We start from the raw sequence: 57,671 nt of genomic DNA on the forward strand, positions 1-57,671 counted from the left end.
CCTTGGAATAAAGAATGTTTCGGTTATTGGCTGTCCGAGTATTTTCCGCGAAAAGAATCCAGCGTTAAAGATCAAATTCGATGGGGGAGCCAAGAAAAAGCTCAATTTCACGACTCATCCTTATCTGGGTGGTCTGTACACGCGTAACGCATGGAATTCACGTGTTTGCCAGGTCAGGCTGATAAAGAAGATGCGCGCCGCGGGCTATCCACTCTGCTACTTAACGCAAGGCATCTCAGCTGAGACAAAAATCGCCTACAAAAAGGACGCAGAGGCGGGCGTGAAAGAGTTGAGAGAAATTGGATGGTTTGATGAGGATTCGAGCTTCATCGAGGATTTTCGCAAAGAAGCTGTTTGTTTTGAAACCGCAAATGATTATTACCTCTTCTCGGCAAAAGGGAATGGCAATATTGGAACGCGGCTCCACGGAAATATTACTGCGTTGGCGATGGGCCGACCTGCCATCTTCGTTGCTTATGACACGCGCACAACTGAGCTAGCCGAACACTTCTCCATCCCGATCCTCCAAGAAGATAGAATAACCGAGGATTTTGATATTGAAGATTTCCTCAAAAATGTTTCTTTCGCCGGGTTTAATCGGAAGTTCAAGCATCGATATCGGTCTTTCGTTAAGTTCTTGGACGAAAATAAAGTTTCTCACTTGATGCCGCCCGCATAGTATTTGTATCGTATCACCGGGAATTGGTATCATTCCAAAACCCGGTGCTGTGGCACGTGACATGGACCCGTGGGGTGGACCGATCTTACGCTATCAGCCTCATCTTAAGCGGATTGATTGATCTTGCCGCCAGATTGTTTCTAGAAACAACGCCTCGTGATGCGGCACGGTGAATAGCCAACTTTATCGCCAACCAACTTAACTTTTCTACTGCCGTGTCTTCATTTTTCGAGACTTCCCTTCCCGGCGTCCCCCACGTCGAATCCCCCTTCTTCGCCCGCATCTTCGACGAATCCGTCGACCCGGAAACCCGCCGCATTGCCTTCGAACTGGCAACCAGGGGCTACGCAGTCCTCGAATTCCCCGACACGAATTTCGACCAGATGGCCGAGTCGATCAAACAGAACCTGCACAGCCATTACGACTTCGACGGCTGGCGCACGGAAGGCCACAAGGCCGGCATCAGCCTGCGTGTGCAGGATGCATGGGAATTCGACGAGAACGTCAAACGCATCGCCTGCAACGAGAAGATCCTCTCGCTGCTATCGCAATTGTACGGCCGCCAGGCATGGCCATTCCAGACGCTGAACTTCCCTGTCGGGACCCAGCAGCATTTCCACACGGACTCGATCCATTTCAGCTCCAGTCCTGAGCGCTTCATGTGCGGCGTGTGGGTCGCGATGGAAGATATCGATGAAACCAACGGCCCGCTGATGTATTTCCCCGGCAGCCACCGCTGGCCCATCTATACCAATGAGCATATCGGCAAATGCATCGCCGAGATGGAAGGCACGAAGTCGCAGGCGATTTACGAGGCGATGTGGCGAGATCTGGTAGAGGCGCACGAAGCAAAACCGGATTACTTCCATGCGAAGAAAGGGCAAGCGCTGATCTGGGCGGCAAACCTGATGCATGGTGGCACCAAGCAACTCGATCCGCAACGTACCCGTTGGTCACAGGTTACGCATTACTTCTTCGAGGATTGCGCTTATTACACGCCGATGATGTCCGATCCGTTCTACGGCAGCATCGCATTCCGCACACTGACGAATATCGTCACGGGCGAAGTGATCCCGAACCAGGTTGCCGGGCACCGGATCCCCCAGCGCTTTATCGAGGCCACTTCACCCTCTCAGTTGCAGTGGAAAGAGGAAGACAATTTCGATCCGGCGCAGTATCTGCTGGCCAATCCCGATGTGGCCGCAGCCGGGATGGATCCGGCGCACCATTATCTGCAGCACGGCCGCAAGGAACGGCGCAGGCTGCGGCCGTGATGGCTTGGCCCGCACCGGAGAACGGCGGGCCAATCGAAAACTCTATGCTGGCGCCAGCAACGCGAGCTGCTCCTGCTCCAGATAGCACCACTCGCCCTCCTGCAAGCCCAGATCGGCCAGCTGCAAGCCGCCGATGGCCGACCGGTGCAGCGCGTTGCAATGATTCCCGGCGGCGGCCAGCATGCGCTTCACCTGGTGATACTTGCCCTGCTCCAGCACGATCTCCAGTTGGTTCTCACCTTTCGGTTCGCACACGAGTGCCGCCAGCGGCGCGGGTTCGTCGTGCAATTGCACGCCAGACAGCATCTGCGCCACCAGCGCCTCCGTCACCGGCTCGGCGGTGGTGGCTTGGTAGACCTTCGGCACGTGGCGCTTCGGCGACGATTGGGCGTGGATGAACGGGCCGTCGTCGGAAATCAGCAGCAGGCCGGTCGTATCGTGGTCGAGGCGGCCCACAGGTTGAACGTCGCGCCAGGTGAACTGTTCGGGCAACAGCTTCAGCACGCCGGGATGGTGGCTGGGCTTGCGCGAGCATTCGTAGCCGGCCGGCTTGTACAGCGCGAGGTACACATGCTCGCGGTAGCGCCATTCCTCCTCGAACACGGTGAGCACGAGGCCGTCCGTTTCAATGGCGGCCTTGTAGCTGTCGACGATGGCGCCGTTGACGGCCACTTCACCGTCTTCGATCAATGCGCGGCAGTACTTGCGGGTGCCGAAACCCTGGGATTGGAGGATGCGATCCAGCGATAGTTTGCTCATGGGCGGCATTCTACCGGATTGCAAGGTTCGATCGCTTGGCCGTTGAGGAATATCAAGTTGGAGTCCATGACGATGGCTACACTGAGACTCATGTAGGAATTTGCTGAACAGCAGCCAATCTTCCTACCCTATCGTTAAGAAAGTATCCGCGATCCCGATACGTTCATTTGGAGGCTGTAATGATCACCGTTGAATGCCGCTCCGCCCTCGCCCGCCAAGCCGCCGCCCGGTTCGCCACCGAGTTGTTGATGACCCGCTGCCGTACTGGCGCCGAACAGGCATTGATGCCGCAGAATCGCTGGTTCGCGGCTACCACGCAAGGTTTGCACGATTGGTTGCGCGCGGGTGGCTTTCGAAGCGAGATCGAGGTCCAGGGCGAGAGCGATGCGGTGCTGCGCTGAAGAAGCATCGGTGAGCTGGATGCACACGGCAGGCAAACGGCAGGCAAGCGCCAACCGGAAGCCGGGCAAACGCCCGGCGAGCCATGCAGAGGCCCCGTACAAATGAAAATATCCAAACGAAAACAGCAGCCAGGGGCTGCCGTTTTCCAGCCCCGGAAGGGCCAGTGAGGAATTTAATTCTCTCAATTCGCTGATGCGATAGATAGTCTACTACGCGAGGTGATACGGATAACAACCGCGCGATCGAATGTTGAGTGCTTTTAAGATTGCGCCCTCCGTTCAATAACTACAGGACTACTATAACCTATCTGCAGTCGTTTTCAAGCTCCCGATCGCTTTTGTTTGAAAACGGCTCATCTTGCCCCTGCTTACTTGATGACCGGCACGCCAGCTTCTACCGCGGCCTTTACCGCGCCTTGCCCCACCGCGGCGCCGAATTTCTTCAGGACCCGCTCCGGCAAGCCTTCATGTTGCGTGTAATCGATGATGTCCTCGGCCTTGACGACGTCGCGTGCCACGCTGTCCACACTGCCCAGTTCGTCGGCCAGGCCCATGTCGATGGCCCGCGTGCCGGTCCAGAACGAACCGGAGAAGGTTTCCGGCGTTTCCTGCAGCCGCTTGCCGCGGCCTTCGCGCACGGTGGCAATGAACTGCTGGTGAATTTCGTTCAGCATGGCCTGGGCGTGCTGCTTCTGCTTGTCCGATTGCGGGCTGAACGGATCCATGAAGCCCTTGTTAGCGCCTGCCGTCAGCAGGCGCCGTTCGACGCCCAGCTTTTCCATCGCGCCCGTGAAGCCGAAGCCATCCATCAGCACGCCGATCGAACCGATGATGCTGGCCTTGTTCACGTAGATCTTGTCCGCCGCGGAGGCAATGTAATAGCCGCCCGATGCGCAGATCTCGTCCACCACGACGTACAGCGGCTTTTCCGGGTAGCCCTGGCGCAGGCGGCGAATCTCGTCGACGATCATGCCGGCCTGCACGGGGCTGCCACCCGGACTATTGATGTGCAGCACCACGGCCACCGATCCCTCGTCCGCAAATGCCTTGTTCATCGCCGGGATCACCACCGAGGCGGCACCGCTGCCTTGCGCCTCGATATCGCCTTCGATCTCGATCAGCGCCGTGTGGCGGCCGACATCGCCTTCGCCACCGAACAGGTTCACCTCGAAATAGCTGGCGATCGCAAAAAACACGAGGAGCAGCAGCGCTACCTTGTAGAAGATGCTCCAGCGGCGATTGGCGCGCTGTTCCTTGATGGTGGCGAACACCAGTTTTTCGAGCACTTCGCGTTCCCACTTGATGGGCGGCGTGTCCGAACGGACGGGCTCGGGCGACTGGGTGCCCGGCGAATCTGGGGTGTCGTTGCTCATAACGGGGATGTCGGAGGGCGGATGTAATCGTCCGGTTGCCAGTACAGGTTGCCGTCGCGCTCGGCCAGCGCTACCGGCCGCAGGCGGCCGCCGCGGCACGGGCCGCCGGCGCACTGGCCGCTGCTGGGAATATACACGGCGCCGTGCGTGGAGCACATCAGATACAGACCGCTGGATTCGAAGAAATCACCTTCGTTCCAGTCCAGCTCGATCGGCACGTGCGCACAGCGGTTCAGGTAAGCATAGGCTGTGCCGCCATGCCGGATGACGAACGCGGTGGCCGCTTCGCCGCCGGCCAGCACGGGAAAGCGTACGCCCTTGCCGCCGTCCGGCACCGCGTCGGCGGCGCAGATCAGGATATCGGTGCTCACGGCCTGGCGATGCCCATCAGGCGTTGGCGTTCAGCCACTGGTGGAGTTCCGGCACGTCCTTTGCCGAGAATACCGGGCGGCATGCATGCAACTGGTCGACCGGATGGGCGCCATACTCGACGGCAATGCCGGCCGAGCCGGCGTTCTGCGCCATCATCAGGTCGTGCGTGGTGTCGCCGATCATCACGGTGCGGCGCAGGTCCTGGCCCAGTTCGCGCGTGAGTTCCTGCAGCATGGCCGGGTGCGGCTTGGAAAACGTTTCGTCCGCGCACCGGGTGGCGTGGAACGTGGACAGCAGCTTTGCCGCGTCGAGCGCGCGATTCAGGCCCACGCGGCTCTTGCCGGTGGCAACGGCCAGGAAATAACCCTGCTGCGTCAGTTCCTTGAGCAGTTCCGGCACGCCGTCGAACAGCGTCAGCTCGTGGTCTTTGGTGAGGTAGTGATACCGGTAGCGTTCGACCATGCGCGGATAGTACTTCGGATCCACGTCCGGGCCGAGCACCTTCTGCATCGCTTCCGACAGGCCCAGGCCGATCACGTGCGACGCCGCCTCGCGCGACGGAATCGGCAGGCCCAGGTCCCTGGCCGCGGACTGGATGCTTTTCACGATGGTGGCCGTGCTGTCCATCAGCGTGCCATCCCAGTCGAAGACGATCAGGTCAAATTGCTTTCTTGCCATGTGCTCCGGCGAGGCCGGCTCCATTCTTGTTGCTTGCTTTATTGCAGAGCAGAGTTATCAGGTTGGCCCAAGCTTACCAAGAATTTTTCGCATTCGGGGGCGAGGGGCGCGTTCAGCGTGATGATTTTCCCGCTGTCGGGATGGCGGAACGTGATCTGGTGCGCGTGCAGGAACATGCGCTTCAGCGGAACCGGACGTTTCTGCAGCGCCTTGTTCTGGGAGAAATCACCATACTTGTCGTCGCCGGCGATCGGGAAACCCGTCGATTGCAGGTGTACGCGGATCTGGTGCGTGCGCCCGGTTTTCAATTCCGCTTCGAGCAGCGCGAAATCCCGGTATTTCCGCAGCAGCGTGAATACGGTGTGCGAAGGCATGCCGGTTTCCATCACGGCCACGCGGCGTTCGCCATCGCCCGTGGTGTATTTATGCAGCGGCGCCTTCACGTGCTGGCGCTTGTTTTTCCAGTCGCCAGTGGCCAGCGCCAGATAGCGCTTGTCCGTTTCGCCGTCGCGCATCTGCTCGTGTAGGCTGGTCAATGCCGAACGCTTCTTTGCCAGCAGCAGCAGGCCGGACGTTTCACGGTCCAGCCGGTGCACCAGTTCCAGGAACTTTGCATCCGGCCGCGAGGCGCGCAGCTGCTCGATCACGCCGAACGACACGCCGGAGCCGCCATGCACCGCCACGCCGGCCGGCTTGTCGATCACCAGCAGGTGTGCATCCTCGTAAATGACGGGGAATTCCGCAGCTGGCACGACATTGTCCGGCTTCTCCGCGATCCGGATCGGTGGAATACGCACCACGTCGCCCGCCACCAGGCGGTACAGCTGGTCGATCCTGCCCTTGTTCACGCGCACTTCGCCGGAACGCAGGATGCGGTAGACGTGGCTCTTCGGCACACCTTTGCAAATACGCAACAAGTAGTTATCGATACGTTGTCCGGCCTCTTCTTCGCCGATCGTCACGAATTGTGCTTGTGGCAGGACTGTCTGGGGGGAAGACTGCGCGGCTTCTGGCCGGGCCTTTTGGGTTGTCTTCCCAGAAAATCTCTCTAAGTCCTTCATTTTGAATATATAATCAATTCGCCGTAGCAATGCTGCACTTGTATAAGTGTTTGCCCTGCTGTTGCTGTGTGTAAGAAGAAAACCACGATTTTACACAGGGGCGCATCCGCTGGCCTCGCTTAAATGCACATTCAGCGGAAATAAACGTATACGCACATACGGGCACGGATCAGGGTGGCAACCAATGTTGTCATCGGGTCGGGTGAACGGATGTTGGAATTAGATTGGCTGGATCGTTAGGATAACTCCGGCAAGCAAGCCCAGAGTCGTTGCTTGCCGGTTGATGAAGCTGATAACGCTTGCCGTTTTCGCCCGGCACCACACAAGATGCCAGGCTCGACCAATTGCGCACGCCCGCATTCTCCGCGGCCCACCTTCGAGGGGGCTGGACAGGATGAGTTGCAGGTGGTGCGAACTCGGCATGACGATCAGCTTCATGCGCCCACTGTGGCAGCTGCGCCTGCGCGCTGCCGCACGACGAGGCATTTCCCCGCAGCCTCCTTAATTCCGCGTATATCCTCGTACGATTGCCGCTCGGGCTTTTCCGAGTGTGAGCGGCGCATTTGGCCGAAGGGTCGCGGAGTCAAATAAAAAATGAAACGCATGTTGTTCAACGCTACGCAGCAGGAAGAGCTGCGCGTAGCCATTGTCGATGGCCAGAAACTGATCGACATCGATATCGAAACCGCCGGACGCGAGCAACGCAAGTCCAATATCTACAAAGGCGTCATCACCCGCATCGAACCATCGCTGGAAGCCTGCTTCGTCAGCTACGGCGAAGACCGCCACGGTTTCCTGCCGTTCAAGGAAGTGGCCCGCAGCTATTTCCGTGAAGGCATCGACGTTCGCAACGCCACCATCAAGGATGCGCTGCGCGAAGGCCAGGAAATCGTCGTCCAGGTGGAAAAGGAAGAACGCGGCAACAAGGGCGCGGCCCTGACTTCGTTCATTTCGCTGGCTGGCCGCTACCTGGTGCTGATGCCGAACAACCCGCGCGGCGGTGGTGTTTCCCGCCGTGTGGAAGGCGAAGAGCGCCAGGAACTGCGCGAAACGATGGACAAGCTGGATCTGCCGCAGGGCATGTCCGTGATCGCCCGCACCGCCGGCATCGGCCGCAATGTCGATGAACTGCAGTGGGACTTGAATTACCTGATGCAACTGTGGCGCGCGATCGAAGGCGCGTCGAAATCGGCCTCCGGCGCCTTCCTGATCTACCAGGAATCGTCGCTTGTGATCCGCGCGATCCGCGACTATTACCAGCCCGATATCGGCGAGATCCTGATCGATACCGACGAGATCTACGAACAGGCGCACCAGTTCATGAGCCACGTGATGCCCGACATGGTGCATCGCGTAAAGCGCTACAGCGACGACGTGCCGCTGTTCTCGCGCTTCCAGATCGAACATCAGATTGAAACGGCCTACAGCCGCACGGTACCGCTGCCGTCCGGCGGCGCCATCGTCATCGACCACACCGAAGCGCTGGTGTCCGTCGACGTCAACTCGGCCCGCGCCACGCGCGGTTCCGACATCGAGACCACCGCCTTCAACACCAACTGCGAAGCGGCCGAGGAAGTGGCCCGCCAGTTGCGCCTGCGCGACCTGGGCGGCCTGATCGTGATCGACTTCATCGACATGGAAGTGGCGAAGAACCAGCGCGAAGTGGAACAGCGCCTGAAGGATGCGCTGCACCACGACCGTGCGCGCGTGCAGATGGGCAAGATCTCCCGCTTCGGCCTGATGGAACTGTCGCGCCAGCGCCTGCGCCCGTCGCTGTCCGAAGGTTCGCACGTGACGTGCCCGCGCTGCTCCGGCACCGGCCACATCCGCGATACCGAATCCTCCGCCCTGCAGGTGCTGCGCATCATCCAGGAAGAGGCGATGAAGGAAAACAGCGCCGCGATCCACGTGCAGGTGCCGGTCGACGTGGCCGCCTTCCTGCTGAACGAAAAGCGCGGCGAGGTCCTGAAGATCGAGAACCGCCACCGCATCACCGTGATCCTGGTGCCGAACAAGCATCTCGACACGCCGCACTACAAGCTCGAGCGCATCAAGCACGACGATCCGCGCCTGGAAGAATCGGCCGCCAGCTACACCATGGCCGAGCAGGCGGAAACCGACATGGGCTTCGCCAAGCGCCAGAAGGAAGAGCAGAAGCCGCGCCAGGAAGCCGTGGTCAAGACGATCACGCCAAGCCAGCCGGCACCGATCGTCGACCGCACGCCGGCGCCCGCACCGGTGCAGCCGGTCGCCGCGCCGCCGGTGGCGGCACAGGCTCCGGCCGAGAAAGGCTTCTTTGCCAAGCTGGTATCGTTCTTCACCGGCAAGACCGAGGAACCGGCACCGCCGGCGGCCCCAGCCATCGTGACGAAGCCGGTGGCAGCGCCGGCCGAGCGCGCCGACAAGAACGGCCGCGGCCCGCGTGCCCGTAACCCGCGCGGCCCGAAGGAACGCGAACCGGGTGCCCGCGACGAGGCAGGCAAGCCGGCACAGGAAGCGCGCCCGGCCCGGCCGCCGCGTCCGCCACGCGAACCGCGTGAAAAACTGGAGAAGTTCGCCGACAAGGCTGTCGAGAAGGTGGATGGCGTGGAAGCCGCCGTGGCGCCGCGCGCCGAGCGTGGCGAACGCCCGGACCGTGCCGAACGCCCGCAGCGCGAGCCGCGCGAGCCACGTCCGCCGCGCGAACCGCGCGAGCAGCGTGAACCGAAAGCCCAGCCAGCCGAAGCCAAGGCCGATGAACTGGCGCTGGCCGCGACCGGTGTCGGCCCTGTCGGCACCGGAACGGGTGCCAGCGTCGGCGTGCCGGCCACCGCACCGCTGACCGCGTCCTCGGGCGTGCCGTCGACCGATGCGCCGGGCCTGGTGAAATCGGCCGGCAACATGGGGCCGGAAGGGGAGGAACTGGATGGCGAAGGCGGCGACGAGCCGCGCCGCCGCCGCCGCCGTGGCGGTCGCAACCGCAATCGCCGCGAGCGTGAAGGCGCCGAAGGCGAAGGCATCGAGTCCTCCGACGAGTTCGGCGCAAGCACGGCCGAAGGCGATACCATCAAGGTTGTTACCGCGACCGTGGTAGCCGAGCAGGTGCAGGTTGCCGCTCGCGAAGAAGCGGTGGCACCGGCGGAAACGCCGCGCGAAACGGCCACGGTCGAACCGGTGGCCGCTGCCGCCGCCGCGATCGAGGCTGTCGAGCGCACGCCGGCCGCCGCGGAACCGGTGCAGTCCCCGGCTCCTGTTGCCGAGGTAGCGGAGCAAGCGGTGGCAGCTGCGCCGGTAGCCGAGCCTGCCGAAGCGGAAATCGTCCAGGCGCCGGCTGCCGAAGCAGTGCCGCCGGTGGCAATCGAGCCAGCCGAAGCGGAAGTCGTGCAAGCCCCGGCCACCGAAGCGGTGTCCGAAGCAGCCCCGGCAGAGGTACAAGCACCTGCCGCCGTGGTCGCCGTCGAGCCTGCCGAAGCGGAAATCGTGCAGGCACCGGCCGCCGAACCGCTGCCAGTGGCCGTGGAAGCTGCCGTGGAACCGAAGGCCGCCGAACCTGCCGAAGCGGAAATCGCCCAGGCACCGGCCGCCGAGCCGATGCCGCCAGCCGCGGCCGCGGAGACGCCAGTGGCCGCCGACGTGACGCCGGTCGCCGACGCTGGCGTGGCGATCCCGGCTGCTGCCGAGATCGCGACGGCGGAAGCCGTGGCTGCCGAAAAGGTGGCCACGCAGCCAGTGCCCGTGACGACGGCAGCCGAACTGGTGGCAGCGCAAGCGCCGGCCCCTGCCGCTGCCCCGGTTCCGCCAGCAGCCCCAGCGCCAGCCCCGGCGCCGGCGGATCTGCAAACGATCCTGGCAGCCGCAGGCCTGCAAATGGCTGCGACGGACCCGGCCAAGCTGCGCGCCGCCCAGGAAGCGGCAGCGCACGAAGAGGCACCAGTACGGGTACGCCGCACCCGCAAGCCCGCTCCGGTCGTCGCGGACGAACCGCTGGTGCAGGTGGATACCCGACGGTAAGCAACAGCCGCTGAAAAGGGAAGCCGCGGCTTCCCTTTTTTTTCGCCCATGATTCCACCACCATCCCTGTCGACCGCATTGCGCTACTGGCTGAAGCTGGGCTTCATCAGCTTCGGCGGCCCGGCCGGCCAGATCGCGCTGATGCATGCCGAACTGGTGGAGCGCCGCCGCTGGATTTCCGAGCAGCGCTTCCTGCATGCATTGAATTACTGCATGCTGCTGCCGGGGCCGGAAGCAACCCAGCTGGCCGTCTACATCGGCTGGCTGCTGCACCGTGCGCGCGGTGGCATCCTCGCCGGCACGCTGTTCGTGCTGCCCTCGCTGCTGATCCTGATCGGGCTGGCGTGGATCTACCTGGCCTTCGGCGACGTGCCGGCCATTGCCGCGGTGCTGTACGGTATCAAGCCGGCGGTCGTGGCGCTGGTACTGGCCGCCACCTGGCGCATCGGCCGGCGCACGCTGAAGAATGGCGTGCTGGCCGGCCTTGCCGGTACGGCATTCCTGGCCATCGTGCTGGGTCTGCCCTTCCCCGCCGTCGTGCTGGCTGCGGCCGTGATCGGCTGGTTCGGCGGACGGCTGCGGCCGGCATCCTTCGCGCCGGGCTCGCCCGGCCACGGCAAGGCATCGGCAAGCCGTGAACCCGCCGTGATCGACGACGACACACCGACACCGCCGCATGCCCGTTTCAGCTGGGGCAAGCTGCTGGCCGCGTCCGCCACCGGTATCGGCCTGATGGCCGCCAGCTGGCTGCTGGTCGCGGCGCTCACCGGCGTGCGCGACCCGCTGGCGCAGATGGGCTGGTTCTTCACCAAGGCAGCGCTGCTGACCTTCGGCGGCGCCTACGCGGTACTGCCCTACGTGTACCAGGGCGGCGTGGAAACCCATGGCTGGCTGACGCCGGCGCAGATGATCGATGGCCTGGCGCTGGGCGAAACCACGCCCGGCCCGCTGATCATGGTGAACGCGTTCGTCGGCTTCGTCGGCGGCTGGACGCACCAGGTGCTGGGTCATCCGGCCGTCTCGGGCGTGGCCGGCGCAGTGGTGGCGGCGTGGTTCACCTTCGTGCCGTCGTTCATCTTCATCCTGGCCGGCGGGCCGCTGGTGGAAGCGACGCGGGGCAATATCCGCATGACCGCGCCGCTGACGGCGATCTCGGCGGCCGTGGTGGGCGTGATCGCCAGCCTCGCCGTATTCTTCGGCGAACATGTCTTTTTCGCCGGCGCGCACCCGGACTGGGCGGCGCTGGCGATCGCCACCGCCGCCGCCTGGGCGTTGCTGCGCTGGCAGACCGGTCCCGTAAAGTTGCTCGCGGCCTGTGCGATGGCTGGCCTCGTGCTACATTACGCCAAAGGAATCAACGCCTTAGTGCAAGTTATTTAACACGGCTCAATCAAGGCTGCGCAGGTATTCATCCAACAAGCCAGCCAATCAGTGCCGTCCACTCCAGTAGTTTTGTCATGACCGAAAAGATCATCATCCTCGCCGACGGCCGCAGCCGGCCGCCGGCGATTCCGCCTGCCATCGAACCGCCGACCGGCGAAGTGCGCGACCGCCTGGCGCGGCCGCTGCGCGACCTGCGCATCTCCATCACGGACCGCTGCAACTTCCGCTGCGTGTATTGCATGCCGAAGGAAGTGTTCGACAAGGATTACCAGTACCTGCCCCATTCGTCGCTGCTGACGTTCGAGGAAATCACGCGCGTGGCGCGCCAGTTCGTTGCCCATGGTGTCGAAAAGATCCGGCTGACGGGCGGCGAGCCGCTGCTGCGCAAGAACATCGAGCGCCTGATCGAGATGCTGGCCGCGCTGCGCACCGTCGACGGCAAGCCGCTCGACCTGACGCTGACCACCAACGGTTCGCTGCTGGCGCGCAAGGCGAAAGCGCTGAAGGAAGCCGGCCTGCAGCGGGTAACCGTGTCGCTGGACGCACTCGACGATGCCACCTTCCGGGCAATGAACGACGTGGATTTCGCCGTCTCCGACGTGCTGGAAGGCATCGCAGCCGCCCACCAGGCCGGCCTGGGGCCGATCAAGGTCAACATGGTGGTGAAAGCCGGTACCAACGAACAGGAGCTCCTGCCGATGGCGCGGCACTTCCACGGCACGCCGCACATCCTGCGATTCATCGAATTCATGGACGTGGGCGCCTCCAACGGCTGGAACATGAAGGACGTGATTCCCTCCGCCGAGATCGTGCGCCGCATCGGCGCCGAACTGCCGCTGGTGCAGGTGGACCCGAACTACACCGGCGAGACGGCGGCACGCTGGCGCTATGCCGACGGCGGCGGCGAGATCGGCGTCATTTCCAGCGTCACGCAGGCGTTCTGCCGCGATTGCACGCGGGCGCGCCTGTCCACCGAAGGCAAGCTGTACACCTGCCTGTTCGCCACCCAGGGCCACGACCTGCGCGCGCTGCTGCGCGGCGGCCACAGCGACGAGGAACTGGCCGCCGCGGTCGGCGCGCTGTGGCAGGCGCGCGGCGACCGTTATTCGGAGCTGCGCACCATCAATACGGACGGCCTGTCGGGCAGCGGCGCGCGCAAGGTCGAGATGTCCTATATCGGTGGATGAATTCACGGAGGCGATTCGCGCGGGATCTCGTCGGCATCGAAGCATCCTCAACGGATGACTTCGTGGCGGCCGGATCTGCCATGCACATGCGCCGACTATTGACGGGGGAATGAATTGAGCGACAACAAGGTTAGCGGCCTGATCTTTGCGGGCGGCCGCGGCAGCCGCATGGGTAACGTGGACAAGGGTCTGCAACCGTTCCGGGGGGGCACCCTGGTGGCGCACGTGCTGCAGCGTTTCGCCCCGCAGGTGGCGGCGTTGACGATCAGCGCCAACCGCAGCCGCGAGTCGTATGCGGCGCTGGGCGCCCCGGTGCTGGCCGACGAGCTGGCCGGCTTCGCGGGCCCGCTGGCCGGCCTGCAGGCGGGCTTGCGCCATTGCGCCACGCCGCTGCTGGCCACGGTGCCGTGCGATTCGCCGTTCCTGCCGGAAGACCTGGTGCAGCGGCTGCGCGATGCCTTGCTGGCCCAGGATGCCGACCTGGCGCTGGCCGTGACGATGGAAGCGGACGACACCGGCGCTGCCCGCAAGCAGGCGCACCCGGTGTTCTCCCTGATGAAGACGGGCGTGCTGCCGCGCCTGGACGCCTTCCTGGCCGCCGGCGGGCGCAAGATGGATGGCTGGCACGACGGCCTGAAAGTGGCCGAAGTGCTGTTCACGGATGCCGCCGCGTTCCGCAACATCAATACGCGCGAAGAGCTGCAGGCCGAAGACCACGCCCAGCGTCTGGCCGATCTCACCGGCGATCTCGATCCAGGCGCGATGCCGGTACGGCGCGCGCGGCAAGTCATCGAGCAATTCGTGCGCCCGGTGCGCGGCGTCGAAAAGGTGGCGCTGCGCGCCGCGCTGGGCCGCGTGCTGGCCGAGGACGTGATCTCTCCGATCAGCGTGCCGGCGCACGACAATTCGGCGATGGACGGTTTTACGTTTGCCGGTGCCCAGCTGGCGGCGGATCATCCAACGCGGCTGAAGGTGATCGGCACCGATTTCGCAGGCCGCCCGTCCGGCCTGCGGCCCGGCCCGGGCCAGTGCCTGCGCATCATGACGGGCGCGGTGATGCCGGAAGGTTGCGACACAGTGCTGCCGCAGGAACATGCGGCCGGCTTCGAGGATGACTGCCTGACGATCGCGCCGCGCAGCGTGCGCCCCGGCGACAACCGCCGCCTGAAGGGCGAAGACCTGATGGCCGGCCGCCCGGCGCTGGCCGCGGGCAAGATCGTGCGCCCAGCGGACCTGGGCCTGATCGCGTCGCTCGGCATTGCCGAGGTGCCGGTACGGCGCCGGCTGCGCGTCGCGTTCTTTTCCACCGGCGACGAACTGCGCTCGGTCGGCGAACCGCTGGCCCAGGGTTGTGTGTACGACAGCAATCGCTACACGCTGTTCGGCATGCTCGCGCGCCTGGGTTGCGAACTGGTGGACATGGGCATCGTCAAGGATGATCCGGCCGCGCTCGAGGCGGCGCTGCGCGATGCCTGCCAGAGCGCGGATGCGATCGTCACTTCCGGCGGCGTGTCGGCCGGCGCCGCCGACTACACGCGCGACATCATGGCGCGACTGGGCGAGGTGGCGTTCTGGACCATCGGCATGCGCCCGGGCCGCCCGATGGCATTCGGCCGCATCGGCGCGGACGGCCACGAGTCCTACCTGTTCGGCCTGCCCGGCAACCCGGTGGCGGTGATGGTGTCGTTCTACTTCTTCGCCCGCCCTGCCCTGCTGCGGATGATGGGCGCCGAAGCGCCGGCCGACCTGCTGGTGCAGGCGCGTTCCGCCGAAGCCATCCGCAAGCGCCAGGGGCGCACCGAGTTCCAGCGCGGCATCCTGTCGATTGCCCCCGACGGCAGCCGCGAAGTGCGGATCACCGGCGCGCAGGGGTCCGGCATCCTGCGCTCGATGACGGAGGCGAACTGCATCGTGGTGTTGCCGGATGAGCAGGGCAATGTCGCGGCCGGAGATCTGGTGGAAGTGCTGATGTTCGAGGGGCTGGTGTAGGGCTGGCAGTATCAGCCCGCGGTTGCCCGCCGTCGCTCAGGCATGGCGGCAGCACTGGCGGGCACGTCGTACGGTCCGTAGCACAGGACCGTACCGTCGATCTGGTTCGTCCTTGAAAGATAAAGGTACCGGTGCCGGCAATCGCCGAACGCCTTGACGGCGGAGCATTCATCAGCCATTCCTGCCAGGCCAGCAGGCCTGTGGCCGACGGAACCAATTCCACGTACCTGCCGTTTTCAGGCTCCGGTAAGGACAGGCCAGCCTATCGGACATGAGCGGATGCTGCAAATGGCATAACGCCTCATGATCGGTTCGGTCGGCGCCCATGGCCTGAGAGCAATGCGATCCTGTGATGTGGAGCAAATCATATCCAGCCATATGCATTTCGAAAACGGCAGCAATACCGCCGCCAGCGCCAATCGCAACCGAAGCCTGCATAGCCGACCAGCTACCGGATACCCCCCTTCCTGCCGGTGACATCGCGTCATTCCTTACCCGTGTCGACATGCCATGTTCGACAGCCAATCCTCTTCCTCGCGCAATTTCTGGATGCCGACTCGACGCACTCGCGCCATGTCATGGCCACCGGGACGCTCGCCAGCGCCACATATGTCGAGAAGTTGGATTTCCGGCATTGATAGGCATTTGGCATCGTACCGGCCAATAATGCTAGAATGCAATTTTTGCAGCATTATGGAAACTTTACGCTGCAACCTCGCCCAGGCGATCAGCAACTGGAGAAAGAACATGCAACTCGATTCCAAGCCACGAACCCCACGCTCCGCATTGTCTGCCACACTGGTCACCCTGTTCGCTGGTTGCTGCCTGCTGCTGACTGCCTGTGGCGGTGGCGGTAGCGACAGTGGCGCAACTGGCGGTACTGGTAGCAGCGGTGGTACCGATGGCACCAGCAGTAGTGGTGGTGGCACCGGTGGTACCGGTGGTACAGGCGGCTCTGGTAGCAGTAGTGGACCCGATGGCACTATTGGTAACGGCGGTGCTGGCAGCACTGGCGGCACCGGCGGCAGTGGTAGCGGAGGAACTGGCGTCGAGGGCAGTGGTAATGGTGGTGGTGGTGGAGTAGTCCCGGATACTACTGTCGTTACATCGGGCACGGCTGCCATGGGTGCACCGATAATCGGTGGCAAAGTGGTGCTGAAATGCGCATCCGGCGCAAATGCTTCAGCAACAACTGGCCTGGATGGTGCGTGGAACGTCTCGCTCAAGCCCGCCGACTATCCTTGCGCGGTGCGCGTTTCCGGAGGTACTGCCAACGGTACAGCTATCGCTTCGCCACTCCATTCGGTTGTCCTGGCATCCGGCACGACCAATGTCACGCCACTGACGGACCTGATCGCGGCAATCGTCGGTGGACAATCTCCCGCAACGTGGTATGACAACGCAAGAAGCAGCGACCTGGGCGCCGCCATCAGTGCGACAGGTCTGTCAACGGCATTGGACAAGTTGAAAACGGCTCTGGCGACGTTGCCTGGCAAGCCCGCTATCCCGAGCGGTTTCAATCCGCTGACCTCGAAATTCAGCGCGCAGAAGGGTGATGCCGGTGATGATTTGCTGGAGACATTCGGTTCCGCCTTGCAGACGGCCGGCTTGACCCAGACTGATGCCGCCGCACATACAGCGACCGGGCATGCCTTGACACGCAAAGCCGTTTCCCTGTCGGTCCATACCATACCAAACTCGACATCCGCATTCGGTTTCCGTGGAGTTGCATCGGCCAACCTGGACGGGACAACCGTGCTGTCCATACCGGATCCGAAACGCGGCGCTTTCACCGTCAAGGCACAGTCAGTGGATGCAGAAGGCAACATTACGGCACTTGTTGCTGGCAGCACCGTTACCGGATCCGTCAGCCTGCTCGGCAACCGCATTGGTCAACTGTGTACGGCAGGCGCTGGTGCATTCAGCAAGACTCAACACAGCCAGTATGTATATGCTTCGGACGAGCTGAGCGAGGTAACCGACCCCAGCGTCTTGAAAGGCATTACCTTTGATGACTATGAGGACTGCAAGAAGACCGGCACCTTTGTCATCAATGCCAGTGGCGAAGGCATCTATACGGAAACTGGTGAAACGCCAGATACTCCCGACACGAACTTCATGGCAGCCTTCACTTCACAGGGACTGGAGCAAACAGAGAACGGTGTGACGACTGTTACGCGCACCAAGGCCTATCAATACACGGCAGGCGGAAAAACGAGGTATGTCTATCTGGGCGTCAGCAATGTCAAGGACAGCACGTCATCGGACTTCAATGATTCGACCTACGTGACGATGGGCCTGTCGCAGTAGCGTGCACCCGGACGTTGTATGCGCAGGGTTGCATGCAGGGGTGACAAAGTCGCCTCCCCTGCATGCTCTTTTGCTGCAGGCAACGCGCTGAAGTTTTCTCGCATCTCTCAGTCGGGCCAAGGAAAGAGGCCGCACTCAGCGATGACGCGGGCACCTTCAATAGTTGCGATGACGCAATAGTCATCGGGCTCTCCATGCCTACACTGGCATTCTTGCGTTACGACAACGAAAGAATGCCATGCTTACTCGCTACCTCATCACTCTTGGAGCCGGCACCACCGCCGGCGGCAAGGTCACCTCAGCCAGCACTTGCCGGTCCATCAACGGCGCAGGGTCGCCTGCGAAGGCGACAAGGTCGCCTGCCCCGCCTGTTCTTCCATCGGTCTCATCGCGCTGAATGGCCCCCGCCTTTCTCAGTCGGACAATGGTAAGCAGGTCGCCCTCAGCGATGACCTGTGCATCTGCAAATGCCCTTCACCGCCCCGGCTGGTCGCGAGCCAGGACTTTGTCATGCAGACGATCGATTCGATATGGCACGCCGAACAGTCGGCCGCCGTCGCTGGTATCGCGGAGAAGCTGAATGCCGAGCCGGACGACGCCGCCAATTCCGGCGGCATTGCGCTGTTATTGCTGAATCCGGATACCAACGAACCCTTCCGGCATCGCCCTTACCGGCTGGAACTCACCGACAAGGTCATCGAGGGAACCACGGATCAGCATGGCGCTACCCGGCGGCTGACGGCGGCGGAACGCGAGGCGGTGCTGACCTGGCATGTCGGCAACGCAGCCGCAGCCTGACCTGCCCGCGCCGTTCGAACCAGCCAGCCATCCGAGGAGCGTTTCCATGCCTGCACTGTACGTACCTGGCAAGCCCAATGCATATTTCCCGCTGCACAAATACCACTGCGTTCCCATCGATCGGAATATCAAGCCGATCGAAGAATGCAGGGTGCATCACTACGTCGGATCGACAAACCAGCTGGCGAAAGGGATCGCGGTCCACCTGCTGACGCCGGAGCATTTGTGGGCGACGTTCCAGGCGGAAGCCGAGGATTTGCTGAAGGTGGACGGCAAGTGGATCGAGGACGACAAGGAGCGGAACAAGCGCATCAACGCCGCTTACGCAAAACTTTGGCTGGCGGACAACCGGTTCCAGTGGGCCGGGCTTGCAGCGTTTGCTTCGAAGCAGGTGGGGTGCGGTCTGTTGCACTCCGGTGAACTGATCGAGAAATCGCGTCGTGAGCGTGAGCGGATCCAGCGGTCATTCGGCGCGGCAGGAGTGTCTGGCGTTGAGTATGCAACGATCATGCAGATGGGAACGGAGGTGGGGGCCCACAAAATGTACAAGCGGCTCGGCTTTGGAAACAAGCACCTTTTCCTGGATATTTACCCGCTGCACCGTTTTTATATGGAGCGGGGGTGGAAGGAATTCTATACGTTCCTGGAGAACAGGCAAAGCAGGAAATACTCGGTTCATTGGGAAATAGACCGTGAAGTCTTGCCTTTTGGAGTTCCATTTGGCGAAATAAGAGATGGCTTTCGTCAGATCGAAAATGGCAATCCTCATGAAGGAGTTAAATTTCTTGCCCGCCACGAGCAGGCCAACATTCTCCAAACAATCATGTACAACGAAAAGATGATGCAGGGTCTTCTGGCTGTAAATCAGTTTGCTTGGGCCACGGGCTTTCCCACCGGAAGTTATCTTGATATCCAACTTACCCTATCGGCACAATGCAAAGCAAAAACCGGCATGTCATCCTGGTTTAGCCGACAGAAGTTCGCAAAATTATGGGATATCGCCGAACGCATGCAGTTTGTATTACACGCCGCTGAGCAATTCGACAGACTGCTACACGGACCCAAACGGAGTGACGTAGAAGCTTCAATCCGCAGAATTGCTGCTGGAGGAGGAGTGACATGACGGTTCGAAGAGGCGGCCGCATGGCGCTGATTTTCCTTACCAGTGCGGCAGCAGGTTGGCACTACTACCCTCCAACACCCACTGTTCTCTCGTTGCGGATAACTGATACATTCGAAGAAGTCGTCAGAAACTCCACTTATCCAGTAATGGAAAATTCGGTCGTTCCAACACACACCTACCTGAAGTCGGGTGAAACATTTGTGACCGAGCCCGCAGCCGTACTACTTTTTGATGATCCAATGCACGGGTTCACGCTACCACCAACGCGATTTGCCATGGTCAGCTACGACCGCAATCACGTCTCTACAGTTACAACATCGCCCATGCTGCATAAACTTCCTTTTGATGATGCAGTAGGTGTTCTGGAAGACCTGCAGAACCAATTCAAGGCAGGAGGCTGGGAACCATGGGCTGCGGATGGCAGTGTCTGGTTTGATTTAAGCCATGAAGGCAGGAATAAGCTCTATAAGCGAATGTTCGAACCGGGCTATATGCAAACCGCCACATTACGTATTCCCCAAAAATATGGCATGATATTCCGCCTCAAGTGCGCAGAGGGATGCTGGACTCTGGAACCTCCGTATCGGTTTTTAATAGATATCAGCATCAGCGATGATCTCGCTGGATGGGAACCGGGGGCCCCTATGGTATGGGATCAATCACACCCCGCTGCCAAGGTACCTGGACCGGTGACAATGCCGCCGCCCATCGAGAACGGAAAGCCATAGCCGTGACACAGCCGGCTATCGAAGCATCGCTTCGTGCCATTGCCGCTGGTGGAGGAGTCTCATGAGGCCCAGCACGATTCGTCGCGCCGCGCTGGCAACCGTCGTGGTCGCCATAGCCTGGTGGCTGATGCACAGTCCACAGCCAACTGTGCTGTCGTTCCGCGTCACGCAAACGTTCGAAGAAGTGGTTCGAAACTCCACTTACCCGGTGATCGAAAACTCCGTGGTGCCTACTCATACCTATCAACAGTCCGGCGAAACGTTTGTAGAGGGAGCTACCGTCATTCTGCGGTTCGACGACCCGAAGCACGGATTTACCCTTCCGCCAACAAATTTCGCGATGATTGGGTACGATCGGAATCACGTCTCCACCATGGCCACATCGCCGATGCTGGAAAAAGTACCTTTTGACGAGGCAGTGGAGATTCTGGAAAACCTGCAAAACCAGTTCAAGGCCGGCGGTTGGGAACCGTGGGAAGTGGATGGAAGCACATGGTTCGACCTGAGCCCGGAAGGGAAGAAGAGACTCTATCTTCGGATGTTCGAACCAGGGTACATGCAGACCGCTTCGCTGCGCGTTCCCACGAAATACGGCATGACGTTTCGTCTCAAGTGCGCGGAGGGCTGCTGGACACGCGAGCCTCCTTACAAATTCCTGGTCGATGTCGGCGTTGGCCGCGATACGGAAGGATGGGAACCAGGCGATCCGATGGTGTGGGACAAATCGCATCCTGCCGCGCAGGTAACGGAAGCGGCCGCAACGCCAAAACCCATCGATAACGAAAAGCCTTAGCCACTGCAACGGTAGTCGGGATGAGTCCGCGCCTCGCATCGCTCAGCGTCAGCCCCCCATCGCCCCCTCGCCGAACAGCCGCGCATCCATCTTCTTCACCTCCGCCGCGATGCGCGGCACGAAATCCATCCGCGCCAGGATATCGCGCTCGATATCGATCCCCGGCGCGACCTCGACGAGTTCCAGCCCCTGCGGCGTGAGGCGGAACACGCAACGTTCGGTGACGAACAGCGCTTCCTGCCCCCGCTCCAGGGCCACGGCACCGCTATAGGTGCGGTGCTCGACCTCGTGCACGAACTTGTGCGATTCGCCTTCGCGCACGATGCGCAGGGCGCCGTCGCCGATCGCCACTTCCAGCGTGCCGGCGGTAAACGTGCCGATGAACACCACCTTGCGGGCGCTCTGGCTGATGTTGATGAAGCCGCCGGCGCCAGCCAGCTTGCGGCCGAATTTGCTGACGTTCAGGTTGCCCTGCCGGTCGGCCTGGGCGAGGCCGAGGATTGCCACGTCGAGACCGCCGCCATCGTAGAAGTCGAACTGGTAGGGCTGGTCGATGACGGCATCGGCGTTGACGGTGGCGCCGAAGTCGAGGCCGCCGGCCGGCATGCCGCCGATCACGCCCGGTTCGGCGGTGAGCGTGAAACGGTCCAGCATGCCTTCCTCGGCGGCCACCGCCGCCACGCCTTCCGGCATGCCGATGCCGAGGTTGACCACGTCGCCATCGGCCAGTTCCAGCAGCGCGCGGCGGGCGATCACCTTGCGGGCGGACAGCGGCATCGGTGCGTAGCCGTCGAGCGGCACGCGCAGTTCGCCGGCGAACGCGGCATCGTACGGCGTGCCGAAGGTTTGCATGTGATATTCGGGTTTCTCGGCAATAACGACGCAATCGACGAGGATGCCGGGAATACGCACCTGGCGCGGCGGCAGCGTACCGCTGGCAGCCAGCCGTTCCACCTGCACGATGACGATGCCGCCGCTGTTGTGCGCGGCCATCGCGATCGCCAGCGCTTCCAGCGTGAGCGCTTCGCGCTCCATCGTCACGTTGCCGGCGGCATCGGCCGTGGTGCCGCGGATGATTGCCACGTTCACCGGGATCGCCTTGTAGAACAGCCACTCCCGGCCGCCGATCGTGGTCAGTTCGACCAGGTTGTCGACCGTGCGGCTGTTGATCTTGCCGCCGCCGTGGCGCGGATCGACGAAGGTGCCCAGGCCGACGTGCGTCAGCAGGCCGGGCTTGCCGGCCGCGGTGTCGCGGAACAGCTGGCTGATCACGCCCTGCGGCAGGTTCCAGGCTTCGATGCGGTTCTCGATGGCGAGGTGCTGCAGTTTCGGCACCAGGGCCCAGTGGCCGCCGATGACCCGCTTGACCAGGCCTTCATGGCCGAAATGGTTCAGGCCGCGCTCGCCGCCATCGCCCTGGCCGGCCGCATAAAGCAGCGTGAGGTCGCGCGGAACGCCCTGGGAAGTGAAGCGCCGCTCGAGGGCAACGGCGATATTCTCCGCGAAGCCCACGCCGACGAAGCCGCCGGTGGCGACCGTATCGCCATCGCGGATCCTGCCAACCGCCTCCTGGGCACTGACGACCTTGTTGCGATGGGACGGCATGGCAGCCTCCTGCAAGTCTAATTGTCGTGGGAATTCAATTGATCCAACCCGTCATCCAACCCGGTTGCCACCTGCCGGCCCAGCAGCAGCTCCGCCGCCTCGGCCGGCAGTGCCTCGACGGATTTCAGTTTCCTCGCCATCTGGCGGCTGCGTACTTCGGCCGATTCGATGTTCTTTGCCGCCCGCTCCAGCGTGGTCTTCGTGGCGGCCAGCACGTCGCCGAACTTGCCGAATTCCGTCTTCACCGCGCCCAGCACCTGCCACACTTCGGACGAGCGCTTCTCCAGCGCCAGCGTCCTGAAGCCCATCTGCAGGCTGTTCAGCAGCGCGGTCAGCGTGGACGGCCCGGCGATGCTGATGCGGTTCACGCGCTGCAGCTCGTCCGCCAGGCCGGGGCGCCGCATCACCTCCGCGTACAGCCCCTCGGTCGGCAGGAACAGGATGGCGAAATCGGTCGTCTGCGGCGGGCATACGTATTTGTCGGCGATGGTTTTCGCTTCGCTGCGCACCGCCCGTTCCAGCTCCCGGCCCGCCAGCGCCACGCCATCGGCATCGGCGCGCTCCGCCGCATCCAGCAGGCGTTCATACTGCTCCTTCGGGAACTTGGCGTCGATCGGCATCCATACCGGCGCCCCGCCCTCTTTCTGGCCCGGCAGTTTCAGCGCGAATTCCACGCGCGCATTGGTGCCGGCCACCGTTTCGACATTTTTAGCATATTGGTCCGGAGTCAGCACTTGTTCGAGCAGCATTTCGAGCTGCACTTCACCCCACGTGCCACGCGTTTTCACATTGGTGAGCACGCGCTTCAGGTCGCCCACGCCCAGCGCCAGCTGCTGCATCTCGCCCAGGCCCTGGTGCACCCGTTCGAGCCGGTCCGACACCTGGCGGAACGATTCGGTGAGCCGGGATTCCAGTGTGGCATGCAGCTTTTCGTCGACGGTCTGGCGCATTTCCTCCAGCCGCGCGCCGTTATCGGCCTGCAGGTCGCGGATGCGCGTTTCCAGCGTCGCGCGCACTTCGGCCATGCGGCGCGCGTTCGACTCGGTCAGTACCTCGATCTGGCGGCGCATGCCGTCCAGCTGCTGGACGGTGGCGGCATGGGCCTGGGCCAGCGTGTGGCTCATTTCCTGCCGCTGCGCCTGGGCGGTGGCCTGCAACTGCATGCGCACCTCGCGCTCGACCCGTTCCAGCCGCTCGCCGATGTCGCCGGCGCCCTTGTTGCCATTGCCGCGCAACAGGAGGACGACCTGCAACGCGAGGATTGCGATGGCGAGCGCCAGCAATGCGTAGATTTCCATGATGTAGCTTGCCTGGTTCGGTCGGCGTGCGTCGGTCGGCCGGTTGGTTGGCGGGGTTGGTGGGCGGCTTGGTCGGCGGGTTCAGTCCGCGGGTTCAGTCCGCGGGTTCAGTCCGCTTTATTGCGCATCCAGTCGGCCGTCTGGTAGAACGACTCCATCAGCCGCAGGCGCAGGTCCTCGGCGATGCACACGTCTTCCATGGCCCACGCCATCGCGCGCAGCCACTGGTCGCGCTCGCTGCTGCCGACCGGGAACGGCAGATGCCGGGCGCGCAGCCGCGGGTGGCCGAACTGTTCCTGGTACAGGTCCGGGCCGCCCATCCAGCCGGTCAGGAACCAGTACAGCTTGTCGCGCGAACCTTCCGTGGAGGGCGGATGCATGGCGCGGATGCCGGCGAATTCCGGCTCCAGTTCCATCAGATCATAAAAGCGATCGACCATCTCGCGGAGCTTTTCCGCGCCGCCGATGACTTCAAAAAGAGTGCGTGATTCAGTCATGAATGACATGATAGCGCACTGCACGTAAGCTGATTGATCCAAATCAATCTGGCATGCGATACCGCTCAACATGGCTGGGTTTGGTAGGAAGATGGTTGCTTGTTTCGAGCCATTCACACAGCCATGCGTCACGATGCAATCGAACGCGCGGCCGGCGGCTTCATCGGCCGGCTGGCGCGACGCCACCGCGGCGGCGAGCGTGCGGCCATCCAGGCCTTCGTCCTGGGCTGGCTCAGCGTCATCCTCCACCCCCTCTACTACGTGATGTTCACGTGGGTCTTTCCACAGCCATACGAAAGCTTCACGCTGCGGCTGCTGGGCACGGCGGTGGGCGCGGCCGGCATCGCCGCCGCGCGCTACCGCACCCGCTGGTGCCAGCTGTACGTGCCGGTCGCGCTCACGTTCGTGCTGCCCTTCTTCGGCGCCTACATGTTCATGATGAACGGCGCGTCGGGCGCCTGGGCGCAATGCCTGACGGTGATGATCGTGGGGCTGTTCCACTTTCCCACCGCGCTGGCGCTGCGCTGCTACGCGGGCGGCATCGCGCTGGCATGCCTGGGCGCGGCACTGCAAGGCCAGGCGGACATGATCCAGTCCCGGCAGGTACTGGCACAGTTGCCGGTACATGCCTTGGTGGTGCTGCTGCTGGGTCTGGCGCGCTTCTCCCGCGTCGCGCTGGAGCAGGAAAAAATGGCGGGGCTGGGCGAGGGGCTGGGCGCCGTGGCACACGAGATGCGCACGCCGCTGGCCAGCATGGAAGCCAACGTGCGCGGCCTGACGCGGATGCTGCAGGCGCTGCCCGCCGGCCAGCCGGACGAGCTGCGCCATGCGCTGGGCCGCGTGCAGTACGAAGTGCGCCACATGAACCACCTGATCGACCTGTTCCTGCTGTCGGCCAATGCCGTGCGGCGCCGCCATGAACCGTTCGAAACGGTGTCGATGGCCGATGCGGTGCAGTCCGTGCTGCGCCGCTACCCGTTCACCAGCCTGGAACAGAGCGAGACCGTAACGGTGGAAGTGCGCGGCAATTTCCGCTTTGCCGGCCAGCACGAGCTGACGGTCGTCATCCTCCTCAACCTGCTGCGCAACGCGCTCAAAGCGATCCACCGGGCCGGCAAGGGCCGCGTGCGCATCGTCGTCGAGGGCAACCGCAGGGCTCCCCGGCTGCTGTTCATCGACACGGCCTGCGGCATCGCGGCACGCCGCCTGCCGCTGATCTTCCAGCGCTTCTACGCCTACCCGGCGCACAACGGCACCGGTATCGGGCTGGCGCTGTGCCGGCAGATCATGCGCGCATGGCATGCCGATATCCGCTGCGTGTCGCGCGAGCATGCCTACTCGATCTTCGTGCTGGAGTTTCCGGTCCAGCGCAGCACTCCGCCATCAGGTGCCCCATGAGACTTCCGATCCTTTCCCATCCGACCACGGTCGTGCTGGTGGACGACAGCGACTCGTTCCTGAAAAGCCTGTCGTTCCAGCTCGACCCGCTGTTGCCGAGCAAGACCTTTCACGATACTGCGGTGGCGCTGGACTGGTTCGCGCGCAGCACCCGCCGCGAAGACCTGCCGCTGCACGTGGATTTCGACAGCCTGAACCAGTCGCCCGACCAGCCCAACGTGGCGGTCGACATGCGCCGCATCCACCGGGTATGCGAGCAGCCGCTGCGCTTCACGATTCCCTCGGTGCTGGTGGTCGATTATTCGATGCCGCAGATGAATGGCGTGGAATTCTGCGAGGCGCTGCAGCACCTGCCGACGAAGAAGATCCTGTTTACCGGCGCGGCGGACGAGAAGATCGCGGTGGATGCGTTCAATCGCGGCCTGATCGACCGCTACATCAAGAAAAGCGACGACGACGCGCTCGACCGGCTGGAGGCTGAAATCGGCAACATGCAGCGCGCCTTCTTCCTCGACTACGCGCAAACGCTGGCCGACATGCTGGCCCTGCACGACTACAGTTTCCTGCGCTGCCAGGCCATGGCCGCGGTGGTACAGGAGCAGTACCGCCAGCATGGCTTCGTCGAACATTACCTTTATCCGGGCCCGGCCGGCATCCTGTTCTTCGACCGCTACGGCCGCGCCAAGCTGATGGTCGTCGAAACGGAACAGGGCATGTGCGCCCAGTACGAAGTGGCGCGCGACAACGATGCGCCGCACTCGCTGCTGCTGGCGCTGTCCGAACGGCGCGTGCTGCCGTTCTTTCCGCCCGGCGACGGCATGTATTCCACCGAAGCGGGCGACGAGTGGCACCGCCACTGCCGCGCGCCGCAAGTGTGCCTGGGCCGCGAAAAGTATTACTGGGCGCTGTTCGATTTTCCCGAGCATTACCTGGCCGCACCGCCGGCACCGTTCGAGCAGTTCCTGAATGCGCGGCAGGCCAGCGCCTACCTGGCGGCCTAGCCGCTTGCCTGGTGTCGGCCGGCGCTCAGGCTTCCCGCAGCGTCTGCAGCGGCGGCTGCCGCAACACGTTGCGCAGCCCCAGCCAGCCGCCCAGCGCGGCGCAGACGGCGCCCACCGCCACCCCGGCCAGCCACGCGGTGGGGCTGAACACCCAGTCGAACTTGAACTGGTAGGTTGCCAGGCCCCAGCCCATTGCCGCGGCGCCGGTGGCGGCCAGCAGCCCGGCCAGCGAGCCCACCAGCAGGAATTCGATCATCTGCGCGCGGGAGAGCTGGCGGCGGGTGGCGCCCAGGGCGCGCAGCAGGCCCGATTCGCGGGTGCGTTCATCCTGCGAACCCATCAGCGCCGCATACAGCACCAGCAGGCCGGAAGCGAGCGTGAAGCCGAACAGGAATTCCACCGCCTGGATCACCTGGTCGAGCACCGACTGGATCTGGCGCAGCACGCCGCCCACGTCCACCACGGTCAGGTTCGGATAGTCGCGCGACAGCTGGGTGCCCAGCGCGGTGGCTTGCTTCGGCAGGTGGAACGACGTGATCCATGTCTGCGGCGTTTCGGCCATCGCGCGCGGATTGATGATGACGAAGAAGTTCACCCGCATCGAGCCCCATTCGAGCTTGCGCAGGCTGGTGATCTTCGCTTCCACGGGCGAGCCGGCGATATCGAAGCGCATCGTGTCGCCCAGCTTCAGCCCCAGCGTTTTCGCCAGCCCTTCCTCGACGGATGCCTCGGCGCTGCCGGGCGCGTCGCTGAACCATGTGCCGGCGGTCAGCCGGTTCTGCGACGGCAGCTCGCTCATCGTCGACAGGTTGAATTCGCGCTCGGCCAGGTTGCGCGCCCGGCCTTCCGGATACGTGGCCGGCGTGATCGGCTTGCCGTTGACGGCGGTCAGGCGGCCGCGGATCATCGGATACAGCGGTGCTTCCAGGGCGCCGCCGGCGCGCAGCTTGCCGGCGATCTCGTCCTTCTGGTCCGGCTGGATGTTGATGATGAAGTGGTTCGGCGCATCCGGCGGCGTGGCACTGCGCCAGGAAGTCATCAGGTCGTCGCGCACGATCGTCAGCACCAGCAGCGCCATCAGGCCCAGCGCCAGCGACACCACCTGCACCACGGTGGCGCCCGGGCGCCGCTGCAGCGACGTGACGGCGAAGCGCCATGCCGGATGCCGCAACGACGTACGCAGCGACTTCAATGCCGCCAGGCCGCCGTAGCCGGCCAGCGCGAATACGCCGAACGCGCCGACGAAACCGAGCGCCGTATACAGTGCCAGCTTCAGGTCGCCGGCCTGCCACAGCAGCAGCACGACGAAGGCGGCAAGGCCGAGCCCGTAGGTGGCCAGCGCCATCGGCTGCGGCGGCGCCTGCTCGCGGCGGATCACGCGGTTGTGCGGCACGTTGCGCAGTTGCAGGATCGGCGGCAGCGCGAAGCCGGCCAGCAGCAGCATGCCGGTGGCCAGCCCCTGCAGGGCGGGCATGATCGAGACGGGCGGCAGATCGGCCTGCACCAGGCGGCCCAGCAGCTCGAGCAGCACGAAGTGGCTACCGAAGCCGACCAGCACGCCGATCACGCTGCCGGCCAGGCCCACCAGCAGGAATTCGATCAGGTAGATCGCCGTGACCTGATTCTGGGTCAGCCCCAGGCAGCGCAGCATCGCGCACGCATCGAGGTGGCGCAGCATGAAGCGGCGCGCCGCCATCGCCACCGCCACGGCGGCCAGCATCGCCGACAGCAGGCCGACCAGCGACAGGAAGCGGTCGGCCCGCTCCAGCGTCTCGCGCATTTCCGGGCGGCCTTCTTCCAGCGTGTCGATGCGGATGTTGCGTGCCTTGCCGGCATCGATCTCGCCGCGCAGCCAGTCGTTGAATTCCCTGACGGCGGCCCGCCCGTCCGGCCCCTGCCCCGCCGCCAGCAGGCGGTAGGTGACGCGCGAGCCGGTTTGCACCAGGTTGGTTTTCGCCAGCTCGTCGTGCCGCAGCATCACGCGCGGCGCGAAGTTGATGAAGCCGGTACCGCGGTCCGGCTCCGCGGCGATCAGCTGCGCGATGCGGAACGTGGCATCGCCCAGCCGCACGTTGTCGCCGATACGCGCATCCAGCGCGCGCAGCACGGCCACGTCGACCCACACGGTGCCCGGCGCGGGAATGTCGGGCGCCGGGGTGCCCACGTTCTCGTTCGCCTGGTCCGGATCGGTCGTCACCTTGACACGGCCGCGCAGCGGATAGCCGGCGCCGACCGCCTTCAGCGATGCCAGTACCGACTGCGCGGCGTCGCCCTCGCCGGCCTGCGCCATGCTGGGGAATACAGCCGTGTCGGCCAGCAGCAGGCCGCGGCGCGTGGCTTCACTGCGCCAGCTCGCGGCAAGCTGCTGGTCGCCGGCGATCACGAGGTCCGCACCGAGCAGCTGGTGGGCATCGCGGTTCAGGCCGGCGCGCAGCCGGTCGATGAAGAAGCCGGCCGACGACAGCGCGGCCACGGCAACGATCAGCGCGACCAGCAGGAAGCGCAGCTGGCCCGCGCGCCAGTCGCGCGCGGTCATGCGGAGGGCTTGAAGGAACATGATGTGTAGGTGGCTAGAATCCGAACCGCATGAGGACCGGTGCCGGACACATCCTGGTGCCGAGACCGGTTTCGATAATCAAACGACGTCGAAGGCCGCGAAATACGCGTCCACTTCGTCGAGGAACTTCTGCTTTTGCGCGGCCGGCAGGAACGAGGCGGCAAAGCCGTTCTTCGCCAGCTCGTGCGCATGCTGCAGCCCCAGCGGCAGCGAGTCGAACGCGGCCAGGAAGTTCTCGTTCAGGTAGCCGCCGAAGTAAGCCGGATCGTCCGAATTGATGGTGACGACCAGGCCGGCGTCGAGCAGGGTCAGCAGGTTGTGTTCGCCCATGTTGTCGAACACGCGCAGCTTGATGTTCGACAGCGGGCACACCGTCAGGGCCATTTTCTCGGCGGCCAGGCGGCGCGTCAGCGCGGCATCTTCCAGGCAGCGCACGCCGTGGTCGATGCGTTCGACGTGCAGCACGTCCAGCGCCGACCAGATGTATTCCGGCGGGCCTTCCTCGCCCGCATGCGCGACCAGGTGCAGGCCCAGTTCGCGGGCGCGCGCGAACACGCGCGCGAATTTTTCCGGCGGATGGCCGACCTCGGACGAATCGAGGCCCACGCCGATGAACTTGTCGCGGTACGGCAGCGCAGCCTCCAGCGTGGCGAGCGCGTCTTCTTCGGACAGGTGGCGCAGGAAGCACAGGATCAGCGTGGCGGACACCTCGCTGTCGGCGCACGCGCGATGGATGCCGTCGATTACGTCGCCGATCGGCACGCCGCGCGCGGTGTGCGTTTGCGGATCGAAGAAAATCTCGGTATGGCGCACGTGGTCGGCTTTCGCACGCTCCAGGTAGGCGGCCGTCATGTCGTAGAAATCCTGTTCCTTCAACAGCACGCTGGCGCCGGCATAGTAAATGTCCAGGAACGATTGCAGGTCCTGGAATGCATAGGCCGCGCGCAATGCGTCGACGGACGGATAAGCGAGCTGCACGCCATTGCGTTGCGCAAGCGCGAAAATCAGTTCCGGTTCCAGCGAACCCTCGATGTGGATGTGCAGTTCGGCTTTCGGCATGTTCTGCACGATATGGCGGATTTGAGTATTCATTACGGTCCTTTGTTCGCTGATAAGCCGCATCTTATCGCAAGATGAAATGTTTTTTCAGCTCCTGCTCTGGCGCACGGTTTACATGGTGTTCAGCACAGCTTGATCAACCATGCTACTGTGATGCAAAGCATGACGAAATTGGCAACAAAGCTGTGAGTGGCATCAAGCGTGCGCGTGTTTTCCCTTGTGAATCAGGGCTTTACCGATGAGATTTAGGATGTTGGATAATATTTTGACTTCCCTCACCATTAGCGCAATAATCGATTCCACAAGCGAATTTCACAATCGTAAGATGCGTTTCGGCGCAAACAGTTTCGACTCGAACATTCGCAAGCCGGCACCCTTCCACAGCGCGGCGCATAACAACTCGGCTCACGGCGCGCGCAATGCGTGCCACAGACAGAAGCCGACGGTATTCATTGACAATCAAGGAGCATCACCCAGGATCAGGCCGACAGCCTTGCACGACGACTGCCGACCACAGTAAGGGAAGCCCTGCATGACCGCCGCGCGCATCCGCCTGGATGGCGGCGCGGCAGCGATGGCGGACTTCCGTGACGAGTAGGTTTACATCAGAGGACACGCACATGACGATCTTTGACACTTACGCAGCACGGTACGAGCGCACCAAGGAAGAGGAAATGTCCCTCTCCGAGTATCTCCAGTTATGCAAGAAGGATCACCTGACCTATGCTTCGGCGGCGGAGCGCATGCTGGCCGCGATCGGTGAGCCGACCCTGGTCGACACGCGCAACGACACCCGGCTGTCACGCATCTTTGCCAACAAGGTCATCAAGATCTATCCCGCCTTCCGCGAGTTCTACGGCATGGAAGAAGTGATCGAGCAGGTGGTGTCCTATTTCCGCCATGCGGCCCAGGGGCTGGAAGAACGCAAGCAGATCCTGTATCTGCTGGGTCCGGTGGGGGGCGGCAAGTCATCGATCGCCGAAAAGCTCAAGTCGCTGATGGAACAGGTGCCGTTCTATTGCCTGAAGGGTTCGCCCGTCAACGAGTCGCCGCTCGGCCTGTTCAACGAAGCCGAGGATGGCGTGATCCTGGAAGAGGATTACGGCATTCCGCGCCGCTACCTGCGCAGCATTCCCAGCCCATGGGCGGTGAAGCGGCTGCATGAATATAACGGCGACATCAACCAGTTCCGCGTCGTCAAGCGCTACCCGTCGATCCTGAAGCAGATCGCCATCTCGAAAACCGAACCGGGCGACGAGAACAACCAGGACATCTCTTCGCTGGTCGGCAAGGTCGACATCCGCAAGCTCGAGGATTATGCGCAGGACGATCCGGATGCCTACAGCTATTCCGGCGGCCTGTGCCTGGCGAACCAGGGCCTGATGGAATTCGTGGAGATGTTCAAGGCGCCGATCAAGGTGCTGCACCCGCTGCTGACGGCCACGCAGGAAGGCAACTACAAGGGCACCGAAGGTTTCGGCGCGATCCCGTTCGACGGCGTGGTGCTGGCCCACTCGAACGAATCGGAGTGGAAGAGCTTCCGCAACAACCGCAACAACGAGGCGTTCCTGGACCGGATCTACATCGTCAAGGTGCCGTATTGCCTGCGCGTGTCGGACGAGGTGAAGATCTACGACAAGCTGCTGCGCAATTCCTCGCTGGCCGAGGCGCCGTGCGCGCCGGGCACGCTGCGCATGATGTCGCAGTTCGCCATCCTGTCGCGCCTGAAGGAACCGGAAAACTCCTCGATCTTCTCGAAGATGCTGGTCTACGATGGCGAGAACCTGAAGGATACCGACCCGAAGGCGAAGTCGATCCACGAATACGTCGACTATGCCGGCGTGGACGAAGGCATGAACGGCCTGTCGACCCGTTTCGCGTTCAAGATCCTGTCGAAGGTGTTCAACTTCGACTCGACCGAGGTGGCGGCCAACCCAGTGCACCTGTTGTACGTGCTCGAGCAGCAGGTGGAGCGCGAGCAGTTCCCGCCGGAGACCGAGCAAAAATACTTCTCCTATATTAAGGAGCACCTGGCGCAGCGCTACGTGGACTTCATCGGCAAGGAAATCCAGACCGCCTACCTGGAAAGCTATTCCGAATATGGCCAGAACATCTTCGACCGTTATGTGACGTTCGCCGACTTCTGGATCCAGGACCAGGAATACCGCGATCCGGATACCGGCGAAAGCTTCGACCGCGAATCGCTGAACGCCGAGCTGGAAAAGATCGAGAAGCCGGCCGGCATCAGCAATCCGAAGGATTTCCGCAACGAGATCGTGAACTTCGGCTTGCGCGCCCGCGCCAACAATGGCGGCAAGAACCCGGCCTGGACGTCGTACGAGAAATTCCGCACGGTGATCGAGAAGAAGATGTTCTCGAACACGGAAGAGCTGCTGCCGGTGATCTCGTTCAACGCCAAGGCGAGTGCCGAAGATGCCAACAAGCACGCCGACTTCGTGGCCCGGATGGTGGAAAAAGGCTACACCGCCAAGCAGGTCAGGCTGCTGTGCGAGTGGTATCTGCGTGTGCGGAAGTCGTCTTGAGGCTGTCGGTGCCATAATAAGGACGTAGCTCGCGCTGCCTTGCATCACCGGCGCTCGAGCCCGTCCTTACGGACATTTCGGGGGATTGTCTGACCGTCGCGAGCGGCAGCAGTTCGGGTCGAGGAACGGAACCGTACTCAAGTACGGTGAGTACCGGAGATCCCGAAATGCAACGCGCAGCAGGTCAGACAAGCCCCCACCAGGGGGGGTGATTTGAGTTATCTAATTGACAGACGGCTGCAGGGCAAGAACAAGTCCGCGGTGAACCGCGAACGGTTCCTGCGGCGCTACAAGGCCCAGATCAAGGACGCGGTCGGACGCGCCATCAAGGGCCGTTCGATCACCGACATCGAAAACGGCGAGAAGGTCTCGATTCCCGTCAAGGATGTCAACGAGCCCTCGTTCGGCCATGCCCATGGCGGCGTATGGGAAGTCGTCAATCCCGGCAACCAGGAATACCAGAAGGGCGACCAGATCGCCCGGCCGAAAGGCGGCGGCGGTTCCGGCCGCGGCAAGGCAGGCAACAGCGACCAGACCAGCGAGGATGACTTCATCTTCGAGCTGTCGCGCGAAGAATTCATGAATTATTTCTTTGAAGACCTCGAGCTGCCGAACCTGGTCAAGACGCAATTGACCGCCACCACCGATTTCAAGAGCCAGCGCGCCGGCTATACCGTGTCCGGCACGCCCAGCAATATCCATGTGCTGCGCTCGCTGCGCGGCGCACTGGGGCGGCGCATCGCCGTGGGCGGCCCGTCGCGCAAGGCGCTGGCCGAAGCGGAGCTGGAACTGGAAACCCTGCTGCTGGCCGACGTGCCGCTGGACGATTACCGTGTCGTCGAGCTGAAAAAGCGCATCCATCACCTGCACACCAAGCTGCTGGCGATTCCGTACATCGACCCGTTCGACCTGCGCTACAGCAACCGCATCAAGATTCCCAAGCCGATGACGCAGGCGGTGATGTTCTGCATCATGGACGTGTCGGGCTCGATGGATGAACAGCGCAAGGACACGGCGAAACGCTTCTTCATCCTGCTGTACCTGTTCCTGAAACGGGTCTACGACAAGATCGAGGTCGTCTTCATCCGCCACCACACGGCGGCGGCCGAGGTCGATGAGCACGAGTTTTTCCACTCGCGCGAGTCCGGCGGTACGGTGGTGTCGTCGGCGCTGAACCTGCTGAACAAGATCATCGACGAACGCTACGGCGCCGGCCAGTGGAACAGCTACGTGGCGCAGGCATCGGACGGCGACAACTGGGATAACGATTCGGTGCTGTGCCGCCAGCTGCTGACCAACACGATCATGCCGAAGGTGCAGTACTACACCTATGTGGAAATCACCGATGGTCCGCCACAGAATTTGTGGGAGCAATATGCGCAGGTGCCCGAGATCCACCGTCACTTCGCCATGCAGAAAATAGTCACGCCGGCCGATATCTACCCGGTGTTCCGCGAACTGTTCAAGAAGCAGCCCAAATAAATGAACCAGATGATGAAGCGACCGCCCCACCCGCGCGCGCTGCCGGAACAGTCGGAATGGACATTCGAGCTGATCGAGCAGGCGCACGAGGAAATCAAGCGCGTGGCCGAAAGTTTCGGCCTCGACACGTACCCGAACCAGCTGGAGATCATCACGGCCGAGCAGATGATGGATGCGTACACGTCCGTCGGCATGCCCGTGTCGTACAGCCACTGGTCGTTCGGCAAGCACTTCCTGTCCACCGAAAAAGGCTACAAGCGTGGCCAGATGGGCCTGGCCTACGAAATCGTCATCAACAGCAATCCCTGCATCGCCTACCTGATGGAAGAGAACAGCCTGACGATGCAGGCGCTGGTGATCGCGCACGCCGCCTACGGCCATAATTCCTTCTTCAAGGGTAATTACCTGTTCCGCACGTGGACCGATGCGGAAGCGATCATCGATTACATGGTGTTCGCCAAGAACTACATCGCCGAGTGCGAACAGCGGCACGGCATCGATGCCGTCGAGCTGCTGCTCGATTCCTGCCATGCGATCCAGAACTATGGCGTCGACCGCTACAAGCGGCCGGCCAAGCTGTCGCTGGCGCAGGAGCAGCGGCGCCAGAAGGAACGCGAAGCCTACCTGCAATCGCAGATCAATGAACTGTGGCGCACGTTGCCGCGCAAGGCCGAAGAAGAAACGGTGGCGCATGCACCCACCCGCTTCCCGCCCGAGCCCGAGGAAAACCTGCTGTACTTTATCGAGAAGTACGCGCCGCTGCTGGAACCATGGCAGCGCGAGCTGGTACGCATCGTGCGCAAGATCTCGCAATACTTCTACCCGCAGCGGCAAACCCAGGTAATGAACGAAGGCTGGGCCACGTTCTGGCACTACACCATCCTGAACCAGCTGTATGACGAAGGCGTGATCGGCGACGGCTTCATGATGGAATTCCTGAAGAGCCATACCAACGTGGTCTACCAGCCGCCGGTGCACAGCCCCTATTACAACGGCATCAATCCATATGCGCTGGGTTTCGCGATGATGACGGACATTCGCCGCATCTGCGAGAACCCGACAGCCGAGGACCGGGAATGGTTCCCGGACATCGCCGGCAGCGACTGGAAGCAAACGCTGCAATTCGCGATGCGCAACTTCAAGGATGAAAGCTTCATTGCCCAATACCTGTCGCCGCGCCTGATCCGGGAATTTCATTTCTTCGCGGTGCTGGACGACGACCGCAACGAGAAGCTGTCGGTCTCCGCCATCCACGATGAAATGGGTTACCGTTACGTGCGCCAGCAGCTGGCCGACCAGTACAACCTGGGCAATCGCGAACCGAATATCCAGGTCTGGTCGGTCAACACGCGGGACGACCGTGCGCTGACCTTGCGGCACACCCAGTTCAACCGCCGCCCCCTGAACCAGCAGGCACACGAGGTGCTCAAGCACGTCGCGCGGCTATGGGGCTTCGACGTTCACCTCGATACCGTTTCTCCCGAAGGCAAGTTGATCAGTACGCTGGAATGCAAGCGGGAAAAGCGCGGGCGCGTGATCTGATCCTGATCCGCGCCTGATCGGTTCCTTCCATGCATCTCAGCCGGCGCTCCCGGTCAGCCGATTGGCTGGCCGGAAGCGCCGTTCTTTTCCATGCCGGCCGGTATCCAGCGGTTTCGGCGCCATTCCTTGCCCCTGCTTCCCCTTCTTTCGTGAATGCCGCGTGATTCGCAGCGGCCGGTCTGCCACCGTTCTCCACCCGGCTTTCCGGGAGCCACCGGCACATCTCCCCGCGCCGGCATTCTCGCCTCTCTTCAGCCCAGCGACTGGTCTGACCACCTTGACAGACCGGCTGGACCGGACCTACATTTCGCTGCTGTCCCGCTATATTTTCTGTAGTGAACTTTCAAGCTTGTTTTTTTTGCACGCGGATGTTCTACGAAGCCGTAAATTGCTTATACTGAACATACAAAGGTACCGCTCCCATTTTTAACAAATTGCAATTTTCGGTACCAAATTTTACATTGCTCGAAGGGAGGAAAGCGCGCAGAAAATTCTGTTTTTTTCGCATTTGGAAAACTTCATGGCACTGGTTGCGCGGCTTGCACAGCGATGGTCAGCGGTGCCCTGGAACGGACGCCAGATTGGTGCGGACATGCAGCTAAGGGCATGAAATTTAACCAGTTTTTTGAGCCCAAAATTCTATGTACAATGAAGAATTCGTATGTATAATTCGCCGACGTCCCGGATGCGGCTGTAGCTTTGTGTCGCTATTTTGGGGTTCAAGTAGAGTAGGTATTGGAGAAAGCAGGCATGAATTTTAGTGATAACGGGAAGGTCAAAAAGAACTATACCGGCATCGTGGTAGTGGTTGCTTTGCACATCGTCGCTGGTTATGCAATGGTGTCGGGCATGGGCAAACGGATCGTCACTAAAATGATCGAGCCGGTTGAAACCAAGATCATCGAAGAGGTCGCTCCACCACCACCGAAGGAGCTGCCACCACCGCCTCCGCCGCCGGAAATGAAAGCACCGCCGCCGCCGTTCATTCCGCCAGTCGAAGTGAATGTGCAGCAGCCGCCGCCTCAGCAGAACGTGATCGCCAACACGACCCAGCAAAAGCCGGCAACGACCGAGCTGGCGAAACCGGCACCACCGGCACCGCCTGCGCCGCCGGCACCTCCGGCCCAGTCCGTACGTATTCCTGCAGTGGCTGACTTCAGCACCTGCGCGAAACCGGAATGGCCGAAGTCGTCGCTGCGTAACGAAGAAACCGGTACGGTAACCCTGTCGTTCCTGATCGGAGTCGATGGCCGCGTGGCTGATTCCAAGATCGTGAAATCCAGTGGTTTCAGGGATCTCGACAAGGCCGCCGTGAATGGTATCGGCAAGTGCAAGTTCAAGCCGACGATGGTCGATGGCAAGCCAGAACAAGCGTGGATGCAAATGCAATACGTCTGGACGCTGGAATAACCCGAGACAAAGTCTCATTTAGCAAGATTCGTTGTCGTTACGTTCAGCGAACTGATCTTTTATCAATTTGGAGGAAGCATGTTTAAGAATACCCGTTTGTCCGCTGTACTGGCCGCTGTGCTGTTCTCGGTGACCGCAGCAACCGCCCTGGTGAGCGCGCCGGCCATGGCCGACGCACCAGCCCCGGCAGCCGCGGATGCGCCTGCAGCGCCGGCAGCGGATGCGGCAGCAGCACCAGCAGCCGATGCAGCAGCACCGGCAGCCGACGCAGCAGCACCTGCTGCCGACGCAGCACCGGCAGCTGGCGGCCATGGCGCCACGGAAGAAGTGGAAAACCCATTCGGCTTCAAGGCAGCATGGGAATCCGGCCCTGTTGCCAAAGGCACCATCATCATCATGTCGATCATGTCGATCGGCTCGTGGTACATCATCATCACCAAGCTGCTGGACCAGATGAAGATCATGCGTCAAGCACGTGAAGCCACTGCCAAGTTCTGGAAGGCTTCGTCGATCGCCGCCGGCACCAGCACCCTGGCCGAAGGCTCGCCATTCCGCTTCATCGCTGAAACCGGCACCAAGGCTTCCGCTCACCACGACGGCGCCCTGCTGGAGCAGATCGACCTGTCGACCTGGGTGACGATGTCGATCCAGCGTTCGGTGGACAAAGTGCAATCGCGCCTCCAAGATGGCCTGTCGTTCCTGGCAACCGTGGGTTCGACCGCACCGTTCATCGGTCTGTTCGGTACGGTGTGGGGTATTTACGGTGCACTGACCGCCATCGGCATGACCGGTAACGCATCGATCGACAAGGTTGCAGGTCCAGTCGGTGAAGCACTGATCATGACGGCATTCGGTCTGGCAGTCGCAGTTCCGGCCGTTCTGGGCTACAACTGGCTGGTGCGTCGTAACAAGTCCGCAATGGAAGAAGTGCGTACCTTCGCTGCTGACGTGCACTCGGTGCTGATCTCCGGCGCGATGTCCACCGCTGACTCCGCTACTCGTGCGAAAAAAGTAGGCTAATACCATGTCGATGTCCGTAGGCTCCGATAGCGGAGGCGAAGACCAGGTAATGTCGGAGATCAACACGACGCCCCTCGTGGACATCATGTTGGTTCTCCTGATCATCTTCCTGATTACTAGCCCGGTCGTTCTCAAACTGCAGAAAATCACGCTGCCGTCGGAGATCAACCAGGCGATCCAAACGAAGCCGGAAAATGTCAACATCGTCGTCAACAAGGACGGTGACATCTACTGGAATCAGAAGAAAATGGCGGACACCAATGAGTTGTTCGATTTTCTGAAGGTCGAGGCCGTGAAGGTGCCGCAACCCGAAGTGCACGTGCGTGGCGATAAAGAAGCCAAGTACGAGTCGATCGGCCGCGTGATCTTCACGACCCAGCGTGCTGGCATCCAGAAGGTTGGTTTCATTACCGAACCGCCTGACAAGATGTAAGGCCCCTGCCCGGCCGGCCAGGTTATCGACCGGCCGGGCAGTCTTTGAAAAAGGAACACACCCATGAGTATGAATGTCGGTTCGGGCAGCGCCGCTCCCAATGCGGATCCGGAACCAATGATGGAAATGAACATGACACCGCTCATCGACGTGATGCTGGTGCTGATCATTATGCTGATTATTACGATCCCGAAAGCAAACCACTCGGTGAACCTGAACATGCCGGTCGGTACGCCGCCGCCATCGACGGTGGAGCCGGTGGTCGTGACGATCGACGTGGACTTCGACGGTACGATCCTGTGGGATGGCCAGACCGTTCCGGATCGCGCAACGCTGGAGCAGAAACTGATGAACGTGGCGGCACAGGCTGATCAGCCGGAAGTGCACCTGCGTCCCAACAAGCTGGTCGAGTACAACGCCGTTGCAGGTGTGATGGCTTCGGCCCAGCGCCTGGGCGTGACGAAGATCGGCCTCGTCGGCAACGAGCAGTTCCAGTAAGAGTATTTACCTGGACAGTTTCGATTCCGGCAAAAAAAGATCGCGGTACTTCGGTACCGCGATTTTTGTAAGTACGGGTAACTTTTGAAACTCAGGAGTACGGCTCTTTATTTTCCACGATAGGCAGGTTATCCTGCCTATTCTTGTTTTTTGATGAAAGATACCTCGCTTATGTCCAAGTTCCGTCTCGCCCATCTCGGCCTGGTAATGGCCGCCGTCGGCTTTACCGCTGCAGCTCCCATGGCTGGCCTGGTGTCCGCTGCCCATGCTGCCGATACGGTCCGTGCCGAAGTGGGCAAACCATTGCAGGAAGCGCAGCGCCTGCTCGGCAGCGGCAAGGCCCGCGAAGCCGTGGCCAAGCTGAAGGATGCCGATGCCGTCGGCAACAAGACCGAATTCGAGAAATACCAGATCGAGCGCGTGCGCGCCGCCGCCGCCTCCACCGCCGGCGATACGCCGACCGCTATCAGGGCATTTGAAACCCTGATCGCTTCGGGCCGCCTGTCGGCTTCCGAAAAAGGCAAGTTTCAGGAAGGCCTGGCCGGCATGTACTACCGCGCCAAGGATTATCCGAAAGCGATCACGGCGATCCAGGGCGTGCTGAAGGACAACCCGAACAACACCACGATGCAGCAGCTGCTGACGCAGACCTACTTCATCAGCGGCCGCTACAACGAAGCCGCCGCCGCGCTCAAGTCGGGCAAGCAGTCCGAGGAAAGCCTGCAGATGCTGGCCAACATCCAGCTGAAGCAGAACGACAAGGCCGGCTACGTGCAGACCATCGAAAAACTGGCCGGCAGCTACCCGAAAGCCAGCTACTGGGCCGACCTGCTGAACCGCGTGCAGGGCAAGCCGGGCTTCTCGCGCACGCTGGGCCTGGACCTGATGCGCCTGCGCCTGACCATGGGCCAGCTGACCAAGCCTTCCGAGTACATGGAAATGGCCCAGCTGGCACTGCAAGCCGGCAATGCACCTGAAGCGATCAAGATCATCGACGAGGGCTACAAGAAAGGCGCACTGGGCACCGGTACCGACGCGGCCCGTCACCAGCGCCTGAAAGACCTGGCCAACAAGACCCTGGCCGACAATACCGCCGCCCAGGCGACGCATCAGGCTACCCTGATCAAGGAAAAGGATGCCGACGGCCTGTTCAACATGGGTTATGCGATGGTTTCCGCGGGCAAGGCCAGCGAAGGCATCGCGCTGATGGACCAGGCGATGACGTTCGGCACGGCACGCCGTCCGGAAGAGATGAAGCTGCACTATGGCATCGCGCTGTTCAACGCCGGCAAGAAGCAGCAGGCGCTGACGGCACTGAAGAGCGTCAAGGGCACCGCCGGCGAATCCGACCTGGCGCGCTACTGGACGCTGTACATCAACAATCCGAAAGTGTCCGCGTAATCCGCACCACTTTCGCATCAGAAGCGCCGTCCTGCTTGCAGGCGGCGCTTTTTTGCTTTGGCGCGTCCGGGCCGTGCGCTGCGGCATTTCCCATGTGAATTTGTAAAACCGCCGTATAATCCCTGGTTCAGGCAAAAGATTTCAACTCCATGAAGGTATTTCGCGGACTTCCCAACGCAGCGTCGCGTGCGCCCTGCGCCCTCACGATCGGCAATTTCGACGGCGTCCACCGTGGACACCAGGCATTGCTGGCTCACGTCCGTACCGCCGCCAACCGCCTCGGCCTGGAAGCGGCCGTGATGACGTTCGAGCCGCACCCGCGCGAGTTCTTTGCCCACAAGATGAAAGACCTGGCAAAGGCGCCGCCGCGCATCGCCAACCTGCGCGACAAGCTGGCTTCGCTCGACGCCAACGGCATCGACCGCGTCATCGTCGAACATTTCTCCGACAGCTTCGCCGCCCTTACCCCGCAGGAGTTCACCGAACGGGTGCTGGTCGACGGCCTGCACGTCAAGTGGCTGATGGTCGGCGACGACTTCTGCTATGGCGCGCGGCGCGCCGGCAACGTGCAGCTGCTGCAGGAAGCGGGCGAGCGCTACGGCTTCCATGTCGAAACGCTGCCGACGGTAATGAACGGCAGCACGCGCATCTCCAGTTCCGCGGTGCGCTCGGCGCTGGCCGAAGGCGATTTCTCCCAGGCCGAACAGTTGCTGGGCCATCCGTATGCGATTTCAGGCCATGTGGTTCACGGCCAGAAACTGGGCCGGACGCTGGGCTACCCTACGCTGAACCTGCGCGTGCCGCACCGCCCGGCCCTGTCCGGTATCTTCATCGTGCAGGTGCACGGCATCGCCGATGGGCCGCTGCCGGCCGTGGCCAGCCTGGGCGTGCGCCCGACGGTGGAAGACGCCGGCCGCGTGCTGCTCGAGGTGCACATCTTCGATTTCGCCGCCAGTTTGTATGGCCAGCGCGTCAAAGTCGAGTTTCTGCACAAGATCCGCGACGAGGAAAAGTTCGTCGACCTGCCGACCCTGACCGAGGCAATCGACCGCGACGCCGCACAGGCGCGGGCATACTTCCGCGAACGCAGCGGCGCCATGACCGCCACTGACCGAATTTGAGTGCCGGCGACCTGCCCTGCAGCGCTGGCCTCCCTTGCGCCGTCACTCACCCGACGCTACTGAACCGAATTACTCCATAAAGAATCACCATGTCCGAAAAACCAAAAAAGGCCGACAGCAAGGCCCCTAGCAAATACCCGGTCAACATGACCGAAACCCCGTTCCCGATGCGTGGCGACCTGGCCAAGCGCGAGCCGAACTGGGTCCAGCAATGGCAGGACAAGAAGGTCTACCAGCGCATCCGCAAGGCCGCCAAGGGCCGCCCGAAATTCGTGCTGCACGACGGCCCGCCCTACGCGAACGGCGATATCCACCTGGGCCACGCCGTCAACAAGATCCTGAAGGACATCGTGGTCAAGTCGCGCACGATGGCCGGCTTCGACGCGCCCTATGTGCCGGGCTGGGACTGCCACGGCATGCCGATCGAGATCCAGATCGAAAAACTGTACGGCAAGAACCTGCCGACCGCCGAAGTGCTGACCAAGGCGCGCGCCTATGCGCTCGAGCAGATCGACCGCCAGCGCGCCGGCTTCATCCGCCTGGGCGTGCTGGGCGAGTGGGACAACCCCTACCTGACCATGGCCTACGGTAACGAGGCCGACGAGCTGCGCGCGCTGGGCAAGCTGCTGGAAAAGGGCTACGTGTACCGCGGACTGAAGCCGGTGAACTGGTGCTTCGACTGCGGCTCGGCACTGGCCGAAGCGGAAGTGGAATACCAGGACAAGCGCGATCCGGCGATCGACGTGGGCTTCCCGTTTGCGGAGCACGACAAGATCGCTGCGGCATTCGGCCTGCCGGCTTTGCCGACGCAGACCGGTTTCGTCAACATCTGGACCACCACGCCATGGACGATCCCGTCGAACCAGGCGCTGAACGTGCACCCGGAAGTGACCTACGCGCTGGTGGAAACGTCGCGCGACGCCGATGGCGCACCATCGCCGCTGCTGCTGATCCTGGCCCAGGACCTGGTCGAGGCGGCACTGCAGCGCTACAAGCTCGAAGGCAAGGTCATCGCCACCACGGTCGGCGCGAAGCTGGAGAACATCCGCTTCAAGCACCCGCTGCACGCGCGCGATGCGTTCTACGACCGCTACTCGCCGGTCTACCTGGCCGACTACGTGACGACCGATTCCGGCACCGGCATCGTGCACTCCGCGCCGGCCTATGGCCTGGAAGACTTCGTGTCGTGCCGCCAGCATGGCATGAAGGATGACGAGATCCTGACCCCGGTGATGGGCGACGGCAAATACGTGTCGACGCTGCCGCTGTTCGGCGGCCTGACGATCTGGGAAGCGTCCAAGCCGATCTGCGAGGCGCTGCGCGAAGCGGGCGCGCTGTTCGAACTGAAGATGTTCGACCACAGCTACATGCACTGCTGGCGCCACAAGACGCCGATCGTCTACCGCGCCACGTCGCAATGGTTCGCCGGCATGGACGTGCAGCCGATCGACGGCGGCTCGACCTTGCGCGAGACGGCGCTGGAAGGCATCGCCGAGACGCAGTTCTTCCCCGACTGGGGCAAGGCGCGCCTGCACGGCATGATCGCCAACCGCCCGGACTGGACGCTGTCGCGCCAGCGCCAATGGGGCGTGCCGATGGCCTTCTTCGTGCACAAGGAAACCGGCGAGCTGCACCCGCGCACGCCGGAGCTGCTGGAACAGGTGGCGCAGCGCATCCAGAAGGGCGGCATCGACGCCTGGCTCGCGCTCGACCCGCAGGAAATCCTGGGCGACGACGCGGCGAACTACGTGAAGAACAAGGACACGCTGGACGTGTGGTTCGATTCCGGCATCACGCACCAGACGGTGCTGCGCGGCTCGCATGCCGAACAGTCGCACTTCCCGGCCGACCTGTACCTGGAAGGCTCGGACCAGCACCGCGGCTGGTTCCACTCGTCGCTGCTGACGTCGTCGATGCTCAATGGCCGCCCGCCGTACAAGGCGCTGCTGACGCACGGCTTCACCGTCGACGGCGAAGGCAAGAAGATGTCGAAGTCGCTGGGCAATACGCTGGCGCCGCAAAAGATCTCCGACACGCTGGGCGCCGACATCCTGCGCCTGTGGGTCGCCTCGACCGACTACACCGGCGAGCTGTCGATCTCGGACGAGATCCTCAAGCGCGTGACCGAATCGTACCGCCGCCTGCGCAATACGCTGCGCTTCCTGCTGGCCAATACGTCCGACTTCGATCCGAAGGCGAACGCCGTGCCGATGGCGGAGCTGCTCGAAACGGACCGCTACGCGCTGGCCAACCTGGCCGTGCTGCAGGCCACGGTGGAAAAGCACTACGAGCAATATGAATTCCATCCGGTCGTGTCGAAGCTGCAGAACTACTGCTCGGAAGACCTGGGCGGCTTCTACCTCGACATCCTGAAGGACCGCCTGTACACGACGGCCGTCGATTCGACGGCACGCCGCTCGGCGCAGACCGCGCTGTGGCACATCACGCAAAGCCTGCTGCGCATGCTGGCGCCGGTGCTGCCGTTCACCGTAGAGGAAGCCTGGGCCGTGTTTGCCGCCGGCGAGCAATTCACCGCCAGCGACGAGACGATCTATACGCAGACCTTCTGGCAACTGCCGGCCGTGGCGGATGCCGAAACCCTGCTGGCCAAGTACGCGACGATCCTGTCGGTGCGCGCGGAGGTCACCAAGCAGCTGGAAGACCTGCGCACCTCCGGCGCAATCGGCTCGTCGCTGCAGGCCGAACTGGAAATCAAGGCGGCCGGCGACAAGTTCCGTGCCCTGGCCAGCCTGGACGACGATCTGAAATTCGTCTTCATCACGTCGCTGGCGCAAGCCGTCGAAGTGGCGAACGAAGCCGACGAAGCGGTGACGGTGGCCGCCTCGACCGCGGAAAAATGCGAACGCTGCTGGCACTACCGCGCCGACGTGGGCGCGCACGCCGAGCACCCCACGCTGTGCGGCCGCTGCCACAGCAACCTGTTCGGCGCCGGCGAAACCCGCCGCTACGCCTGATCCATACCCCAAAACCGGTGACAGGCACCTATTTTCCTGAAACATTTCAAGAAAAATGGTGCCTGTCACCGGTTTTCCTGGAACGGATCTGGCGCTCGCCGCACAACTGACAACCGGTGACAGGCTCCAATTAATTTGAAACATTTCTTAAGAACCGGAGCCTGTCACCGGTTTTTCTGGAATATTTCAGCCGGTACCACGGACCCGACAAGACCAATGGCAAAATCCAAGAAAACCTTCTCCAGCAAACCTTCCGGCGGCGGCATGGCACCGTGGCTCGGCATCGCCGCCATCATCATCCTGGTCGACCAGCTGACCAAGATCACCATCGAAAAGCTGTTCGCCTATGGCGAGGAGCTGTACGTCACCAGTTTCTTCAACCTGGTGCTGGCATATAACAAGGGCGCGGCCTTCAGCTTCCTGTCCGACCAGGGCGGCTGGCAACGCTATTTCTTCACCGCGATCGGCATCGGCGCGGCGCTGTTCATCGTCTACCTGCTGAAGAAGCACGCGGCCCAGAGGCTGTTCTGCTGGTCGATGGCGCTGATCCTGGGCGGCGCCGTCGGCAACGTGATCGACCGCCTGGTGCATGGCCACGTGATCGACTTCCTCGATTTCCACTGGCGCGGCATCGGCCATTTCCCGGCCTTCAACGTGGCCGACACGGCGATCTGCATCGGTGCCGCGCTGCTCGTCCTCGACGAACTGCGGCGCGTGAACAAGTGACGCACATCCATCCAGGCAAGGGAGCAGCAGCATGGAACTGACCGGCAAGAAGATCGTCCTCGGCCTGTCCGGCGGGGTGGCATGCTACAAGGCGGCGGAACTGTGCCGCGCACTGACGAAGGAAGGCGCCTCGGTGCAGGTCGTGATGACCGATGCGGCCACCCATTTCATCACGCCGGTGACGATGCAGGCGCTGTCCGGCAAGCCCGTCTACACGGACCAGTGGGACGCGCGGGTCGGCAACAACATGGCGCACATCGATGTCACGCGCAATGCCGACGCGATCGTCATCGCGCCCTGCTCCGCCGACTTCATTCGCAAGCTGGCGCACGGCGCCTGCGACGACCTGCTGTCGACGATGTGCGTGGCCCGCCCGCGCCACGTCCCGCTGCTGGTGGCGCCGGCGATGAACGTGGAGATGTGGACCAACCCCGCCACCATGCGCAATGCCGCGCAGTTGCGCGAAGACGGCATCCGCATCCTCGGCCCGGCGGCGGGCGAACAGGCTTGCGGCGAAGTGGGCATGGGCCGCATGCTCGAAGCCGAACAGCTGCTCGAAGAGATCGTGGCGGCGTTCCAGCCGAAGCTCATGGCCGGCAAGCGCATCCTGATCACGGCCGGCCCCACGTTCGAGGCGATCGACCCGGTGCGCGGCATCACCAACCTGTCGTCCGGGAAGATGGGCTACGCGGTGGCGCGCGCCGCGCGCGAAGCCGGCGCCGAGGTCACGCTGGTCTCCGGGCCGACCGCGCTGCCGACACCCCATGGCGTCACCCGCATCGACGTGCAAAGCGCGCAGCAGATGATGGATGCGGTAAACCGCACGATCGACGGCCAGCACATATTCATCGCGGTGGCCGCGGTGGCGGACTGGCGGGTAGTCAATCCCAGCACGCAGAAGGTCAAGAAGACCGAAGGCGGCGCGGCAGGCGCGAAAGGCCCCGAGCTGCAGTTCGAGCAGAATCCGGACATCCTCGCCACCATCGCCGCACGCACGACGCTGGCCGGCCACCCTTACTGCGTGGGCTTTGCCGCCGAATCGGAGAACCTGCTCGAATATGGCTCGGCCAAGCGCGAGCGCAAGGGCATTCCTCTCCTGGTCGGCAACATCGGCCACCACACCTTCGGCCAGGACGACAACACGATCGTGCTGTTCGACGAGCATGGCCACACGATCCTGCCGCAGGCACCGAAACTGACGCTGGCACGCCAGCTGATCTCCGAAATCTCGAAACGCACTAGCAAGCACTCGCTGTTCCAATAACATGAAAACCATCGACGTAAAAATCCTCGACCCGCGCATGCACGACCTGATGCCGGCCTACGCCACGCCCGGCAGCGCCGGCCTCGACCTGCGCGCCTGCATCGACGCACCGCTGACGATCGATCCTGGCCAGACCGTGCTGGTACCCACCGGCCTGGCCATCCATATCGCCGATCCCGGCTATGCGGCAATGATCCTGCCGCGCAGCGGCATGGGCCACAAGAACGGCATTGTTCTGGGGAATCTGGTAGGCTTGATCGACTCCGACTACCAGGGCCAGCTGATGGTCTCGACGTGGAACCGGGGCCAGAATGCTTTCACGCTGCAAGCAATGGAACGCCTGGCCCAGCTGATCGTCGTGCCCGTGCTGCAGGTGGGCTTCAACGTGGTGGAGGAATTCGGTGCCAGCGAACGGGGCGAAGGAGGCTTCGGCAGCACCGGCAAGCATTAAGCATAACCAGGAAGGAAATATGGCAGGAACCGTCGCAACCGTCAGCGCAACTTCGCACCCCTCTTCATTCCCACTCGCGCGGCCCGGCATGCTGCTGGCGTCGATAGCGACAGCCCTGCTGCTGTCGGCCTGCGCGACGCCGCCGGCTTCCTCGCCCCGTTCCACCGCCCCCGTCCAGCCGGCGCAAGCCGACGAAGCGACGCCCGTCACGCCGCGCATGCAGGCCGCGCGCGCGGCGCTGGACACCATGGTCACCCAGCAGGACCGCCTGTACCGCGTCGCCGCGCCGCTGCTGATCAATAACGTCGACCTGTGCCGCACCGCGGCACGCGGCCTGCTGGGCTTCACGGCAAAGAACAAATGGTCTTACCCGGGCGAGTACGCGGATGCCGCGGCCGCCGTGCTGGGTTACGACGATGCGCTGCGCGTTTCCGGCGTGCTGGCCGGCAGCGGTGCGGCACGCGCCGGCCTGCGCAAGGGCGACCTGCTGGTGGCCGCCGAGGGCAAGGCGCTGCCCACCGGCCAGGGTGCCGAAACGGCCGCCTCCGGGGTATTCGCGCCACTGGTTTCGGGCCGCACGCAACTGTCGATGACGATCGGCCGCGATGGCAGGACGCAGGTGCTGAAAGTGCCCGTCACGCGCGCCTGCGCGATGCGTGTGGACCTGGGCAATGCCGACAACGTGAATTCCTATGCGGACGGCGGCCGTATCGCCGTCACGCGCGGCATGATCAATTTCGCCGCCGGCGACGAAGCGATCGCCTACGTGCTGGCCAAGGACATCGCCCACAACGTGCTGGGCCACGCCGCGGTGGCGCGCAATACGGCCGCCGTGTCAGCCATCATCGACAACGTCACGCGCGTGCAGCCTGACCAGACGCAACTGGCAGGCACCGGCAACGTCAAGCCGCTGGCGGCCAACCTGGAAGTGGCGGCGGATACGCTGGCGCTGTACATGCTGGCCCGCGCCGGTTACGGCATCGAGCGCTACAAGGCGTTCTGGCAGCGCCTGGCGGCGCAGTATCCGGCATCGGTTCCGAACGGCTACATGGCGGTGCATCCGAACCTGGCGCCCAGGCTGGCCGCTATCGACAGGGTGGCGGCCGACATCAAGGCCAAGCAGGCGGCCAGGAAGCCGCTGGTGCCGTGATGCCGCGTGCTACCGCGCCGGTGCTGGGCATGCTGTGCATGTTGTGCATGTTGTGTGCATTGCCCGCGCCGGCGCACGCCGCGACGTGGACAAAGGCCGGCAGCACGAAGGACAGCCGGGTGTACATCGACAAGGCGTCGATCAGGAAGGACGACGGCGGGCGCCGCGCCTGGACGCTCGAATCGTTCGGCAAGCCGCAAACCGCGCCGGACGGCAAGCAGTACCTGTCCGTCAAGGCGCTGCACCTGTACGACTGCACCGAGCGCAGCGTGACGCTGCAATCGCAGACCTTCTTCCCCGAGGCGATGGCGAAGGGCGAGGCGGTCGGCACCTACAAGTTCGAAGCCTTCGATGCCGAGCAGGTGGCGGCGGGCAGCCGCTACGACGCGGCGATGAACGCCGTTTGCGGCAAGAAGAAGGCAGCAATGGCGCCGGCGGCAAAAACCGCGCCGTAGTATAGTCCGGCCATGGACAGTATCGATCTCGAAGTACTCAAGACCAGTGCCGCGTGGATCGCGGCCGGACACCGCTGCGAACTCGTCACCGTGATCCGCACGTGGGGCTCGAGCCCGCGCCCGGTCGGCGCCACGCTCGCCATCTGCGACGACGGCCGCGTCGTCGGTTCCGTTTCCGGCGGCTGCATCGAGGATGACCTGATCGACCGCGTGCGGCGCGAAGGCATCACCCGCGAACTGCCGGAAATCGTCAGCTACGGCATCACCGCCGACGAAGCGCACCGCTTCGGACTGCCGTGCGGCGGCACCATCGAACTGGCCCTCGAACCGCTGTCGGCGGCAAGCCGCATCGCCGAGCTGCTCGACCGGCTGGAACAGCACCAGCTGGTGGAGCGGCGCCTCGACCTGCGCACCGGCGCCGTGCGGCTCGACCGGGCCGTCGCCGGCAACGTGCTGACCCGTACGGACGACGCACTGATCACCCAGCATGGCCCGCGCTGGCGGCTGCTGATCATCGGCGCCGGGCAACTGTCGCGCTTCGTCGCGCAGATCGCCACCGCGATGGATTACCACGTCACCGTCTGCGACCCGCGCGAGGAATACCGCGCCGGCTGGACACTGCCCGACGTGCGCCTGGTACACGCGATGCCGGACGACCTGGTCATCGACATGCAGCTGGACCGGCGCAGCGCCGTGATCGCGCTGACCCACGACCCGAAGCTGGACGACCTGGCCTTGATGGAAGCACTGAAATCCGAAGCGTTCTACGTCGGCGCGATCGGCTCGCGCGCCAACAACGCGAAACGGCGCGAGCGGCTGCTGCAGTTCGACCTGACCGAAGCGCAACTGCAACGGCTGCATGGGCCGGTTGGCCTGTACATCGGCAGCAAGACGCCATCCGAGATCGCCATTTCGATCCTGGCCGAGATGACGGCGGTGAAGAACGGCGTGCCGTCGTCGCTGCAGGTCAACCACGCCGCTGCGCTCGAAGCGCCGGGCAGCAACGCCTGCGCCGCCGGATTCGACAGCAAGATCCAGGCAGCTTAGCGCCGCAGCAGCGGCGACAATCGATGCCTGCCGCAGCAGCGGCGACAATCGATGCCTGCCGTCGCAGCGGCGACAATCGATGCCTGCCGCCTGCCCGGCGCCGAATAATAACGACAAATACCATGTCCACCGCCAACCTGCTCCGCCTGATCTTCCTCGCCGCCATCTGGGGCGGTTCGTTCCTGTTCATGCGCATCGCCGCTCCCGTGCTGGGGCCGGCGGTGCTGATCGAATACCGCGTGGTGTTCGCCGCAGTGTTCCTGGCGGCAATCGCGCTGCTGATGAAAAAGCCGCTGCACTGGAAACGGCACTGGAAGCACTACCTCATCCTCGGCTTTTTCAATTCGGCGCTGCCGTTCCTGCTGTTCGCGTGGTCGGCACGCACCTTGTCGGCCTCCGTGCTCGCCGTGCTGAATGCCACGGCGCCGATGTGGGGCGCGCTGATCGGCGCGGTGTGGCAGCGGCAGATGGTGAGCCTGCGCGTGCTGCTGGGGATCGTGCTCGGCACCGCCGGCGTGGCGCTGCTGGTCGGCTTCGACCACGTCAGTTCGCGCGAGGGGGCCGGGCTGGCGATCGCCGCGGCGCTGTTCGCTTCGTTCAATTACGGCATCGCCAGCACGTACGCCAAGGCGGCGCCGGCCGTGGAACCGTTTGCCAATGCGCACGGCAGCATGTGGACGGCGGCGCTGCTGGTGCTGCCCTCGCTGCTGTTCTTCCCCGCACCCGGCGAGCCGAGCGCCGGCATCATGGCCGCTGCCGTCGCGCTGGGCGTGCTGTGCAGCGGCGTTGCCTACCTGCTGTATTACGGGCTGATCCGGGATGTGGGCGCCACGTCGGCACTGACCGTCACCTTCATCAGCCCGCTGTTCGGCATCCTGTGGGGTGCGCTGTTCCTGCAGGAGGTCGTGGGCTGGTACACGGTGGCCGGTGCCGCCATCGTCATCGCCGGCACGGTGCTCGTCACCGGCTACCGGCCGAACTTCGGCGCCAGGGCGAAGCCGGCATGAACCTGCGGCGCTCGATTCCGCTGCCGCCTGGCTACCGCCTGGCGGATGTGCTGGCGTTTCACCGCCGCGACACCGAAAACACCGCCGAGGTTGTGGGACCGGCATCGCTGTCCAAGGGCGTGATGCTGGACGGCTTGCCCGTCGTGCTGGCCGTCGAGTTCACCCCTTCCGCGGCCGCCTGCACCGTGCAGGTCGATGGCGCAGTCTCCGCCGCGCTGGAACGGCTGATCGACACCGCCCTGCCCGGTATCCTCGGCTTGCGCATCGACCCGGATCCCTTCTGCGCCCTGGCCGCCGACGATCCCCTGCTCGGCGCACTCGTGCGGCGCCAGCCAGGCCTGCGGATCGTGCAGTCAGCCACCGTGTTCGAAGCGCTGACGTGGGCCATCATCGGCCAGCAGATCAACCTGCCGTTCGCGATCGCGCTGCGCCGCACCTTCATCATGCTGGCCGGGCGGCGCCATTCCAGCGGCCTGTGGTGCTATCCCGAGGCTGCCGATGCGGCCCGTATCGCGCCCGCCGATCTGACGTCCCGCAAATTTTCCCGCTCGAAGGCCGACACGCTGCTCCGCTTCGCCGGCCTGGTGGCCAGCGGCGAACTCGATCTGGAACCGGGGCCGGTCAACACCATCGAGCAGATCGGCCAGCGCCTGCTGGCCATCAAGGGCATCGGTCCATGGACGGTCAACTACGGCCTGCTGCGCGGCTATGGCCATGCCGACTGTTCGCTGCATGGCGACGTGGCGATCCGCGCCGCCCTGCAGCGGCTGCTCGGCGAAACGCAAAAGCCGGAGATCCTTCGCACCGAGCAAATCTTGCAACAATACCGGCCGCACCGTACGATGGCGGCGGCTCACCTGTGGGCCAGCCTGGTCCCGCCCGACGACAAGAGCGCCTGACCGCGCTCCGGCACGCATGAATAGTTCGGTCAGCTCCTGACCGGTCAGCTCTTGACCCTCACGCAACGTCAGGCTTCACGATGGCCTTACCGAAGAGGAGCTGACGATGCTGAAGATTGGACAACTGGCGAAACACGCGGGCCTGACGGTTCGTGCCCTGCACCATTACGACGACATCGGGCTGCTCCGCCCTTCGGTCCGTACCGATGCCGGCTACCGGCTGTATCACCGAGATGACGTTGCTCGCCTGCAGCAGATCCAGGCGCTGCGCCAGCTCGGCATGCCCTTGGCCGACATCGGACACTTCCTCGCCCATTCCGGTACTTCTCCATTGGCCATCGTCGAACGCCAATTGGCCGCGCTGCAAAAGCAGATCGACGAAGCAGCCCGCATGCATGCGCATTTAACGGCGCTGCACGCAAGGCTGGCGCGGGGCGAACAACCGGAATTGGCCGAATGGCTGACCACACTGGAGCAGATGATAATGTACGAAAAATATTTTTCAAAGGAAGAACTGGCGAACCTGCGCATGGTCCACGACGATGCGTGCCGCGCCGAATGGGCAGCAATGGTTACCGAGGTTGGAAATGCCATGGCGGCGAAAACATTGCCGGTCAGTCTTGAAGCCAAACAATTGGGGCTGCGCTGGATCACGATGCTCGACCGCGATACCGGCGGCGATGCCTCGCTGATTGCCCGGCTCGATTCAATGCACATTAACGAGCCGGAATTACAGGAGAGTACCGGTATCAGTGCGGCGATGCGCGATTATATTGCCGAGATAATGGGGGAAATAAAGCTGGACGCATGGGCGAAATACCTGCTCCCGGCGGAAGTGGAACGCATGCGCCGCCACCAGCGTTCCCGTGGCAAGGAATGGCATCCCTTGTTCGAATCGATCCGTACCCAGCTCCAGGCCGATCCGGAAGGCGATACGCCGGAATCGGCAGCGGTGGCGCGGCAAAAGCACGCATTATTCCAGGACATGGTCGGTGATAACCCCGACACGATCGACCGGTTCCGTACGGCCCTGGAGAAAGAACCCATCCTTCGCGTTGGCCGCGGCATCACGGACGAGATGATCGCCTGGCTGCACAAGGTCGCCTCACGCCAGAAAGCAGCATGACCAAGCCAGTTTGAAGCATGAACCGCGCGTTCAGCGCCCCATGCTGCGCGGGCAGTCGGCCATCTTCGGCTGCCCGGTCCCTTCCGTCAGCTTGTCAGGGTAGTACAGGCAGTACGTGCCAAACGCAGTCTTGACCTGGTAAATAGGCTTGCGTGCACCCGGCGGGCTGAATTCCTCGATGCGTGCCGCCTCATACCATTTCAATGGCACAGCCAGTTTGGCTTCGGTGAACGCTTTCGTCATCACCACTTCAAGCGAATCCCGCGATGGGCCATACGCCTGCATTTCCCGATCCGTGCGGGTCTCCCGATCAGCCTTTCCGGCCTGCCTTACCAGGCTGTCGATATTGATCTGCGTATTTTCAGCGAATGGGTCGGCTGGAGCGGCGGGCGGCGGCGGCTTGAGCGCTGGTGGAGATTCAACCGGAACACGTTCGGAGGCAACGATGGTTTTGCCAGGCCCGATAGTTGCAGCCATACTGCGCGGCGGTTCGGTTTTTCTTGCCGCCGGCTTCGGAGGGGGCGGGACAATAACGAATAATTGTGAATAGCGCGGAGCCACGGCTTTCTCCGGGCCTGCGCGTTCGAGCAGAAGGAGATACAGAAGAACAGCGTGCAAGACCAGCACCAGGGCGAAGCCTGACAGAGAATAACTGCGGGGTATCACTACCATCATGCCAGCCACCTCTATTTACTAAATAGAAATTGTACAGAGTGGGCAATGGGAAGGCGTGTGCTGAAACGGAAAATTACAACGATGACTGCATTGCAAGTCGGCGCACGCGATTACTTGAATGACGATACGGACCGTCAATGCAAAAAGCCGTCATCGCTTTGGCAATGACGGCTTTTCTGGATTCTGGTTGCGGGGACAGGATTTGAACCTGTGACCTTCGGGTTATGAGCCCGACGAGCTGCCAGACTGCTCCACCCCGCGTCTGATGAAATGAATTATACGGGCTTTCGCTGATTTAGGCAATATTTATCCTCGTTTTACGCATGATAGACCGGCTATATACGCCAGCCGCGATGCCGGCAGCGCCGCGCCGCGGGTACAAGCAGGCGGGCAAACAGTGTAAAGTAGGCAAACGACAACCGACCCCGAACTGTATGAAATTCTGTTCCGAATGTGCTCACCCGGTCGAGCTGATGGTCCCGGCCGGCGACAACCGCCCCCGCTACGTCTGCCCGCAATGTGCGACGATCCACTACCAGAACCCGAAGATGGTGATTGGTACCATCCCCGTATGGGAACGCGACGGCGAGCTGCGGGTGTTGCTGTGCCGGCGCGCCATCGAGCCGCGCTACGGCTACTGGACGCTGCCTGCCGGTTTCATGGAGAACAACGAGACCACCGCCGATGCGGCGCAGCGCGAAACGGAGGAGGAAGCGGGCGCCAACATCGAGCTCGGCAAGCTGTTCACGCTGCTCAATGTGAAGCACGTGCACCAGGTGCACATGTTCTATCTCGCCACGCTGCGCGATCTCGACTTCGCGCCCGGCGAGGAAAGCCTCGATGTACAGATGTTCACGGAAAGCGAGATCCCGTGGGACGACCTGGCCTTCCCCACCATCCGCACCACGCTGGAGTGCTTCTTTGCCGACCGGGCGAAAGTACTGGAAGGCGGCAACTACGGTTTTCACTCGCAGGACATCACGCGCCCGATGCGCGGCGACTCATGATCCCCTGGCTCGGCGCCCACACTCCGTTCCCCGATGTATCCGAAGCGCTGACCACCGAGGCGCCCGGTTTGCTGGCTGCCGGCGGCGACCTGTCGCCCGAGCGGCTGCTGGCGGCTTACCAGCGCGGCATCTTCCCGTGGTTCTCGGAAGGCCAGCCTATCCTGTGGTGGAGCACCGATCCGCGCATGGTGCTGCATACGGCCGAGTTCAGGATCTCGGACAGCCTGGCGAAAAAACTGAAGAAGGTGGAAAAGAGCAGCCGCACGGACGGGCGCTGGCAGGTCCGCTTCGACAGCGCGTTCGAGCAGGTGATGCGCGCCTGCGCGGCGCCGCGGCGCGACGGCCCCGGCACCTGGATCTCCGACGACATCATCCGCGGCTATACGGGCCTGCACGGCCTGGGCTTTGCCCATTCTTCCGAAGTCTGGCTCGATGGCGAGCTGGTGGGTGGCGCCTACGGCGTATCGATCGGGCAGATGTTCTACGGCGAATCGATGTTCGCACGCGTGCCCGATGCCTCCAAGATCGCGCTGGCCTACCTCGTGCATTTCCTGGCACTGCATGGAGTACGGATGATCGACTGCCAGCAGGAGACGGGGCACCTGGCTTCGCTGGGTGCCCGGCCCATTGCGCGGACCGCCTTTCTCGATCACCTGAAACAGGCCATCGCCAGGCCCAGGATCCGCGACTGGCGGCCGATACCGCCGCTGGTCGCCGGCAGCCAGGGACAGCAAGCGGGGCAGTAAGCGGGGCAGTAACCCGGGCGCCCAATGGGCCGGCCACCGGGAGTTGGTGTGCCTGCGCACACAGTGTCGTTCGTGAACGCGCTATGATACGAACAACCGCCATTCCCCCGACAGGTTCTGCATGACGCAGCTGAACGACCTTCCCTTTGCCGCGCTCCAGTTCTACACCACCGCGCCCTACCCCTGCAGCTACCTGGAAACGCGCCAGGCCCGCTCCCAGGTCGCCACGCCGTCGCACCTGATCAATGCGGACGTGTATTCCGAACTGGTGCGCAATGGTTTCCGGCGCAGCGGCATCTTTACCTACCGACCATATTGCGATGGTTGCCAGGCCTGCATACCCGTGCGCGTGGTGGCCGGCGAATTCGCGGCCACGCGTGGCCAGCGCCGCGCCTGGGCCCGCCACAGCGACCTGCGCACCGGCGTGGCCACGCTGTCATTCTCGGACGAGCACTACGCGCTGTACCTGCGTTACCAGAGCACGCGCCACGCCGGCGGCGGCATGGACCAGGACAGCCGCGACCAGTATGCGCAGTTCCTGCTGCAAAGCCGCGTCAACACGCGCCTGGTGGAATTCCGCGAGCCGGACGGCACGCTGCGCATGGTATCGATCATCGACGTGCTGTCCGACGGCCTGTCCTCCGTGTACACCTTCTTCGACCCGGATGTGGCGGGCGCCTCGTTCGGCACCTATAACGTGCTGTGGCAGATCCAGCAGGCGCGCGAACTGGGCCTGCCCTATGTATACCTGGGCTACTGGATCGAGGAAAGCCCCAAGATGAGCTACAAGATCAAGTTCCAGCCGCTGGAAGCGCGCCGCAAGGGCGTGTGGGCGGTGATGCCGCGCGTTGCCGAGTAAAGGGCCGCCGCGCGGCGGCAGCGCCGTTTACTTGTAGAATACCGGGCAATCCGCAATCCACTTCCAGATTGCATCTCACCGCTAGATTGCCCTCATGTCCGACAAATTCCTGTATTCCCTCGCGCGTCCGGCGCTGTTTTCGATGGACGCCGAATCCGCGCACCATTTCACCCTCGACAACCTGAAGCGCCTGTCCCGGCTCGGCCTGATGCGCACCATCGTGCAACAGCCGAAAGCCGACCCGCGCACGGTCATGGGCCTGCTGTTCAAGAACCCGGTGGGCCTGGCCGCCGGCCTGGACAAGGATGGCGCCTACATCGACGCGCTGGCCGACCTGGGCTTCGGTTCGATCGAAGTGGGCACCGTGACCCCGCGCGCCCAGCCCGGCAACCCGAAGCCGCGCATGTTCCGCCTGCCGGCCGCGCATGGCATCATCAACCGCATGGGCTTCAACAACGGCGGCGTGGATGCGTTCGTGGCGAACGTGCAATCGTCGCGCTTCTACCAGGACAAGGAAGGCGTACTGGGCCTGAACATCGGCAAGAATGCCGATACGCCGATCGAACGCGCCGCCGACGATTACCTGCACTGCCTGCAGAAGGTCTACCCATATGCCAGCTATGTGACGGTGAACATCTCGTCGCCGAACACCAAAAACCTGCGCCAGTTGCAGGGCGGCTCCGAACTCGATGGCCTGCTGGCGCAGCTGAAGGATGCGCAAGGGCGCCTGGCCGACCAGCACAAGCGCTACGTGCCGCTGGCCTTGAAGATCGCGCCGGACATGGACGAGGAACAGGTGAAGAACATCGCCGACGCGCTGGTGCGCCATCACATCGACGGCGTGATCGCGACGAATACCACGCTGTCGCGCAGTGCCGTGGAAGGCATGCAGCACGGCGCCGAAGCCGGCGGCCTGTCCGGCGCGCCCGTGTTCGAGCTGTCGAACCGCGTGATCCGCCTGCTGAAGGCGGAACTGGGTGGTGCGCTGCCGATCATCGGCGTTGGCGGCATCATGCGCGGCGCCGATGCAAAGGCCAAGATCGACGCCGGCGCCCAACTCGTGCAGTTGTACAGCGGCCTGATCTACGCGGGCCCGGCCCTCGTGCGCGATTGCGCGGACGCCATGCGCAAGTAGAAAGGGAGAACAATGGACAAGATCAAACTGGGACGCACCGACACCGACGTCACGAAAATCTGCCTCGGCACGATGACATGGGGCCGCCAGAACACCGAAGCCGACGCGCACGCGCAGCTCGACTACGCGATCGAACGCGGCATCGACTTCATCGACACGGCCGAGATGTACCCGGTGCAGCCGAGCGCCGAAACGCAGGGGCTGACGGAGCGCTACATCGGCACCTGGCTGAAGAAGAGCGGCAAGCGCGCCGACATCGTGCTGGCCACCAAGGCGGCCGGCCCGAATCCGGGCATCCACTGGTTGCGCGGCGGGCAGCAGAATTTCGATGAGAAGAACCTGCGCTCCGCCGTGGAGACCAGCCTGCAGCGGCTGCAGACCGATTA

At 63.0% G+C, this 57,671-nt stretch carries 48 protein-coding genes, 1 tRNA gene and 1 pseudogene (2 of these 50 cut by a window edge); 38 read left to right on the top strand and 12 right to left on the bottom strand.

All coding sequences use genetic code 11. The features are described 5' to 3' along the window. Together ACY34H_RS25185 and ACY34H_RS25190 are read left to right on the top strand one after the other, a co-directional pair. Nucleotides 1–679 carry the 3' portion of a polysaccharide pyruvyl transferase family protein gene (locus ACY34H_RS25185; protein ID WP_464980208.1) on the top strand. 371 nt of this gene lie to the left of the window's left edge, so 679 of the gene's 1,050 nt are visible here — the last part of the coding sequence; the start codon falls outside the window, past its left edge; its stop codon occupies nt 677–679. A 215-nt stretch (nt 680–894) separates the two neighbouring features. Beyond that, on the top strand, nt 895–1,953 hold the full coding sequence (locus ACY34H_RS25190; RefSeq protein ID WP_464980209.1) for a phytanoyl-CoA dioxygenase family protein: 1,059 nt from the start codon (nt 895–897) through the stop codon (nt 1,951–1,953). Nucleotides 1,954–1,995: 42 nt separating this feature from the next. Here ACY34H_RS25190 and ACY34H_RS25195 read toward each other — a convergent pair whose 3' ends face one another. Further along, nucleotides 1,996–2,712 (bottom strand): pseudouridine synthase, encoded by a 717-nt coding sequence (locus ACY34H_RS25195; protein ID WP_464980210.1) that lies wholly within the window; start codon nt 2,710–2,712, stop codon nt 1,996–1,998. A gap of 179 nt (nt 2,713–2,891) precedes the next feature. On the opposite strand from ACY34H_RS25195, the gene ACY34H_RS25200 reads away from it, so the two are divergent. Beyond that, the gene (locus ACY34H_RS25200) at nt 2,892–3,113 is read left to right on the top strand and encodes a hypothetical protein (protein WP_464980211.1); all 222 of its coding nucleotides are present in this window, start codon (nt 2,892–2,894) and stop codon (nt 3,111–3,113) included. 368 nt (nt 3,114–3,481) lie between these two features. Here ACY34H_RS25200 and ACY34H_RS25205 read toward each other — a convergent pair whose 3' ends face one another. The 4 genes from ACY34H_RS25205 to ACY34H_RS25220 are packed head-to-tail and all read right to left on the bottom strand — an operon-like array spanning nt 3,482 to nt 6,597. Continuing rightward, entirely contained in the window at nt 3,482–4,486 is a 1,005-nt protein-coding gene (locus tag ACY34H_RS25205) for a S49 family peptidase (RefSeq protein WP_464980212.1), read from the bottom strand. Beyond that, complete coding sequence (locus tag ACY34H_RS25210; RefSeq protein ID WP_464980213.1) at nt 4,483–4,857, bottom strand: Rieske (2Fe-2S) protein; 375 nt, start codon at nt 4,855–4,857, stop codon at nt 4,483–4,485. Before ACY34H_RS25210 ends, ACY34H_RS25205 begins: the two co-directional genes overlap by 4 nt. A gap of 16 nt (nt 4,858–4,873) precedes the next feature. After that, nucleotides 4,874–5,536, bottom strand: a complete 663-nt coding sequence (locus ACY34H_RS25215) for an HAD-IIIA family hydrolase (RefSeq protein ID WP_464980214.1) — start codon at nt 5,534–5,536, stop codon at nt 4,874–4,876. Between the two features lie 38 nt (nt 5,537–5,574). Further along, the gene (locus ACY34H_RS25220) at nt 5,575–6,597 is read right to left on the bottom strand and encodes an RluA family pseudouridine synthase (protein WP_464980215.1); all 1,023 of its coding nucleotides are present in this window, start codon (nt 6,595–6,597) and stop codon (nt 5,575–5,577) included. Between the two features lie 594 nt (nt 6,598–7,191). Between ACY34H_RS25220 and ACY34H_RS25225 the strand changes: the two genes are divergently transcribed. The 9 genes from ACY34H_RS25225 to ACY34H_RS25265 all read left to right on the top strand — a co-directional run bounded on the left by ACY34H_RS25225 (nt 7,192) and on the right by ACY34H_RS25265 (nt 20,898). Then, entirely contained in the window at nt 7,192–10,587 is a 3,396-nt protein-coding gene (locus tag ACY34H_RS25225; protein WP_464980216.1) for an Rne/Rng family ribonuclease, read from the top strand. A 48-nt stretch (nt 10,588–10,635) separates the two neighbouring features. Next, complete coding sequence (gene chrA / locus ACY34H_RS25230) at nt 10,636–11,967, top strand: chromate efflux transporter (RefSeq protein WP_464980217.1); 1,332 nt, start codon at nt 10,636–10,638, stop codon at nt 11,965–11,967. 77 nt (nt 11,968–12,044) lie between these two features. Then, nucleotides 12,045–13,157 carry a GTP 3',8-cyclase MoaA gene (gene moaA, locus ACY34H_RS25235; RefSeq protein ID WP_464980218.1) on the top strand — a complete coding sequence of 371 codons (1,113 nt, stop codon included), beginning with the start codon at nt 12,045–12,047 and terminating at the stop codon, nt 13,155–13,157. Between the two features lie 114 nt (nt 13,158–13,271). Then, nucleotides 13,272–15,146, top strand: coding sequence for a molybdopterin molybdotransferase MoeA (gene moeA, locus ACY34H_RS25240; RefSeq protein WP_464980219.1), 1,875 nt, complete (start codon nt 13,272–13,274; stop codon nt 15,144–15,146). A gap of 747 nt (nt 15,147–15,893) precedes the next feature. Then, entirely contained in the window at nt 15,894–17,456 is a 1,563-nt protein-coding gene (locus ACY34H_RS25245) for a hypothetical protein (RefSeq protein ID WP_464980220.1), read from the top strand. Between the two features lie 510 nt (nt 17,457–17,966). Beyond that, complete coding sequence (locus ACY34H_RS25250; RefSeq protein ID WP_464980221.1) at nt 17,967–18,254, top strand: hypothetical protein; 288 nt, start codon at nt 17,967–17,969, stop codon at nt 18,252–18,254. Between the two features lie 46 nt (nt 18,255–18,300). Then, nucleotides 18,301–19,377 (top strand): DUF2515 family protein, encoded by a 1,077-nt coding sequence (locus ACY34H_RS25255; RefSeq protein ID WP_464980222.1) that lies wholly within the window; start codon nt 18,301–18,303, stop codon nt 19,375–19,377. Nucleotides 19,378–19,397: 20 nt separating this feature from the next. Further along, complete coding sequence (locus ACY34H_RS25260) at nt 19,398–20,105, top strand: hypothetical protein (protein WP_464980223.1); 708 nt, start codon at nt 19,398–19,400, stop codon at nt 20,103–20,105. Nucleotides 20,106–20,166: 61 nt separating this feature from the next. After that, complete coding sequence (locus tag ACY34H_RS25265; RefSeq protein WP_464980224.1) at nt 20,167–20,898, top strand: hypothetical protein; 732 nt, start codon at nt 20,167–20,169, stop codon at nt 20,896–20,898. Nucleotides 20,899–20,952: 54 nt separating this feature from the next. On the opposite strand, the pseudogene ACY34H_RS25270 reads toward ACY34H_RS25265, so the two are convergent. The 3 genes and pseudogenes from ACY34H_RS25270 to ACY34H_RS25280 form a co-directional block, all read right to left on the bottom strand. Next, nucleotides 20,953–22,503, bottom strand: a pseudogene (locus ACY34H_RS25270) (acyl CoA:acetate/3-ketoacid CoA transferase); the annotation flags it as partial. Between the two features lie 17 nt (nt 22,504–22,520). Next, nucleotides 22,521–23,801: a DNA recombination protein RmuC gene (locus ACY34H_RS25275; RefSeq protein WP_464980225.1), complete on the bottom strand. Its 1,281-nt coding sequence runs from the start codon at nt 23,799–23,801 to the stop codon at nt 22,521–22,523. 107 nt (nt 23,802–23,908) lie between these two features. Further along, on the bottom strand, nt 23,909–24,307 hold the full coding sequence (locus ACY34H_RS25280; RefSeq protein ID WP_464980226.1) for a group II truncated hemoglobin: 399 nt from the start codon (nt 24,305–24,307) through the stop codon (nt 23,909–23,911). Between the two features lie 114 nt (nt 24,308–24,421). Here ACY34H_RS25280 and ACY34H_RS25285 point away from each other — a divergent pair, with 114 nt between their 5' ends. Together ACY34H_RS25285 and ACY34H_RS25290 are read left to right on the top strand one after the other, a co-directional pair. Then, complete coding sequence (locus tag ACY34H_RS25285; RefSeq protein ID WP_464980227.1) at nt 24,422–25,696, top strand: sensor histidine kinase; 1,275 nt, start codon at nt 24,422–24,424, stop codon at nt 25,694–25,696. After that, nucleotides 25,693–26,697 carry a response regulator gene (locus tag ACY34H_RS25290; protein ID WP_464980228.1) on the top strand — a complete coding sequence of 335 codons (1,005 nt, stop codon included), beginning with the start codon at nt 25,693–25,695 and terminating at the stop codon, nt 26,695–26,697. Before ACY34H_RS25285 ends, ACY34H_RS25290 begins: the two co-directional genes overlap by 4 nt. 25 nt (nt 26,698–26,722) lie before the next feature. Here ACY34H_RS25290 and ACY34H_RS25295 read toward each other — a convergent pair whose 3' ends face one another. Both ACY34H_RS25295 and ACY34H_RS25300 read right to left on the bottom strand, forming a co-directional pair. Beyond that, nucleotides 26,723–29,233, bottom strand: coding sequence for an ABC transporter permease (locus ACY34H_RS25295; RefSeq protein ID WP_464980229.1), 2,511 nt, complete (start codon nt 29,231–29,233; stop codon nt 26,723–26,725). Between the two features lie 99 nt (nt 29,234–29,332). After that, nucleotides 29,333–30,346: an adenosine deaminase gene (locus ACY34H_RS25300; RefSeq protein ID WP_464980230.1), complete on the bottom strand. Its 1,014-nt coding sequence runs from the start codon at nt 30,344–30,346 to the stop codon at nt 29,333–29,335. Between the two features lie 587 nt (nt 30,347–30,933). On the opposite strand from ACY34H_RS25300, the gene ACY34H_RS25305 reads away from it, so the two are divergent. The 19 genes from ACY34H_RS25305 (at nt 30,934) to ACY34H_RS25395 (ending at nt 52,863) form a co-directional block, all read left to right on the top strand. Beyond that, a complete protein-coding gene (locus ACY34H_RS25305) occupies nt 30,934–32,856 on the top strand; it encodes a PrkA family serine protein kinase (protein ID WP_464980231.1) in 1,923 nt (640 codons plus the stop codon). A 213-nt stretch (nt 32,857–33,069) separates the two neighbouring features. Continuing rightward, on the top strand, nt 33,070–34,338 hold the full coding sequence (locus ACY34H_RS25310) for a YeaH/YhbH family protein (protein WP_464980232.1): 1,269 nt from the start codon (nt 33,070–33,072) through the stop codon (nt 34,336–34,338). After that, nucleotides 34,339–35,880, top strand: a complete 1,542-nt coding sequence (locus tag ACY34H_RS25315; RefSeq protein WP_464980233.1) for a SpoVR family protein — start codon at nt 34,339–34,341, stop codon at nt 35,878–35,880. It abuts the gene before it with no gap. A gap of 750 nt (nt 35,881–36,630) precedes the next feature. Beyond that, nucleotides 36,631–37,290: an energy transducer TonB gene (locus ACY34H_RS25320; RefSeq protein WP_464980269.1), complete on the top strand. Its 660-nt coding sequence runs from the start codon at nt 36,631–36,633 to the stop codon at nt 37,288–37,290. 78 nt (nt 37,291–37,368) lie between these two features. After that, complete coding sequence (locus tag ACY34H_RS25325) at nt 37,369–38,310, top strand: MotA/TolQ/ExbB proton channel family protein (RefSeq protein ID WP_464980234.1); 942 nt, start codon at nt 37,369–37,371, stop codon at nt 38,308–38,310. A gap of 4 nt (nt 38,311–38,314) precedes the next feature. Beyond that, nucleotides 38,315–38,743, top strand: a complete 429-nt coding sequence (locus ACY34H_RS25330) for an ExbD/TolR family protein (protein ID WP_130187905.1) — start codon at nt 38,315–38,317, stop codon at nt 38,741–38,743. A 63-nt stretch (nt 38,744–38,806) separates the two neighbouring features. Beyond that, on the top strand, nt 38,807–39,241 hold the full coding sequence (locus tag ACY34H_RS25335; RefSeq protein WP_464980235.1) for an ExbD/TolR family protein: 435 nt from the start codon (nt 38,807–38,809) through the stop codon (nt 39,239–39,241). A 171-nt stretch (nt 39,242–39,412) separates the two neighbouring features. After that, nucleotides 39,413–40,642 carry a tetratricopeptide repeat protein gene (locus ACY34H_RS25340; protein WP_464980236.1) on the top strand — a complete coding sequence of 410 codons (1,230 nt, stop codon included), beginning with the start codon at nt 39,413–39,415 and terminating at the stop codon, nt 40,640–40,642. 149 nt (nt 40,643–40,791) lie between these two features. Further along, nucleotides 40,792–41,763: a bifunctional riboflavin kinase/FAD synthetase gene (locus tag ACY34H_RS25345; protein WP_464980237.1), complete on the top strand. Its 972-nt coding sequence runs from the start codon at nt 40,792–40,794 to the stop codon at nt 41,761–41,763. Between the two features lie 89 nt (nt 41,764–41,852). Next, nucleotides 41,853–44,738: an isoleucine--tRNA ligase gene (gene ileS / locus ACY34H_RS25350; RefSeq protein WP_464980238.1), complete on the top strand. Its 2,886-nt coding sequence runs from the start codon at nt 41,853–41,855 to the stop codon at nt 44,736–44,738. 216 nt (nt 44,739–44,954) lie between these two features. After that, nucleotides 44,955–45,464, top strand: coding sequence for a signal peptidase II (gene lspA, locus ACY34H_RS25355; RefSeq protein WP_464980239.1), 510 nt, complete (start codon nt 44,955–44,957; stop codon nt 45,462–45,464). A gap of 31 nt (nt 45,465–45,495) precedes the next feature. After that, nucleotides 45,496–46,728, top strand: coding sequence for a bifunctional phosphopantothenoylcysteine decarboxylase/phosphopantothenate--cysteine ligase CoaBC (gene coaBC, locus ACY34H_RS25360; RefSeq protein ID WP_464980240.1), 1,233 nt, complete (start codon nt 45,496–45,498; stop codon nt 46,726–46,728). 1 nt (nt 46,729) lies between these two features. Beyond that, nucleotides 46,730–47,179 (top strand): dUTP diphosphatase, encoded by a 450-nt coding sequence (gene dut / locus ACY34H_RS25365; RefSeq protein WP_464980241.1) that lies wholly within the window; start codon nt 46,730–46,732, stop codon nt 47,177–47,179. Nucleotides 47,180–47,198: 19 nt separating this feature from the next. Next, a complete protein-coding gene (locus tag ACY34H_RS25370) occupies nt 47,199–48,329 on the top strand; it encodes a M48 family metalloprotease (protein WP_464980242.1) in 1,131 nt (376 codons plus the stop codon). After that, entirely contained in the window at nt 48,329–48,784 is a 456-nt protein-coding gene (locus ACY34H_RS25375; protein ID WP_464980243.1) for a surface-adhesin E family protein, read from the top strand. Before ACY34H_RS25370 ends, ACY34H_RS25375 begins: the two co-directional genes overlap by 1 nt. A gap of 12 nt (nt 48,785–48,796) precedes the next feature. After that, the gene (locus ACY34H_RS25380; RefSeq protein ID WP_464980244.1) at nt 48,797–49,831 is read left to right on the top strand and encodes an XdhC family protein; all 1,035 of its coding nucleotides are present in this window, start codon (nt 48,797–48,799) and stop codon (nt 49,829–49,831) included. A 122-nt stretch (nt 49,832–49,953) separates the two neighbouring features. Continuing rightward, nucleotides 49,954–50,838, top strand: coding sequence for a DMT family transporter (locus tag ACY34H_RS25385; protein WP_464980245.1), 885 nt, complete (start codon nt 49,954–49,956; stop codon nt 50,836–50,838). After that, a complete protein-coding gene (locus ACY34H_RS25390; protein ID WP_464980246.1) occupies nt 50,835–51,737 on the top strand; it encodes a DNA-3-methyladenine glycosylase family protein in 903 nt (300 codons plus the stop codon). The genes ACY34H_RS25385 and ACY34H_RS25390 overlap by 4 nt, the downstream gene beginning before the upstream one ends. A gap of 106 nt (nt 51,738–51,843) precedes the next feature. Further along, a complete protein-coding gene (locus ACY34H_RS25395; RefSeq protein ID WP_464980247.1) occupies nt 51,844–52,863 on the top strand; it encodes a MerR family transcriptional regulator in 1,020 nt (339 codons plus the stop codon). Nucleotides 52,864–52,893: 30 nt separating this feature from the next. Here the strand turns inward: ACY34H_RS25395 and ACY34H_RS25400 are convergent, their stop codons facing one another. Next, a complete protein-coding gene (locus ACY34H_RS25400) occupies nt 52,894–53,538 on the bottom strand; it encodes a hypothetical protein (RefSeq protein ID WP_464980248.1) in 645 nt (214 codons plus the stop codon). Nucleotides 53,539–53,722: 184 nt separating this feature from the next. Beyond that, a tRNA-Met gene (locus ACY34H_RS25405) sits at nt 53,723–53,799 on the bottom strand. Nucleotides 53,800–53,972: 173 nt separating this feature from the next. Here ACY34H_RS25405 and ACY34H_RS25410 point away from each other — a divergent pair. The 5 genes from ACY34H_RS25410 to ACY34H_RS25430 form a co-directional block, all read left to right on the top strand. After that, nucleotides 53,973–54,545: an NUDIX hydrolase gene (locus tag ACY34H_RS25410; protein ID WP_464980249.1), complete on the top strand. Its 573-nt coding sequence runs from the start codon at nt 53,973–53,975 to the stop codon at nt 54,543–54,545. Next, nucleotides 54,542–55,291 carry a leucyl/phenylalanyl-tRNA--protein transferase gene (gene aat, locus ACY34H_RS25415; RefSeq protein WP_464980250.1) on the top strand — a complete coding sequence of 250 codons (750 nt, stop codon included), beginning with the start codon at nt 54,542–54,544 and terminating at the stop codon, nt 55,289–55,291. Before ACY34H_RS25410 ends, aat begins: the two co-directional genes overlap by 4 nt. 121 nt (nt 55,292–55,412) lie before the next feature. Then, nucleotides 55,413–56,150 (top strand): arginyltransferase, encoded by a 738-nt coding sequence (locus tag ACY34H_RS25420; RefSeq protein ID WP_464980251.1) that lies wholly within the window; start codon nt 55,413–55,415, stop codon nt 56,148–56,150. Nucleotides 56,151–56,244: 94 nt separating this feature from the next. Continuing rightward, on the top strand, nt 56,245–57,285 hold the full coding sequence (locus ACY34H_RS25425; RefSeq protein WP_464980252.1) for a quinone-dependent dihydroorotate dehydrogenase: 1,041 nt from the start codon (nt 56,245–56,247) through the stop codon (nt 57,283–57,285). Nucleotides 57,286–57,297: 12 nt separating this feature from the next. After that, on the top strand, nt 57,298–57,671 hold the 5' portion of the coding sequence (locus ACY34H_RS25430; protein ID WP_464980253.1) for an aldo/keto reductase. Its footprint extends 673 nt past the window's final position; 374 of the gene's 1,047 nt are visible here — the first part of the coding sequence; it begins with the start codon at nt 57,298–57,300; its stop codon lies off the right edge, out of view.

Source organism: Pseudoduganella sp. jia 9 (assembly GCF_055502615.1).

Coding starts and splice junctions, on each gene's coding strand:
- ACY34H_RS25195 (WP_464980210.1), bottom strand. CDS start 2,712: ATGAGCAAACTATCGCTGGATCGCATCCTCCAATCCCAGGGTTTCGGC.
- ACY34H_RS25200 (WP_464980211.1), top strand. CDS start 2,892: ATGATCACCGTTGAATGCCGCTCCGCCCTCGCCCGCCAAGCCGCCGCC.
- ACY34H_RS25205 (WP_464980212.1), bottom strand. CDS start 4,486: ATGAGCAACGACACCCCAGATTCGCCGGGCACCCAGTCGCCCGAGCCC.
- ACY34H_RS25215 (WP_464980214.1), bottom strand. CDS start 5,536: ATGGCAAGAAAGCAATTTGACCTGATCGTCTTCGACTGGGATGGCACG.
- ACY34H_RS25220 (WP_464980215.1), bottom strand. CDS start 6,597: ATGAAGGACTTAGAGAGATTTTCTGGGAAGACAACCCAAAAGGCCCGG.
- ACY34H_RS25225 (WP_464980216.1), top strand. CDS start 7,192: ATGAAACGCATGTTGTTCAACGCTACGCAGCAGGAAGAGCTGCGCGTA.
- chrA (WP_464980217.1), top strand. CDS start 10,636: ATGATTCCACCACCATCCCTGTCGACCGCATTGCGCTACTGGCTGAAG.
- moaA (WP_464980218.1), top strand. CDS start 12,045: ATGACCGAAAAGATCATCATCCTCGCCGACGGCCGCAGCCGGCCGCCG.
- ACY34H_RS25245 (WP_464980220.1), top strand. CDS start 15,894: ATGCAACTCGATTCCAAGCCACGAACCCCACGCTCCGCATTGTCTGCC.
- ACY34H_RS25250 (WP_464980221.1), top strand. CDS start 17,967: ATGCAGACGATCGATTCGATATGGCACGCCGAACAGTCGGCCGCCGTC.
- ACY34H_RS25255 (WP_464980222.1), top strand. CDS start 18,301: ATGCCTGCACTGTACGTACCTGGCAAGCCCAATGCATATTTCCCGCTG.
- ACY34H_RS25260 (WP_464980223.1), top strand. CDS start 19,398: ATGGCGCTGATTTTCCTTACCAGTGCGGCAGCAGGTTGGCACTACTAC.
- ACY34H_RS25265 (WP_464980224.1), top strand. CDS start 20,167: ATGAGGCCCAGCACGATTCGTCGCGCCGCGCTGGCAACCGTCGTGGTC.
- ACY34H_RS25275 (WP_464980225.1), bottom strand. CDS start 23,801: ATGGAAATCTACGCATTGCTGGCGCTCGCCATCGCAATCCTCGCGTTG.
- ACY34H_RS25280 (WP_464980226.1), bottom strand. CDS start 24,307: ATGTCATTCATGACTGAATCACGCACTCTTTTTGAAGTCATCGGCGGC.
- ACY34H_RS25285 (WP_464980227.1), top strand. CDS start 24,422: ATGCGTCACGATGCAATCGAACGCGCGGCCGGCGGCTTCATCGGCCGG.
- ACY34H_RS25290 (WP_464980228.1), top strand. CDS start 25,693: ATGAGACTTCCGATCCTTTCCCATCCGACCACGGTCGTGCTGGTGGAC.
- ACY34H_RS25295 (WP_464980229.1), bottom strand. CDS start 29,233: ATGACCGCGCGCGACTGGCGCGCGGGCCAGCTGCGCTTCCTGCTGGTC.
- ACY34H_RS25300 (WP_464980230.1), bottom strand. CDS start 30,346: ATGAATACTCAAATCCGCCATATCGTGCAGAACATGCCGAAAGCCGAA.
- ACY34H_RS25305 (WP_464980231.1), top strand. CDS start 30,934: ATGACGATCTTTGACACTTACGCAGCACGGTACGAGCGCACCAAGGAA.
- ACY34H_RS25315 (WP_464980233.1), top strand. CDS start 34,339: ATGAACCAGATGATGAAGCGACCGCCCCACCCGCGCGCGCTGCCGGAA.
- ACY34H_RS25320 (WP_464980269.1), top strand. CDS start 36,631: ATGAATTTTAGTGATAACGGGAAGGTCAAAAAGAACTATACCGGCATC.
- ACY34H_RS25325 (WP_464980234.1), top strand. CDS start 37,369: ATGTTTAAGAATACCCGTTTGTCCGCTGTACTGGCCGCTGTGCTGTTC.
- ACY34H_RS25330 (WP_130187905.1), top strand. CDS start 38,315: ATGTCGATGTCCGTAGGCTCCGATAGCGGAGGCGAAGACCAGGTAATG.
- ACY34H_RS25335 (WP_464980235.1), top strand. CDS start 38,807: ATGAGTATGAATGTCGGTTCGGGCAGCGCCGCTCCCAATGCGGATCCG.
- ACY34H_RS25340 (WP_464980236.1), top strand. CDS start 39,413: ATGTCCAAGTTCCGTCTCGCCCATCTCGGCCTGGTAATGGCCGCCGTC.
- ACY34H_RS25345 (WP_464980237.1), top strand. CDS start 40,792: ATGAAGGTATTTCGCGGACTTCCCAACGCAGCGTCGCGTGCGCCCTGC.
- ileS (WP_464980238.1), top strand. CDS start 41,853: ATGTCCGAAAAACCAAAAAAGGCCGACAGCAAGGCCCCTAGCAAATAC.
- lspA (WP_464980239.1), top strand. CDS start 44,955: ATGGCAAAATCCAAGAAAACCTTCTCCAGCAAACCTTCCGGCGGCGGC.
- coaBC (WP_464980240.1), top strand. CDS start 45,496: ATGGAACTGACCGGCAAGAAGATCGTCCTCGGCCTGTCCGGCGGGGTG.
- dut (WP_464980241.1), top strand. CDS start 46,730: ATGAAAACCATCGACGTAAAAATCCTCGACCCGCGCATGCACGACCTG.
- ACY34H_RS25370 (WP_464980242.1), top strand. CDS start 47,199: ATGGCAGGAACCGTCGCAACCGTCAGCGCAACTTCGCACCCCTCTTCA.
- ACY34H_RS25375 (WP_464980243.1), top strand. CDS start 48,329: ATGCCGCGTGCTACCGCGCCGGTGCTGGGCATGCTGTGCATGTTGTGC.
- ACY34H_RS25380 (WP_464980244.1), top strand. CDS start 48,797: ATGGACAGTATCGATCTCGAAGTACTCAAGACCAGTGCCGCGTGGATC.
- ACY34H_RS25385 (WP_464980245.1), top strand. CDS start 49,954: ATGTCCACCGCCAACCTGCTCCGCCTGATCTTCCTCGCCGCCATCTGG.
- ACY34H_RS25390 (WP_464980246.1), top strand. CDS start 50,835: ATGAACCTGCGGCGCTCGATTCCGCTGCCGCCTGGCTACCGCCTGGCG.
- ACY34H_RS25395 (WP_464980247.1), top strand. CDS start 51,844: ATGCTGAAGATTGGACAACTGGCGAAACACGCGGGCCTGACGGTTCGT.
- ACY34H_RS25400 (WP_464980248.1), bottom strand. CDS start 53,538: ATGATGGTAGTGATACCCCGCAGTTATTCTCTGTCAGGCTTCGCCCTG.
- ACY34H_RS25410 (WP_464980249.1), top strand. CDS start 53,973: ATGAAATTCTGTTCCGAATGTGCTCACCCGGTCGAGCTGATGGTCCCG.
- aat (WP_464980250.1), top strand. CDS start 54,542: ATGATCCCCTGGCTCGGCGCCCACACTCCGTTCCCCGATGTATCCGAA.
- ACY34H_RS25420 (WP_464980251.1), top strand. CDS start 55,413: ATGACGCAGCTGAACGACCTTCCCTTTGCCGCGCTCCAGTTCTACACC.
- ACY34H_RS25425 (WP_464980252.1), top strand. CDS start 56,245: ATGTCCGACAAATTCCTGTATTCCCTCGCGCGTCCGGCGCTGTTTTCG.